Raw genomic sequence first — 55,438 nt, 5'->3', positions numbered from 1 at the left:
ACCAGGAGCTGGCTCGCCGCGCGTTCCAGCACCAGGAAGGCCGCCATCAACAGCACCAGCAGCCCCGCTCCGCGCCCCACGTTCGCCAGCCCTTCCGCCGTCACCCCCCCCAGCAAGGAATTGAAGTGGGGGGCCAGGTCCTTCTTCGCCCACAGGGAAAAGCCCAGCACCGCGATGCCGGCGACCACCACCACGAAGGACAGGAGGGCGGCGCTCAGCCGGGCGCGCTTGCGAAGGGCGTCTGCCGCCTGCTCCAGCACCTTCAGGCCCACCAGCCGGATGCCCTGGTACAGCAGCGCACTGGAGGCCACCAGAAGGGCCCAGAGCGCGAGCAGCATCAGTGTCACGCTCAGGCCGACAAGCCATGCGTTGTTCAACTCAACCGTATCCGCGAGACGGAAGATCTCCATGCAACTGTTGCATATCATGCAAAACGGTGCATTCGCGCGGAGCTGCGCTTCCGTCAGGGGCGGCTCATGCGAGTGGGGCGCGGTGAGGCCACGCCCCGGCCGTTCCGCTGAAGGGCCGTCTACTCGCTGATGGCGCCGCGGGGCGGAGGCTGCTGCTTCGTCTCCTCCGCCGCGGCGATGCGGACGGACTTGATGTTGACGAACTCGTGGATGCCCACGTCCGCCAGCTCGCGCCCGTGGCCGGAGTGCTTCACGCCGCCAAACGGAAGCCTGGCGTCCGACGCCACCAGCGCGTTGACGAACACCATGCCCGCTTCGATGCCGTCGATGAAGCGCCGCTGCTCGGCTTCGTCCTGCGTCCACACGCTGGCGCCCAGGCCGAACGGCGTCGCGTTGGCCAGCTCCAGGGCGTGGTCCACGTCACGCGCGCGCAGCAGCGTGGCCACGGGGCCGAAGAGCTCGTCGTGGAAGGCGGGGGCCTGGGGCGGGGGCTCGGCCAGGACGGTGGCCGGGTAGAAGTTCCCCGGACCCTCCAGGGGCTTGCCGCCCAGGAGCAGCCTCGCGCCGGCCTTCACGCTCGCCTCCACCTGGGCATGGAGCCCGTCGAGGATGCCGCGCGTCGCCAGGGGACCCAGGTCCGTCTTCGCATCCATGGGGTCGCCCACCGTGACGCGCTTCATCCGCTCCACGAAGCGACGCTCGAACTCGGGGTAGATGGCGTCGGCCACGATGAAGCGCTTGGCGGCGATGCAGGACTGGCCGTTGTTGATGAGGCGCGCGGACACCGCCGTCTCCACCGCCTTCTCCAGGTCCGCGCTGGGCATGACCACGAACGGGTCACTGCCGCCCAGCTCCAGCACCACCTTCTTGATGGCCTTGCCCGCGGCGGCGCCCACGGCCCGGCCCGCGCCCTCGCTGCCGGTGAGCGTCACCGCGCGCACGCGGCGGTCCTCGATGACGCGATTGACGTCGGCGGTCTCGATGAGCAGCGTCTGGAAGGCGCCGCGTGGGAAGCCCGCCTGAAGGAAGAGTTCCTCCAGGGCCAGGGCGCACTGGGGCACGTTGTGGGCGTGCTTGAGCAGGCCCACGTTCCCCGCCATCAGCGCGGGCGCGGCGAAGCGGACCACCTGCCAGAAGGGGAAGTTCCACGGCATGATGGCCAGCACGGGCCCCAGGGGCTGGTAGCGCACGAAGGCGCGGCCGGTGCCCATGTCGACGAGCCTGTCGCGCAGGAGGGATTCGCCCTTGTCCACGTAGTAGCGGCAGGCCGTGGCGCACTTCTTCGCCTCGGCCCTGGCGGCGTCGAAGGGCTTGCCCATCTCCTGCGTCATGATGCGGCCGTAGCGGTCAGCCTCGGCCTCCAGCAGGTCGGCCGCGCGCCGCAGCCAGGTGACGCGGTCGGCGAAGGTCGTCTCGCGGTAGGCGCGGAACGTGTCGGCGGCGGTCTGGAGCTTCGCCTCCAGCTCCTCGGCGGAGAGGGGCGTGAAGGTGCGCAGCGTCTTGCCGGTCGCCGGGTCGATGGTGGAAATGGCCATGGAAGTGCCTCCTTGGGGCCCTGTGATAGCAGCCAGGCGCGGGGAGACCGTGCCGCTCGTGGCCCGAGCGTCCAGCCGTTCACTCCAGGGCTTTCGTGGCCCCGGCCCCTCCTTTATATGGGGGTCAGGACTGGAGCCTGCCATGGCTGACATCATCCGCGAGCGCCGCTTCAACTTCCTCATCGCCGGGGTGCTGTCCTTGGTCATTCCCGGCCTGGGACAGCTCTACAAGGGCCAGTTTCTGCGCGCCGTCCTGTGGTTCCTGATGGTGGGGGCCGGCTACTGGTTCTTCTTCATCCCGGGCTTCGTTCTGCACTTCTTCTGCGTCCTCGGCGCGGCCTTCGGCAGCGCGGGCAGCGACCGCATCCGTCTTCCGGGATAGCCAACGTTCCGCGCGGGAGACGTCCCGCCGGACGCCGGAGTGCATACAGTCACCGCCATGTGGCGGAGGCTCTGGCAGTGGATGTCGGGATGGGACGTGGCGGTGACGCGGCCATTGGGGCTGGTGACGCGGCCATTGGGGCTGCTGTTGCTGGTGCTGGTCTGCTGTCTGAGCTTCATCGCCCTGTCGGACGAGGTGGCCGAGGGCGAGACGCAGCAGCTCGATGAACGCATGCTGTTGGCGCTGCGCAACCCCGAGGACCCGGCGCGGCCTCGCGGGCCCTGGTGGCTGCGGCGCACGGCGGAGGACGTGACGGCGCTGGGCGGCGTTCCCGTGCTGACGCTCGCCACCCTGGCGGTGTGCGGCTTCCTCCTGCTGGTGCGGCGCTACCGGACGCTGCTGCTCGTGCTGGGCGCGACGCTGGGGGGCGCGGGCCTCAACGTCTTGCTGAAGCAGTTCTTCGCCCGGCCGCGGCCGTCCGTGGTGCCGCACCTCACCGAGGTGGTCAGCCAGAGCTTCCCCAGTGGGCACGCCATGTTGTCGGCCACCGTGTACCTCACGCTGGGCGCGCTGCTGGCTCAGCTCGCCGAGCGCAAGCGACTCAAGCTCTACGTCCTCACCGTGGCGCTGCTGCTGTCGTTCCTCGTGGGGCTGACGCGCGTCTACCTGGGCGTGCACTACCCCACGGACGTGCTGGGCGGCTGGGTGGCCGGATTGGCGTGGGCGCTGCTCATGGCGTTCTGCGCGCGGACGCTCCGCCGACGGAGTCCCGCGCTGCGCGCGGAGGCCCGGCGCCCGGTGGCGTGAAGCCCGGCGGGCCGCGTCATGCCGTCCACCCCCTGGCGCCGTTCACTGCGCGAAGCTCCACGGTGCCGTGGTGCCTGGGCGTCCTGTGGGACCCTGGTCCCAGGCTGGGCGCCGTGAGAGACATGGGCCCATGAGCCTGCGGGACTGGCTGTCGCGATGGAGCTGGGGCGGCGCGCCGGTGCCCGCCTTCTACGACGAGTCCTACCGGCTGCCCCTCACCGGCATCGAGTCCTCCGCGGGCATCGAGCCGCGCGGGGTGGACTTCACCACCTGGTATCTCCTGGAGGCCCGCGCGCTGCGCACCCAGGACGTGCACCACCCGCAGCCGGTGAGCCTCGCCGAGCTGTCGCGCGTGCATGACGCGGCCTACCTGGAGTCGCTCGGCCAGCCGGAGACGCTGGCGCGCATCTTCGCCACCGACCCCGCCGACGTGCCGGTGGACGCGCTGCTGTCCAACCTGCGGCGGGTGTGCGGCGGCACGCTGGGCGCGGCGCGGCTCGCGGTGGCGCGCAAGGGCCCGGTGGTGAACATGGCGGGCGGCTTCCACCACGCCGGTCCGGCGCGCGGCGGCGGTTTCTGCGCGGTGAATGACATCGCGATAGCGCTCGCCGCCCTCCACGCGGATGGCTTCGACGGGCAGGCCGTGGTGCTCGACCTGGATGCCCACCCGCCGGATGGCACGGCGGAGTGTCTGGCGGGACAGAAGCGGGCCTGGATTGGCTCGCTGTCCGGCAGCGACTGGGGCGCGTTGTCGCCCGAAGTGGATGAGACGCGCGTCCCCGAGCACACGGACGACAGGACGTACCTGGCCCTGCTCGACGGACTCCTGGAGCGCATGCCCCGGCCGGACGTGGCCTTCGTCATCGCGGGCAGCGACGTGCTCGCGGGAGACCGCTTCGGCCGCGTGGGCCTGTCCCTGGACGGCGCCCGTCGCAGGGACCGGGCCCTGGCGCGTGCCCTGCGTGGCATCCCCAGCGTCTGGCTTCCAGGCGGGGGCTATCACCGCGACGCGTGGAAGGTGTTCGCGGGCACCGTGCTCGTCCTCGCGGGGCAGGGCCGTCGCCGCATCAGGGCGCGCTACGACCCGCTGAGCGCGCGGTATCGGCGCATCGCCCGCTCACTGACGCGCGAGGGCGCGACGCCGCTGGACGAGCCCATCACCCAGGAGGACCTGGAGGGCGCCCTGGGCCTGAGCGGCGGCCAGCGCCAGCCGCGCATCCTCGGCTACTACACGGCGCAGGCGCTCGAGTACGCCTTCTTCCGCTACGGAATCCTCTCCTACGTGGAGCGGCTCGGCTACAGCCGGCTGCGCGTGGAGGTGGGCTCCGTGGGAGAGGGGGACCGGATGGAGGTGCACGGCTGGGCCGCGGGCCAGGAGCACCAGCTGGTGGACTGCGTCGTGGAGCGCCGCGTGCTGGCGGGGGAGCCCTTCCTCTTCGTCAACTGGCTCGGCCTGCGCCACCCGCGCGCTCGCTTCAGAGAGGGGCGCTCGCGGCTCCCCGGCCAGGACGTGCCGGGCCTGGGCCTGGCGCGCGAGGCCACGGAGATGCTGCTCGTGATGGCCCGGCGTCTCACCCTGGCGGGCGTGGCCTTCCGTCCCATGTGGTTCCACCTGGCGGCGCTGGCGCGCTCGCGCTTTCGTTTCCTCGACCCGGCGCGGCAGGGGCGCTTCGAGGCGCTGCTGCGCGACCTGAGGCAGCTGCCCCTCCTGGAGGTCTCCCAGTCGGTGGTGGACGGCCACGTCCTGCTCAACGGTCAGCCCTACGCATGGGAGGCGAGCGACATGGTGTCGCGCCTGGAGCCCGAGGCCGGAGACGTGGAGGCCATTGCCCGGGAGCGCGAGCGCTGCCGCTTCACCTGGGAACCCACCCGGCTGGCGACCGGAGCATGATAGGGAAGGGGCGTGGACCTGGACGCGCTTCGCCGTGAGCAGCACAAGCGCCGGCTCTCCTGGATGCCGTGGCTCTACTTCGTCCTCAAGCCCCGCCACCGCGAATGGGCGGATGCCTGGCAGCGCGAGGTGCAGGCGCTGCTGCGCGAACTGGAGACGGTGGAAATCGCGGAGGGGTGCTTCATCGCCCCGGAGGCGCGCATCTTCGCCGAGCCCGGACGCACCATCTCCATCGGCCCCGGGTGCAGCATCGCCGCGGATGTCTTCCTCCACGGCCCCGTGACACTCGGGCCCCGGGTGAGCATCAACGCCCGGGCCAGCCTGGACGGCGGCGCCGCGGGCATCCGCATCGGCGAGGGCACCCGCATCGCCACCGGGGCCACCCTCTACGGCTTCGACCACGGCATTGCCCCGGACCGGCCCGTGCGCGAGCAACCCGTCACCTCGCGGGGGCTCGTCATCGGCGCGGACGTGTGGGTGGGGGCCAATGCCGGCATCACGGACGGTGTCACCGTGGGGGACCACGCCGTGGTGGCCATGGGGGCCGTCGTCACCCGGGATGTGCCAGCGTGGGCCATTGTCGCGGGCGTGCCGGCCCGCGTCGTAGGGGACCGGCGGCAGCGGCCCCGCTCAGGTGCTCCGGGTGGATGGGAGCCCGAAGACGGAGCGTGAACTTCTCCCGCATTCATTGACTTCCAGTTATTGAGACCCAATATGCTTCGGGTCGACGTCGCTCCGGGAGGGGAACCGCAGGGTCTGGATTCGCTCCCGGCAGCCGTAGGTGCTGTCAGGACTCCGGCCCCTCTCCGATGAGGCGCGAGGGAGGCCAGCACGTGGCAGACGAGCAACGGGACGCGGCGGTCATGGACGCTCCCGGGAAGGCTTCAGGGACGGCTCCCGCCGACATGGCGTGTGAGCTGCTCCCTCCCATGAAGTCGCAGGCGTCACACGCCGGAAGCCAGGTGGAGTCCGAGCGCTTCCGGCACCTGTCCGAGCTGCTGCACGAGGTGGTGTTCCAGCTCGACGCGCAGGGGCGGCTCACGGTGCTGGGCGGTGCCTGGGAGCGGCTCACCGGGACGCCCGTGTCCGCGTGGCGGGGCCGCGCGCTCCTGGAGGCCATCCACCCGGAGGACCGCGAGCGCGCCCAGGCCTTGCTGGCGTACACGCCCGGCACCCCCGTTTCGCGCCAGGAAGTGCGCGTGGACACGGGCGGCGGCCATGGCATCCGCTGGGTGGAGCTGTCCGCCCGGGCCCTGGCCACCTTGCCGGGCGAGGTGATGGGGACGCTCCTGGACGTGACGTCGCGGCGCACCGCCGAGGAGGCCGTCACCACCCGCGAGCGCTACCTGGAAGCCATGGTGCAGGTGCAGCGGCGGATGATGGGGCACGAGCTGCCGGACGACCTCTACGGCGCCGTCGTCGAGCCGCTGGGCCACGTGTCCGCCGCCAGCCGCGTCTACGTCTTCGAGATGCACTTCGCCGAGGACGGCACGCTGCTGGCGTCGCAGCGCGCGGAGTGGTGCGAGCGCGGGGTTCCTCCCAACCTGGAGGACCCCAACATGCACGGCCTGCCCTTCGACGCGGCCCTGCGGCCCCACCAGTCCGAAAAGCTGCAGCGCGGCGAGCCGGTGCAGGGCCAGCCGCGCGACTTCTCGGAGCTGCTGGCGCCCATGCTGGAGGCGCAGGGCGTCCGCTCCGTGCTGCTGCTGCCCATGCACGTCCACGGGCAGCTCTTCGGCGTCATCGGCTTCGACAACTGCCGCGAACCCGAGTCCTGGGGCCCCATCGAGGTGAACCTGCTGTCGGGCGCGGCGGGCGCGCTGTCCCTGGCGCTGGAGCAGCGCTCGGCCAACGCGCTGCGCATGCGCACGGAGACGACGCTGCGGCGCACCGAGGCCGGCGTCCACCTGCTCATCGAGGCCTTCCCGGACCCGGTGCTGGTGCACGTGGGCGACGGCGTGCTGCTCTCCGTCAACCCGGCGCTGGTGCAGTACCTGGGCTTCCGCGACGCCTCGGAGCTGGTGGGCCGCCACATGCTGGACCTGGTCCGCCCCGAGGACCGGGGGGCCGCGCAGCTCCACCTGAGCCAGGCGCTGGAGGGCAAGAGCGCGGCGCGCGTAGTGGAGATGCCGCTGGTGCGCAGCGACGGCGAGGTGGTGGTGGCGGACCTGGTGACGCTGGCCGTGGTGCTGGACGGCTCGCCCGCGCGCATCACCGTGGCGCGCGACTTCACCGAGCGCAAGCGCACCCAGGCGCAGCTCATGCTGACCGACCGCATGGCCTCCATGGGCCTCCTGGCCGCCGGCATCGCCCACGAGCTGAACAACCCCCTGGCCTACGTGCTGTCCAACCTGGACTTCCTCCACAGCGCCGTGGGCGGCGTGCGTCCACGGATGCTCTCCCCGGAGGACATGGTGGAGCTGCGGCAGGTGCTCGACGACGCCCGCGAGGGCGCCGAGCGCATGCGCCAGATTGTCCGCCAGCTGCGCGTCTTCTCCCGCGTGGAGGACGGCAAGGAAGAGTCGGTGGACGTCCACGCGGTGCTCGAATCCGTGACGCAGATGGCCGCCAGCGTGGTGCGCGCCCGCGCCCGGCTGGTGAAGGACTACGGAGAGGTGCCGCTCGTCCGTGGCAACGAGGGCAAGCTGTTCCAGGTGTTCCTCAACCTCCTCATCAACGCCGCGCACGCCATCGAAGAGGGCGATTCGGAGGCGAACGAAATCCGCCTCACCACCCGCACGGAGGTGGGCGGCCGGGTGATGGTGGTGGTGAGCGACACAGGCCAGGGCATCCCCCCGGAGCACCTGCGCCGCATCTTCGACCCCTTCTTCACCACCAAGTCCTCTGGCCTGGGCACCGGCCTGGGGCTGTCCATCTGTGACACGATTGTGACGGCGCTGGGCGGCCACATCTCCGTGGAGTCGTCGGTGGGCGCCGGCACCACCTTCCGCGTGGCGCTCAGCGCGGCGCCGCCCAAGGCCCCGGCGAACCGGCCGGGCGCGTGAGCGCTGAGACGGCCGGTGTCACCTCCGGCCCTCGCGCGGACTGTAGCTCTCTCGACGGCTCGTTCTTCCGGTACTGCACGCCCGCCCTGAAGCGTTATCCACTTCCACCCCGGGGGATGTCCCCTGGCGCCTTGGAGGCAGGCCATGCGCACCCACTTCGTCCGGCATCTGCTGGCGCTCTCGCTCGTGCTCGCGACGGGCGCCCAGGCGGCCAGCCAGCCCTGGCGGACCTCCCCGCATCCGGAGTCCTCCGCGTCCGGCCTGACGGGCGCGTGCGAGGACGCGCGGGACTTCCTGCTGGGCGCGGGCAGCGCCGACATCACCGGCCCCGCCGCCGAGGTGGGGATGATGGGCTACGGCATGCTGGAGCAGCAGACCACCGGCATCCACCAGCGGCTTCGCTCGCGCGCGTTCGTCATCGCCTCGCCCTGCAACGGCAAGCGGGTGGCCTTCGTCAGCGCGGACCTGGGCATGGTGTTCCAGGCGGTGAAGCAGCAGGTCGTGGAGCGGCTGCGCGCGCGTTATGGCGACCTGTACACCGACGACAACGTGCTGCTGAGCGCCACCCACACCCACTCCGGGCCCGGGGGCTATTCGCACTACACCTTCTACAACCTCACCACGCTGGGCTTCTCGCCGCAGAACTTCGAGGCCATCGTCTCCGGCATCGTCGCGTCCATCGTCCGGGCGCATGAGCGGCTCGCCGAGGGCACGCTGCGCCTGTCGTCGGGGGAGTTGCTCGGCGCCAGCCGCAACCGCTCCCCCAACGCCTACCTGCTCAACCCGGCCGAGGAGCGCGCCCGCTACGCGCACGACGTGGACACGCGGATGACGCTGCTGCGCCTCACCCGCGCGGATGGCACCGACACGGGGCTCATCAACTGGTTCGCGGTGCACGCCACGTCCATGGGCAACGGCAACACGCTCATCAGTGGTGACAACAAGGGCCTGGCCTCGTACCTCGCCGAGCAGGCGCAGGGGGCCGGGGACACGTTCGTCGCGGCCTTCGCCAACGCGAACGAGGGCGACGTGACGCCCAACATCCTGGGAGGCACGAACGGCGGCGGTGCCAATGACTTCGAGGACACGGACCTCTCCGGCCGCAAGCAGTACGACTTCGCCGCGAAGCTGTGGGCGGAGGCGAAGACGCCGCTCACGGGCGGCGTGGACTACCGGCACGTCTACGTGAAGATGGACGCGGTGGACGTGGCGCCCGCCTTCGCGGACGGCGCGCCGCGAGCCACCTGCCCGGCCGCCATCGGCGTGTCCATGCTGGCGGGGGCGGAGGACGGGCCGGGCGTCGGCGTGGAGGGCGTCACCTGCGCCGCCGGCCAGAATGCCTGGGGGCAGTTCAGTTGCTCGCTCGCCACCACGCCGTGCCAGGCGGAGAAGCCCATCGTCCTGGAGACGGGCAGCATGCGGCCCTTCCCGTGGACGCCGGAGGTGCTACCCCTGCAACTGGTCACCATCGGCAACCTGGCGCTGGTGGCGGTGCCCTTCGAGCTGACGACCATGGCCGGACGCCGCCTGCGCGACACCGTGGAGACGGCGCTGGCGCCCGCGGGCGTGACGGACGTCGTCATCGCGGGCCTGTCCAATGCCTATTCAGGCTACGTGACCACCCGCGAGGAGTACGCGCGCCAGGACTACGAAGGGGCCTCCACGCACTTCGGCCCGTGGACGCTCGCGGCCCTCCAGCAGCACTTCCACCTGCTGGCCACGTCGCTGCGGGACGGCGCCGGTGTGCCTCCCGGGCCCACGCCCAGGGACCTGCGCAAGGAGCAGCTCAGCCTGCAACCCGGCGTGGTGTTCGACGACAAGCTCTTGTGGGTGGACTTCGGCGAGGTCGTCACCGACGCGCGGCCCACGTACTCGCGCGGCGATACGGCGAGCGCCACCTTCTGGGGAGGGCATCCCAAGAACGACTTGCGCCTGGAGGGGACCTTCCTGCGCGTGCAGCGGCGCGAGCCGGACGGCACCTGGACGGACGTGGCCACCGACGCGGACCCGGCCACGCGCTACCAGTGGCGGCGCGAGAACTGCGTGCCCACGTTGGCGTGCTCCCACGTCACCGTGACGTGGGGCATTCCCGACGACACGGCGCCGGGCACGTACCGGCTCGTCCACGAAGGCAACTGGAAGTCGGGCTGGGACGGCAACGTGCGGCCCTACTCCGGTGCCTCACGGCCCTTCACGGTGAAGTGACGCGGGGCCCGCGTCACAGCACCACCTCCGCGCGCATCAACGTGGACGCGGGCGTTGTCAGCCGGTGGGGCTGCACGCGGCGGATGAGCTCGCACAGCCGGGCGGATGGGTTGATGAACTGCACGCCCACGCCCGTGGACAGCATGCCCCACGTTTGCGCCTGGGCGGCGTCCACGTGGCGCACCACCTCGCCCGCGCACTCCACCAGCTCGCCGGCCAGCAGCAGGGTGAACTCCAGCCGGTTGAACAGGCGCGGGAAGGGGTCCGCGCAGCACATGAAGAGCCCGCCCCGGCTCAGCTCCGTGCACAGCACCTCCACGTCGCCCGCGCCGGAGCGGCGCCGCACCCGCGCCACCCACGTCAGGGGTGGGGTGAGCGCGTTGGGCTCCGTCGCCGGGTCCTCCATGTCCAGCCACGCCAGGGACGGCACCGGCGTGTGGCTGCGCGGCGGCGGCGTCTGGGGGGACAGGGCGTCCGCCAATGGCTGGGCGGCGGCCAGCAGCAGGGCCTCCTTGAACTCCAGCGCGGTGGCGTAGCGGTCCTCGCAGCGGCGCGACAGCGCGCGCAGCAGCACCTCCGATAAGGCGGGCGGCACCCCGGGCACCAGCAGGTGCGGCGGCGGCGCGCCCACCGGGCCCGTGCCCAGCGCCAGCTCCACCATCTGCCCCCGCTCGAAGGGGAGCTGCCCCGTGGACAGGTAATAGGCCGTCACCGCCAGCGCGTAGATGTCCGCGCGTCCGTCCACCGGCTGCCCCGCGGACTGCTCGGGCGCCATGTACGCGGGCGTGCCCAGGACGATGCCCGCCGCCGTCTCATCCTCCCCCGGGTGGGGTCGGCGCGCCTTGGCCACGCCGAAGTCCAGCACGCGCAGCGACGGCGGCTCGCCCGCGTGCCGCACCACGAAGAGGTTGTCCGGCTTCAAGTCCCGGTGCACCACGCCGCACCGGTGCGCCGCGTCCAGCGCGTCACACGCCTGCGCCAGCAGCGACACCAACGCGGCGGGCACCATGGGCCGGGGCAGGTGCGACATGGGCACGCCTTCCAGGTACTCCATGACGAAGTAGTGGATGCCGCCGGGCGCCTCGTTGATGTCGAAGATGTGGACGATGTTCGGATGGCCCACCACGTTGACCGTGCGTGCCTCCGCGTAGAAGCGCGCGCGCAGGCTTTCGTCCCGGCCCAGGTGGGGGTGCAGCACCTTCACCGCCACCCGTGCGCCAATGCGCGTCTGTTCGCCCAGGTAGACGGTGCCCATCCCTCCCGCGCCCAGCCGGCGGACCAGCCGGTAACTTCCCAACGTCTGGCCCGTGAGGTCCACGGGAGGTGCCTCCGCGTCGCCCGTGGACAGGTACACCTGCGTCCAGGGCTCGCCGCCACACGCCACATCGTGGGGATGCTCGGTCAGACAGAGCTCGCAGTGCATGGTTCCCTGAAGCAGACACCAGGGCGGCGCCCGGGCGCGCATCACCCCGGGCACGCACCGTCTGTCAGGTGGCAATGTGGCGCCGCTCCGTCGACCAGCGGACCGGTGACTCCTGCCGTAGGACGGCTGGCCTCAGCTCGCGGCGAAGGGGGCGGCGTCGACGCGCACACCCACGTACGACGGGAAGCGTGGCACGCCGTCGTTGGACAGCTCCTGGTAGCGGAAGGTGATGATGGCTCCCACGGGGGGCGGCGCTGCGCGCTCCGCGTCCGACAGGCCCGTGCCCACGCTGAAGCGCGTGCCGTTGCGCAGCTCCACCTCCAGCGCGCCCAGGCGGCCCTTGTGGCGGCCCGCGCCCGCCACGTGTCCCACCACGCGCGCTTCGTCGTCCTTGAAGCTCTTCACCTTGAGCAGGGTGTGGGAGCGGCCCGCCTCGTAGCGCGAGCCGGGCTGGCGCAGCATGAGGCCTTCTCCACCCAGCGACTCCACGCGCGCCAGCTCCGCGCGCAGGTGCGGCGTGCCGTCACAGCGCGCGTGGGCGTGCCACTGCGCATACGCGGGCTTCGCCTCCTCCATCCACTGCCGGCAGCGCTCCAGCCGCGTCTCGAAGGTGCCTTCCACGCCGGGCGCGTCGAAGGCGACGAAGGCCAGCTCCTTCCAATCGTCGCTGCGGTCCTGCCGGCGGACGATGCTCACCGTGCGCTGGAAGCGCTTGCGCCCGCCGAACAGCTCACCGTCGAGCGGGAAGTCCGGCAGCCCCGCGGTGAACCACTCCGGCGCGAGGAACGCGTTGCCCAGCCGCGACCAGAACTGCTTCCCGTCCCAGTACGCGCGCACGCCGTCCAGCTTCTCGCTCATCCACCAGCCGGTGAGGTCCACGTCGTTCTCCCACGACTGGGCCAGCAGCAGGGGCGGGGCCTGGGTGTCGTCACTGGCCGACGTGCTCCTCGTCGGACGCGCGGGGGCCGCGGGAGCGCCGGACGCGTCACCGCCGATGCGCGCGTCCTCCGCGGCGTCTCCGCGTACGCGGCGCAGGTGCTTGCAGGTGCGCCGCTCGATGGCCACCGACTGGTTGCGCCAGGCCGGGCATGAGCACGAATACACACCGCCGGTGTTCTTGAGGATGTAGGGCTTGGAACCCGAGCCCTGAACCGAGACCTGCTCCCCGTCCGCGATGTCCGCCATGACCGACCCTCCGTGCCGCATCCGGAGCGGCGATGGGATGAAGCATACCCCCCGGGGCTGACGTTTCAGGACGTGATGCGGTGGGCATTCCGCCTCGGATGGGGTGGCGTGAGGCCGTTGGGCACCCCACGATGGGGAGTGGGCCCCGGAACCAGGAGGAGTCGCGTCAATGGTCGTCATCATCATGGGGGTATCTGGAGCGGGGAAGACGACGGTGGGCCGCACCCTGGCGGCCGAGCTGGGCTGGCGCTTCATCGACGCGGATGACCTGCACCCGCGCTCCAACGTGATGAAGATGGCCGCGGGCGCACCGCTGACGGACGAGGACCGCGCCCCCTGGCTGCGCAAGCTGCGCGATGAGGTGGCGCGGGCGCTGGTGCAGGGCGAGGACCTGGTGATGGCGTTCTCCGGCCTCAAGCAGGCCTACCGCACGCTGCTGGAGGAGCTGGACCCCACACACGTGAGGTGGGTGTTCCTGCACGCGCCGCATGAGGTGCTCGCCCGCCGGATGTCGCAGCGCCAGGGCCACTTCATGCCCGCGTCCCTGCTGGAGAGTCAGATGGCGGCCATGGAGCTGCCCTCGCGCGCGCTCAGCGTGGACGTGACGCCGCCGCCAGCGGACATCGTGAAGCACATCCGTGACGAACTGGGTGTCTGACGGCTGAACTCCCGCGTCGAAGCAGGAGGACGGCTCGTTCCTTGGTCGCCCGGCTGGTGTATAGCGCTCTGTTGGGTTGCCACCTTTCCGCTTCACCCACCCTCGAGGACCCGCGCAATGCCCACCGCTTCGACGCCACCCATCTCCGCCCAGGATGCCCTTGCGCGCCTTCGGGAGGGCAATCAGCGGTTCGTCCTGAACGCGCGCAACATGGAGAACCCGCTCGGCCGCTCCGCCCGGCAGGCGCTGGTGGCGGGGCAGAGTCCCTTCGCCATCATCCTCTCGTGTTCGGACTCGCGCGCGCCGTCGGAGTACATCTTCGACCAGGGGTTGGGGGACCTGTTCGTCATCCGCGTGGCGGGCAACGTCGTCGCGCCGTCGCTGGTGGGCAGTGTTGAGTTCGCGGCGGCGAAGTTCGGCACGCGCCTGGCGGTGGTGATGGGGCATTCGCACTGCGGCGCCATCCAGGCCACGCTGGACTACGTGCGTGAGGGCAAGAGCGAGGCGTCCGAGAACATCCGCGACATCGTGGAGCGCTGCCTCGAGCCGGTGACGACGGTGGTGAGCGCCGCCGGGCCGAAGGCGGACTGGGAGTTCCTGATGAAGGAAGCCGTCCGCGCCAACATCCGCAACTCCTGCGACACCCTCCGCCATGGCAGCCGCCTGCTGGAGCGTCTGTGCCGCGAGGAAGGCATGCGCATCGTCGGCGCCGAGTACTCGCTGGAGACGGGCGCGGTCGACTTCTTCAACGGCGTCTGAGAGAGGACACTTTCATGAAGAAGCTGGTCAACGCCCCTCGCGCGGTGGTGCGGGAGATGCTGGAGGGGTTGGTCTCGCTCGCCCCCGGGCAGGTGCTGCTGGAGGGGGAGTCAGTGGTGCTCCGCGCCGACACGCCTTCCGACGTCCGCGCGCGCAAGGTGGCTGTCATCTCCGGCGGCGGCAGCGGCCATGAGCCGGCGCACGCGGGCTACGTGGGCGCGGGCATGCTGGACGCGGCGGTGGCCGGTGACGTCTTCACCTCGCCCAGCACCGATGCCGTGCTGGCCGCCATCCGCGCCGTCGCGGGGCCCGCGGGCGCGCTGCTCGTCGTGAAGAACTACACGGGGGACCGGCTCAACTTCGGGCTTGCTGCCGAGCTGGCGCGCGCCGAGGGCATCCCCGTGGAGACGGTGGTGGTGGCGGACGACGTGTCCCTGCACGACACGGTGGAGCCCGCGCGGCGCCGGGGCATCGCTGGCACGGTGCTGGTCCACAAGGTCGCGGGCGCGGCGGCCGCGGCGGGCGCGGCGCTCCAGGACGTCCTCCGCGAGGCCACCGCGGCGGCGGAGGCGCTGGGCACCATGGGCGTGGCCCTGGGGCCCTGCACCGTGCCCGCGGCGGGCAAGCCGGGCTTCACCTTGGAGGAGGACGAAATCGAGCTGGGCCTGGGCATCCACGGCGAGCAGGGCGTGCGGCGCGTGCCGATGCAGACGGCGGACAGCCTGGTGGACACGCTGCTCACCACCATCGTCGAGGACCGGCGCATCAGCTCGGGAGACAGGGTGGTGCTGCTCGTCAACGGACTGGGCGGCACGCCGCCCATGGAGCTGGCCATCGTCGCCCGGCGCGCGCTGGCCGCGCTGCGCCAGGGCGGCATCCGCGTGGAGCGCGCGTGGAGCGGGACGTTCCTCTCCGCGCTGGAGATGCCCGGCTGCTCATTGACGCTGCTGAAGGTGGACGACGCGCGGCTGGCCCGCCTGGATGCGGCGGCGGATGCGCCCGCGTGGCCCGGCGCGGGACGGCTGCCGAAGGAGCCGGGGGTGTACCGGCCTTCGTCCACGGCGTCTCCGGCATCGCTTCCGGCGGAGGCGCCGCAACCGGGGATGGACCGCTTCCGGAAGGCCGCCTTGCGGGTGGCGGACGCGTTCGAGCAGTCGGAGCCCCGGCTGACCGCGCTCGACAGCGCCGCGGGCGACGGTGACCTGGGCCTCAGTCTGGTGCGGGGCGCCGAGGCGATTCGCGCCCTCCCGGAGGACGCGTGGACGAGCCCCGCGCGCGCGCTGACGGCCATTGGCAATGCCCTGCGGCGCAGCATTGGCGGCAGCTCGGGGCCCTTCTACGCGACGGCGCTGCTGCGCGCCGCGCGCAGGCTGGCGGAAGGGCCCGCGGATGCCGCCGCATGGGCCGAGGCCTTCGACCTGGCCGTCACCGCCGTATCGGAGCTGGGCGGCGCGCGGCCTGGGGACCGCACCATGCTCGATGCGCTCCGGCCCGCCGCCGACGCCTTCGCGAAGGCGGTGCGGGACGGACAGGGGGCTCGCGAGGCCTGGGCCTCGGCGGTGCACGCGGCCGAGGCGGGAGAGGATGCGACGTCCCGGATGCAGCCACGCCTGGGACGCGCCAGCTACCTGGGGGCGCGCGCCGTCGGTGTGCCGGACGCGGGCGCCGCGGCCGTGGTGGTGTGGATGAAGGCGCTCACGCCTGGCATCGGCTGAGCGCCGTCGGGATGCGGGCCTTCCGGCCTACTGCACCCAGCGTTTGCTGGTCTGGTACACGTCCATCAGGGGGGAGACCAGGGTGAGGCGCGGCCCCCAACGGGTGGCGTCCTCCAAGTCTTCAACCCGCAGGGATTTCAGTGAAAGAATTTCCGACATACAGGCCAGCGGCGCGTGCTGCCAGACCCGGGTGAGGTCGTCGGCCGTCACGTCGCCGATGAGCTCGCCGTGCACGTCGTCCACCACCGGCAGCCGGCTCAGGCCATACCGCTGCATCAGTGACAGCGCCCTCACCACCGTGTCCTTGGGGAAGAGCGTCACTGCCTTCGCCACCGTGTCCTCGCGCTCCACGTACAGTTCCGTCATCGCCGGCCTCGCCACCCTGTTGTTGCCCTGCGAGGCACCGTAGCAAGACAGTTGCCAACAACTGGGGCGTTGCCGGGTGTGGGCGGAGAGGCAGGCGAGGGCTGGCTCCTGTCGCCCGGGTGACACACTTCGTGGGACGAAGGCGGCTACAGCCGGATGCCCACCGAGGTCCGCAGCTGGGTGTCGAGCTTGGGCACGCCCAGGGGCGGAGAGTTGTCGAAGGTGAGGTTGAAGCCGATGCCCACCGAGAGGCGTTCGTTGGGCTTCACCTCGAAGATGGTGTCGTTGAGCAGGCGGATGTCGGCGGGGTTCGTCACGCGGGGCTGGGCGTAGAGCGTCTGCACCAGGAAGACGTTCTCCATGAACTCCAGCCGCCCCAGCACGTAGCTGGACAGGCGCGGGTCGGTGCGGAACTCCCCGGCATCCGGTTCGGAATCCCGGCGGATGCGCTCGTGCTCCAGCATCAGCGCGAGCCCCACCACCAGCGTGGCCTTCTTGTCGGTCAGCACCCTCACCCGGGGCCCCGCGCCCAGCAGGGCCCGGAACTGGATGCGGCGGAACTTGTCGAACTCGTGTTGGAGGAACACCTCGCCGGAGAGCCGCTCCGTGAATCCGTAGCGGTAGCGGACGTGCTCCATGACCTTGCTGACGATGACCTCATCGGCGGCGAAGGCGTACTCCCCCCGGAGGACGGCCAGCCAGGTGTGCGTCTCGCTGCGCCACTGGCCCAGCAGGGCGCCGCGCACGCTGAAGAGGTCGGTGCTGCCCGTGCGCCAGTCCGCGCCCAGGTCCACGGCCGCCGAGCGCCCCGGTCCCGTGTTCTCGTCGAACAGCGCCTGGACGTTGACGATCTGCGCCGCCGCGCTCGCCGCATGAAGCCACACGAGCAGCAGCACCCACCTGCTGGATTTCCGTCCCGCCATGGTCCGGGTCTGCCCCGTCGGCCGGCATGTTTCAAGGGCCCCCGTGCCTCTCAGGGCAGGCGCTCCACCGTGGCCCCCGCGCGCTCCAGCAGCTCCCGATACCAGTCGAAGGCGCGCGCGGTCCGCTCGCCCAGGGCCTTGGCGCCCCAGAGCACGGTGAGGGTGCGGCGGGTGTCCGCGTTCGTCTTGGTGCGCTGCGCGTCCTTGACGGCGTTGGCGCACGGGCCCTCCGCGTCGAAGAGGCACAGCAGGCCCGCCAGGTCGATGCTCTGCCCGGACGCGTTGAAGACGTACTGCGCGCCCTCCGGGGCCACGCCCACGCGGAAGGGGGCGGTGGCCCGGTCCAGGTCCACCACGCTGATGGGCAGGCCGCTGTGCAGGGACACCGCGTTGCAGGCATCCACGGCCAGGTTGATGGCGCCCAGCGAGCCGTCACCCGAGGCACGCACCAGGTACTCCGACGCGGGCTTGCCACGCCCGGTGGGCTTGTAGCCGCCGTGGCGGAGCATGTCGCGGATGGCGCCGCGCACGGTGTCGTCGCTGGACAGGGGCGCGGTGGCGCCGGGCTTCAGCAGGGCCACCAGCCACTCCGGGGAGGGCAGTCCGCCCAGCGGCCCGGGGAAGGTGGTGGTGAAGGCCAGGGTGTCCAGGGAGGGGTGGGCGTCGACGGTCAGCACGGCGCGGCAGTGTATGCCATGGCGCGAGTGGGGGCAGGTCCCACTTCCAGCCTGGGACCGGGGGCTCCCCCGCCTGTCCGCTCCCATGCAAGAGAAGTCGCTTTCCAGGGGTTCGGAACATTCTTTCCGGGGCGGGCTACGTGGCATAAGGGCGCCGCACCCGCTTCCGGGCCCCCCGCACGCACATGATTCGTCTCGACAACATCAGCAAGCAGAACGGCCAGCAGATTCTCTTCATCGAGGCCTCCGCGGCGCTCCACAAGGGGGAGAAGGTGGGCCTCGTCGGACCCAACGGGGCCGGCAAGACGACGCTGTTCCGGATGATTACCAGCCAGGAGCACCCCGACGAGGGCCAGGTCGCGGTCGACCGGGGCGTCACCATTGGCTACTTCAGCCAGGACGTGGGTGAGATGGAGGGCCGCAGCGCCGCCGCCGAGGTGATGGACGGCGCGGGCCCGGTGAGCACGGTGGCCGCCGAGCTGAAGGAGCTGGAGGCCGCCATGGCCGACCCGGACCAGGCGGACAACATGGACAAGCTCGTGGAGCGCTACGGCCTGGTCCAGGGGCGCTTCGAGGAGCTGGGCGGCTACGCGCTGGAAGGCCGCGCGCGGGAGATTCTCGCGGGCCTGGGCTTCACCCAGGAGATGATGGACGGCGACGTGGGCGCGCTGTCGGGCGGTTGGAAGATGCGCGTGGCGCTGGCCCGCATCCTCCTGATGCGTCCGGACGCGATGCTGCTCGACGAGCCGAGCAACCACCTCGACATCGAGAGCCTCATCTGGCTGGAGGAGTTCCTCAAGAACTACGACGGCGCGCTGCTGATGACGTCGCACGACCGCGAGTTCATGAACCGCATCGTGAACAAGGTGGTGGAGATCGACGGCGGCTCGCTGTCGACGTACACCGGCAACTACGAGTTCTACGAGCAGCAGCGGGCGATGAACGAGAAGCAGCAGCAGGCGCAGTTCGAGCGCCAGCAGGCCATGCTCGCCAAGGAGCTGAAGTTCATCGAGCGCTTCAAGGCGCGCGCCTCGCACGCCGCGCAGGTGCAGAGCCGGGTGAAGAAGCTGGAGAAGATTGAGCGCGTGGAGCCGCCCAAGCGGCGCCAGACGGTGCTCTTCGAGTTCCAGCCGGCGCCGCGCTCGGGCGACGACGTGGTGAGCCTGAAGGGCGTTCACAAGGCCTACGGCAGCCGCATCATCTACGAGGGGCTGGACTTCCTGGTGCGCCGCACGGAGCGCTGGGCCGTCATGGGCGTCAACGGCGCGGGCAAGTCCACGCTGCTGAAGCTGGTGACGGGCTCCACGCAGCCGGACACGGGCAACGTGGCGCTGGGTGGCAGCGTGAAGATGGGTTACTTCGCGCAGCACGCCATGGACCTGCTGGATGGCGAGCGGACGGTGTTCCAGTCGCTGGAGGACGCCTTCCCCCGCGCGGGTCAGGGCTCGCTGCGGGCGCTGGCCGGCTGCTTCGGCTTCTCCGGCGACGAGGTGGAGAAGAAGTGCCGCGTGCTGTCCGGTGGTGAGAAGGCCCGGCTCGTCATGGCGAAGATGCTCTTCGACCCGCCGAACTTCCTGGTGCTGGACGAGCCCACCAACCACCTGGACATGGCCACGAAGGAGATGCTGATTACGGCGCTCTCCCGCTACGAGGGGACGATGCTGTTCGTCTCCCACGACCGTCACTTCCTGGCCGCGCTGTCCAACCGCGTGCTGGAGCTGACGCCCGAGGGCATCCACCAGTACGGCGGTGGTTACACGGAGTACGTCGCGCGCACCGGCCAGGAAGCGCCCGGTCTGCGGAGCTGAAGCACCGCGAGGGGCCCGGCGTCCGCCGGGCACATCGCGCTTCACGGCGGCTCAGGGCTCCACGCGGCCCTGGGCCGTCAGGGCGCTTCGCAGCGCCCGCATCTCACCCAGCAGCTCCTTCGCCGCGCCCAGCGTCGCGGCCGAGGAGGCCACGGGCGCGGGCAGCGCCGGCTCGGGATGCTGCGGCTCGCCCAATCCGGCGTCCCGGTGCATGCGCACCCGCGCCATGATGACGTCGCGAATCTCCTCCGGATTGTCCACGCCCCGGAAGTGGGCCTCGTGCAGTCCTTCCGTGTGTGAGGCGTCCGCGTCCTGCGCGCCGCGCTTGCTGCCTCCGCCCGCCGTCTCCACCTTCACGTCGGCGATACCGAACAGCCGTTGGAGCGGGTTCTGCCGGATGGAGACCTGCTGGATGTTGGCGAAGGTCATCGTCTTCTCCTGGATGGAGACGAGCCCTTCCCGGATGCGCAGGCTGCGGTCGGAGAGGATGTACCAGCGGTACTCGTAGTCGAGCCACGCCACCAGGAAGGTGATGGGGGCCTGCACGGCGAACGCGAGCCAGGCGAACATCTCGAAGACGAAGAAGACCGTGTCCGCGTGCGCGTAGGGCAGGTGCGGGACGAACCGGTTCTTCACCGCCACCCAGGTGAAAATCAGGCCCACCACGACGCCGGCCTGCCGCAGGCCCCAACGGAGCAACTGGAGCTGGCGATGGGCCGGGGCGGCGCGGAACACGCGAACCGCCGCGCCTTCGGGGATGTGCGGCGCGGGGGGCACCTTCAGCAGGCGCAGGAGCCAGGCAGGCGCGGCGTCAGACATCCTGCTTCTCCCGCGTGGCGCCGCTGTCCAGGCTGAGCCGCAGGGCGCGCACCTCCTCGGCAATCTCGCGGAGCGTGGCCGCCAGCGCGTCATGGTCACCGGCGGGCATGGCGCGTGCGCTCCCCTGCGTGGGCACTGCGCGCTCCCGGCTTCCCCGCATCTTCGAATAGAGGAAGTCCCGCATGGCTCCGAAGTCGGGCACACCTTCGATGGTGATTTCCGCCTGAGAGTTGCCGCTCGCCGTCTGGATTTGGATGCGCGCCAGCCCCAGCCAGCGTTCCACCAGGTTGCTGGACAGGTGGATGTCCTGGATGCGCGCGTAGGTGAGGGACACCTCCCGCCGGAAGAGGATGCCCCAGCGGACGGTGATGCCTTCGTCGTCCAGCGTGTAGCGCAGCGTCTGGTACTTGAAGTAGCGGATGAGCCCGAGGATGGGGAAGCCGGGCCCGGCCAGCAGCGCGCTGACGAGGTAGTAGGTGAGCAGGCTGCGGTGCGGTTGCAGCACCGTGGGCAGGCGCGACAGGAAGCCCCCGTCACCACCGGGGACCACCGTCAGAGGGGAAGGCGACCCCGGGTCTGTCATGTGCGGCTCACCAGCAGGCGTCTTTCGCGAGAGAGGTCTCAGGCATTACGGACCGGAGCATCTCTCATTTCACGCCTATTCGAACAACCGCCCCGCCAGCCGCGCCAGCTTCTGCGCCTTGCCCGTGAAGGGCGGGAAGAACAGGTGGACCAGGGACGTGCGCCCCTGGCGCAGCACCGCGCGCTCGTGGCTGAAGGTCCGGAAGCCCGTCTCGCCGTGATACGCGCCCACGCCGCTGGCGCCCACGCCGCCGAAGGGCAGGTTCGGATTCACGTTGTGCAGCACCACCGTGTTGATGCACGTGCCGCCCGCGCGAGTCTCCCGCAGCAGCCGCTCCACCGTGGCCTCGTCGTTGCTGAACACGTAGAGCGCCAGGGGCTTGCCGTCCTCGCGCACGTGCGACACCACTTCGTCCAGGGACTCGAAGCGCAGCACCGGCAGCACCGGTCCGAAAATCTCCTCGGCCATGATGGGCGCGTCCGGCGTCACGTCCGCGAGCACCGTGGGCGCGATGTAACGCGACTCCGCTCCCACGCCGCCGCCCACCACCACGCGCGCGCCGGCCTCCACGGTGCGGTCCATCAACTGGCGCACCCGCGTGAAGGCGCTGTCATCCACCATGCGGCACAGGTCCAGGCTCGCGCGGCGCGCCTCCTCGGTGCGGCCGTAGAAGCGCTCCAGGGCCTCCTTCATCGCCTCCAGCAGCGCCTCTTCCTTCGACGCGTGGACCCAGACGTGGTCGGGGGCGATGCACGTCTGTCCGCCGTTGAGGAACTTGCCCCACACCACGCGCTCGGCGGCGGCGGCGACATCCGCCGTCTCATCGACGATGACGGGCGACTTGCCACCCAGCTCCAACGTCACGCTGGCCAGGTGCTTCGCCGCGGCCTCCATCACCCGCCGGCCCACGCGGGCCCCGCCGGTGAAGAAGAAGTGGTCGAAGGGCAGCCGCAGCAGCGCCTCGCCCACCTCCGGGCCGCCCTCCACCACCGCGACCTCTTCTGGGGGAAAGACATCCTTCACCAGCTCCGCGATGAAGCGCGCCGTGTTGGGCGTCTTCTCACTGGGCTTGCACAGGACGGCGTTGCCCGCGGCCACCGCAGCGACCAGCGGCGACACCAGCAGGTGGAAGGGGTAGTTCCACGGGGCCATCACCAGCACCACGCCCCGGGGCTCGTACTGCACCAGGCTGGACGTGCCGGTGAGCAGCAGGGGCGTGGAGACCTTCCGGGGCTTCATCCACGTCTTGAGGTGCTTCTGGATGGAGGCCAACTCCATCAGGACGGGGAGGACCTCGGTGGCCTCCACCTCCGCGCGCGGCTTGCGGAAGTCGGCGTGGAGCGCCTCGGCCAGGGCCTCGCGCCGGGCGACGAGCAGCGTCTTGAGCTGCTCCAGCCGGGCCAGCCGTTCCTTCATGCCGCGGCGCGCCACCTCCCAGCGATGCGCATGGAGGCGGTCGAACGCCTCCTGCACACCGTCCGGCATCCGTGCTTCTTCCAACTTCACCACGCGCATCGCCCGGCTCCTTCCGGAGGTGCCCCGGCCTGGGTTGCCTACTCCATCAGCCGGGTCGCGCGGGAGGCCAATTCCTGCGCCTTCCCGCGATACGGCGGGAAGAACACCGAAGCCAGCGACTTCATCCACTGAACCATCACTGCCCGCTCATGGCTGAACGTCTTGAAGCCGAAATGGCCGTGGTAGTTCCCCAGGCCACTGGTGCCAACCCCGCCGAACGGGAGGTTGGGGTTCGCGAGGTGGACGAGCACGTTGTTCACCACCGCGCCACCCGACGTGGTGTTCTGGAAGATGTCTTCCACCGCCCGCTTGTCCTGGCTGAACACGTAGAGGGCCAAAGGCTTCCCGCCCGCGCGGATGTGCGCGTAGACCTCTTCACGGGACTGGAAGGTGAGCACCGGCAGCACCGGTCCGAAAATCTCGCCCTCCATCACCGGGCTCTCCGCCGTCACGCCGGACAGCACGGTGGGCGCGATGTAGCGCGAGGGCTCGTCCGTCTCCCCGCCCACCTCCAGCTTCGCTCCCGCAGCCACCGAGCGTTCGAGCAGGTCCTTCACCCGCCGCCACGCCACCGGGTCCACCAGCCGCGTCAGGTCAGGGCTCGCCTGCCGCTCCTGCTCGGTATCGCCGTAGAAGCGCGTGATGGACGCCTTGAGCGCGTCCAGGAACGCCCGCTCCTTCGACGCGTGCACGAACACGTAGTCCGGCGCCACGCACGTCTGGCCGCCGTTGACGAACTTGCCCCAGCACAGGCGCTCGGCGGCGGCGGCGACATCCGCCGTTTCATCGACGATGACGGGCGACTTGCCACCCAGCTCCAGCGTCACGCTGGCCAGGTGCTTCGCCGCGGCCTCCATCACCTTGCGGCCGATGCGCGTGTTGCCGGTGAAGAAGATGTGGTCGAAGGGCAGCTCCAGCAGCGCCTCCGCCGTCTCCGCGCCGCCTTCGAACAGCGCCACCTCGTTCTTGGGAAACACGTCCTTCACCAGCCGCGCCAGGAAGCGCGAGGTGTGCGGCGTCTTCTCGCTGGGCTTGCAGATGACGGTGTTGCCCGCGGCGATGGCGGCCACCAGCGGCGACACCAGCAGGTTGAAGGGGTAGTTCCACGGCGACAGCAGCAGCACCGTGCCGCGCGCCTCGTAGCGCACGTGGCTGGACGAGCCCGCCAGCAGCATCGGCGTGCCCACCCGCATGGGCTTCATCCACGACTTGAGGTGCCGCACCGTGTGGTTCAGCTCCTCCAGCGTGGGGTGCAGCTCCGTCAGCTCCACCTCCACCGCGGGCTTGCGGAAGTCCGCGTGGATGGCGTCCGCCAGCTCCGCGCGGCGGGCGATGATGGCTTCGCGCAGCCGCTTCAGCCGGGCGATGCGTTCGGCGGCCGTGGTGCGGGACATCGTCCAGCGGTGCGCGCGCTGGGCTTCGAACACCGCGCGGATGCGCTCGGTGTCGGCGGTGGGCTGCGTGCTGGCTTGAGACGTTGCTTCGAGCATGGGGTTCTCCAGGGGGTGGGAAAGGAGCCTCAGCGGGACTCCAATCCGCGAAGAAGGGTGGTGAGGGCCGTCGTCAGCTCGGCGGTGAAGTCGACGCGCAGCGGCGCCAGGTGGGGCAGTGCCTCCAGCACCTCGCGCGCCACCGGCGCCACGTCCGCCATCTGCCGGAGGCCCGTCACCAGCGCGTGCAGGTGGATGAAGAAGCGCGGGCCTTCTCCGGCATGGAGGAAGGGCAGCCGCTGCTCCACCCGTGTGCCCGCGCGGAGCAGCGCCGCCAGCAGCCGCTCCTTGAACGGGCGGAGCTGCTCGGCCGTCACGTTCTGCTCCAGCACCGTCTGCAGCAGCGCGAGCAGCCGCGTCAGGGCCTCCTCGCCCTCCAGCGACTCGGCCACCGTGCGCGCCAGCCGGGGCCCCGTCCAGGCCGACGTGTCCTCCGCCAGCAGCCCGTCCAGCCGGGCGAACCACGCGAAGAGCAGGTCCTCCAGCAGCGCCAGGAACAGCGCCTCCTTCGTGGGGAAGTAGAGGAACACCGTGCCCTTGGCCAGCATCGCCCGGCCGGCCACGTCCGCCATCTTCACCTCGGCGTAGGACGTCGCCTGATACAGGGCCAGCGCCTCATCCAGGATGAGCTGCCGCCGCGCTTCCTTGTCCTCGTCCTTCCGAGCTCGCTGGGGCAGGGCCCGATTCGCCTTCGCCGCTGAGGTGCTGGCCATGGCTCATGGATGAATGACCCTCGGTCATTCGTCAAGTGACTGGAGGTCATTTGTCCGCCAGGTGGCGGGGTGAGGGCGTGTGTGTTGGAGTGTGTCCCATGCGTCCCATCGAGGCGGAGCTCCTGTCGGGCAGCGCGCTGTACCGGGAGGTGGTGTTGGAGAAGCTGCTCCACGCCCGGGAGTCGGTGTGGATGGCCACGGCCAACGTGAAGGCGATGTTCGTGGAGCACGGCGGCCGTTTCGTCCCGCTGGTGGACGTGCTGGACACGCTCGCCGCGCGCGGAGTGGCGCTGCGGCTGTTGCACGCGGAGCTGCCGAGCCGGCCCTTTCGCGCCGCCTTCGACCGGCAGGCGCGGCTGGTGGCGGGGGGCTTGTCGCTCAAGGTCTGCCCGCGCGTGCACTTCAAGGCGGTGGTGGTAGATGGCGCGTGGGCATACCTGGGCAGCGCCAACCTCACCGGCGCGGGGCTGGGCGCCAAGGGCGACTCCGCGCGCAACTTCGAGCTGGGCTTCGTCACCGAGGACTTCGACGTCATCGACCGGGTGACGGCGCTCTACGAAGCGGTGTGGAGCGGCGCCGAGTGCAAGGCATGCAAGCTCCGCGCGGTGTGTCCCGACCCCATTCTGCCCGCGGGCAAGCGAGCGCCCACGCCGCGCCGTCCTCGCGCGGATGCCCCACGACTGGGCAAGGCGCGCCGTCTCCAGCGGGGCGCGAAGGCCGCCAAGCGCTAGGTGGGCCACACGGCGCGGAGGGCGCGCCCGGCCACCCTCTCCGCCACTTCGCCCCCGAGTTGGAGTCGCAACGCGAGCTGCGGCGCCGCCGCTGGCGCGCAGGCTCACACGGACTCCAGCTTCTGGCACGCCGCCAGGGCAAATCGAAAGAGCGCTTCGCCAGCACCCCGCGAGGGCCATGGCCAGCGCCCAGGTCCCTGGCGCTGAATCACGGCGCTCGATGCCGGGGGACGGCTTTCACCGGGGGGCGGCCAGGGCCTCCTCTTCCAGAGGAGGCACCGCGCCGTGTTCGCCCAGGAGGCCCGTGGCGAGCCGCTCCAGGGTCTCCCGCCACTCCGCGCGCTCCACGGCGGTGGGATTCTCGATGCAGTCGTCCAGCAGGTCGTCCACGCCCAACAGGGGACGGGCGAGCTCCGCCAGCCGCTCGGCGCTCAGCGAAGGGTCCAGCTCCAGGCTGAGCAGGAGTGAGCCCAGCAGCGCCTGGTCGTGCTCGCGCAGCTCGGGGCGGAGGTTCACCTGCGTGAGCAGCTCGGCGAACACCGCGATGTCCTGCCACAGCCTCCGGCCGGACACGGCGTCATGGCCATCCTGCCCGCGCAGCCAGTCCAGCACCGCCGCCTGGAGTCGCCGCAGCTCGGTGCGGTCCTCGATGCGCAGGTCCTCGTAGATTTCCCGGCCCGTCAGCTCGGAGAAGCACACCGCGGCCCGGCGCAGCACGGGCGCCAGCCACGGCGCCGTGGGCTCCGCGCGCGTGAGCAGCCCCCGGCGGAACAGCACGTAGGCCTGACGCACCTTCAGCGACCGCTCCAGCTCCTGGGTGAGGAGTCCTTCCAGCCGGGGCGTCAGCCCCTCGTGCGCGCACAACGCGCGCTCCACCGCGGCGGCGCACTTGAAGAGGCGGCGCCGGGCGCTGCCGCACGTGGCGATGATGTTCCAGGGCGCCTCGGAGGCCGTCATCGCCCCCAGCCGCTCCAGCCGTTCGCCCAGGTCCAGGCGCGCCATGAACGCCAGGTCCGCGATGCGCTGACGCCGGGTGTCGCCCACGAAGCCCGGCGGGTCCTCACCCTCTTCGTAATGGGCGCGAACGGCGCCCAGCGCCTGGGCCCCCGCGAGGACGGCGTTCCGCAGCGCCGGCACGGACTCCTGCAAGAGGCGCGGGGCCTCCTCCTGCTCGCACTGGCGCAGGTCCACCTGCCGCGCCAGGTGAATCGCGTCCGTCAGCGCTGTCTGTAATTGACCGGGCGTCAAGGGAAGCAGCTCCAAGGCCAGCGGTGGAAGCGCCGGCAGGGTGGGCGTCGCGTTCTATGTTTTTGTAGTGTTTGTGGATAAATATTGTCAAATCGCCATGAAGGGCGGGAATCAGTCTGAAAGTCCGCTGAGAATCGGAACTCCCGGAGTCTCGCGTGCCAGGTATCGCACCCACGAGGTGTCAAAGACTTGCGCGTCACCCGCTGAATCGCGCGCTCCTGCCTGACAACGCTTGGGAACGTTGAGCGCCTGTGGTGACTGGCAGGGATTGCCGGGAGCCAGCGGCTTCCCGGCTCCAGGGTGTGACTACTCCGGGACTTCGGACGTGCCCGCGACGGGGCCCTTGCTGGGGGCTCCGGCCACTTCCTCCATCAGGGCCTCGGCGGGTGGTGGCGTGCCGTCGCCCTGCGGCTGCTTCTGCCGGTCCCGCCACGCGCTGGGGGACTCGCCCACCAGCTTGCGGAAGAGGCTGCTGAAGTGCTGGAGCGAGGCGCAGCCCACCTCCACCGCCACCGCGGTGAGCTTCATGTTCGACTCGCGCAGCAGCGACTGCGCCATGCGCACCTGCACCGCGTTGAGCTCCGCCTGGAAGGACGTGCTGGCCTCCTTCAGCCGGCGTTGCAGCGTCCGTTCGGACATGCCCATCTCCCGGGCCACGTCCGACAGATTCACCTCCGGCAGCCGGCCCCGCATCACCTGGTGCAGCTCGCGCAACAGGGGAGACTGGCCGGTGGCCTCCGCGACCAGTCCGTTGAGCTCCGCCAGCAGCGCCGCGGCCTCGGCCTCCGGCTGCCCCAACCACTGAAGGGCGGTGTCGGGAGCGGTGAAGGCCCGGCTGGGATAGGCCCCGGACAGCAGCGTGTAGAAGCCGCCCACCACCGCGCCCACCACGCCTTCAGGCCGCACCAGCGCCTGTTTCAGCACGGAGGTGCTGAAGTCCTTCTCGCGGGGCTGCATGTATTTGACCAGGGCGGCAAAGGCCATGGGGTCCGCGGCCTCCAGCCGGCGCGCGTCCACCAGCGAGGCATGCGGCTTGGCGGGGGACAACTCCACGTCCAGCACCTGGACGAGCCGGCGCACCTCGGCCTCTCCGGGACGTCCCCAGAGGATGAAGCCGCACAGGTCCTCCGAGGCGTACCAGTGGAGGAAGCCCTCCCCGACTAGGTAACGGCCGTGGGGGTCCCGGAGGTAATCTTCGACTCCGTCTGCCGATCGCACGGCTTGGCAGAATAGCGCTTCACCACCCGTGCCACCCACAACGGATTGATGGGGGAAAGCCCGGTCGTCAGCTCTGGACGGAGCCTGGACGTCCGAGCGAGCTCTTCGGTGAGGGCCGGAAGCTCGTACCAGGGCACCTGCGGCTTCAGGTGATGGGCCTGGTGGTAGCCCGCGTTGAAGAACCACCGGTTGTAGAAGGCGGAATAGGACGTGGTCCCCAGGGCGTCCTTCTGCTCGGAGTCCGTTTCGAAGTGGGCCGCCAGGTTGAGCCAGTGGATGCAGAACTGCGTCACCAGCAGCACCCCCCACCAGGCCAGGCCCAGCGCGGGCTTCCACACGATGACCGCCAGCAGCGCGCCGTCCACCACCAGGAAATCCACTGCCAGCTCCAGCCGCTGGTTCTTCTTCTTCGCCCACTGCCAGACCTGGCCCAGCGTCTCGTAGGGCCACAGCCACGGCGTCAGCGCCGAGCGCAGGCAGTAGCGGAAGACGCGCTCACCGGGACGGCGGCGGCCCCAGTCGCCCGGGCCGTCATCATACCGGTGGTGGTTGAAGTGGTGGATGAAGTAGCCCCGGTAGGGGAACCCACACGCCATGCCCAGCGCACGGGACACCACCCAGTGCGCCAGTGGAGGCCGGGCGATGGACACGTGCATGTGGTTGTGCAGGACGGCGTAGTTCCAGAAGCAGATGGCCCAGCCCAGCAGGCACATGGCCAGCCGCCCCACCCAGGGCAGCGCGTCCCAGCTCCAGATGAAGGCTGGGAACCACCCCCACCACAACGCATGAACCGCGAGCTGCGGCAGGTCGGCTGAAGGGGGCGGGGGGCGGGCGGGGGTCATGAAGCATTCAGTACGCCCCCCCAGCAGCGGCTGCTTCACTCCACGCGCCAAGCGCTTGCGCCAGGGCGCAATCCGTCCGGCCCCTCACCACCCTTCAGGTCCCAGCCAGGGTCTTCACCGCCCCGGCCGGGTCTCCGCTGTATCGCTACGTCTCGAGCGCGTTCGCCACCTGCCCCAACAGGCGAAGACGCGGTGCGTCCAGCTTGCGCACCGTGCGCAGCAGCCGGCGGACTTCCGGGCGCTCACGGTATTCCGGCGGGTCCTCCGCCAGCGTGGGCGCGCCTTCCACGCCCGCCATTCCCAAGAGCACGTCCGACGAGCAGTTGAGCACCAGGCACAGCTTGCGCAACGTGCGGACGCTGGGAAGCATGTGGCCGCGTTCCAGGCGGCCATACACCTCGGTGGCGATGCCAACGCGCTCGGCCACGTCGGCCTGGGTCAGCTCCAGCCGTTGTCGCGCCGCGCGGACCGCGTTTCCAATGAGGGTTGCCAGTCGTTGTTCCATGGCGTGCGGAAAACCTGTCGAAAAGAGGGCTTCGTCCCCCCGCATCCAGGCGGAGAGGCTCCGGGGAGAAGTGACGGCCGTTGGCTGCCTCGTGGAACACAGATTACGAGTGGGGTCTGACATTCCGGGGCTTCCGGGAGGGCCTGCTGGAGCGTCCGGAATCGAGCGCTTCAACCCCTTGAGACGGATGTGTCTCGCGCGGCCCGCTCGTGCGCGCGGAAGCCGAAAATTCGGCCTGCGCGGCGTTGTCAATGACTGCCCGGGACGCGCTGAAAAAAGCCCTGGTGTTTCCGTGGTTTACGAAGTGAGGACGTCTGACGTAGGGTGGGCCCCCCGGTAGGTACCGGGAATCCGGTGCAAACCCCCGGTGACTCGGATCCGCAGGCCGCGCCGCGTGCCTCGCGGGGAGGCTGTTGAGGTCGTGAGCGACGAGCGTCCGGACGCGCTGCTCAAGAGCGCACTCGAAAAGATCGTCTACTTCGAGGCGCGTGCCCAACAGCTCCACAGCGAGCTGGCTTCGACGCGCGATGAGATGGAGCACCTCAAGCGCGAGGTCGCGGAGACGCACCAGCGCGAGCTGGGCCTGCGCCGTGAGGTCGCGGAGCTGGAGGTCCGCGTGGGTCGGCTCCAGGCCGAACGCGAGGAGCTGGCCCGGCTCAACCAGGCCCTGCGCGGCGAGCGGAACCAGATGATGGACAAGCTGCTGGACGTGGGGCGCATCCGCGCCACCGCCCAGGAGCGCGACGACGAGGACGACGACCTGGGGCTCGACCTGGCGTCGTTCATCTCCCAGCTTCGCAGCGAGGTGCTGCTGCGCGGTGAGGGGGGGCCGGTGGCCCGCGGGCTGGTGGTCCCCACGCGGCGCTCGCCGGTGCCGCTGCGTGAGACGGCGGCCAGTGTCCCCGTGACGCCGGCGCCGGTGAGCGAGCCGCCCGTGGCCACTGTCGTCGAGGACGACGGCCTGTCACCGGTGGCGCGTGAGGCGCAGCGCTTCCTGCAGGCGGGCCGGTTGGGCGTGAGCGCGGCGCAGCACGCGGAGCTGTCCTCGCACGCGGGGTTCGGCGGGCCGACGGATGAGACGTTGTTCGGGTTCTCCATCCGCGAGCTGTCCGCGCAGGATGGCGCGGCCCGGGTGCGTGCCGCGGAGCGCCTGAAGGCGCTGTCACAGCCGGCCGCCGCGCCCGCGCTGGCGTCGGCGCTGCATGCGGAGACAGAGCCGACGGCGCAGGTGGCGCTGCTCCAGGCGTTCGCGTCGCTGTGCCAGGAAGAGGGCGCGTCGGTGGTGTCGCCGCTGCTCGCGTCGCCGGTGCCGGAGGTGCGCATCGCGGCGCTCAAGGCGCTCCTGACGCTGGCGCCGAAGGACGCGGCGCCGCATCTGGCGCAGGCGATGAAGGACCCGGACCGCTCGGTGCGCCGCCGCGCGTCGCTGCTGGCGCTGGGCCTGGAAGGGGAGACGGCGCGGCGGCTGGGCGAGGAAGCCATCCACGACGCGGATCCAGAGGCGCGCGCGCTGGCCGCGCTGGCGCTCGGAGCTGGCGCTGGGGAGAACGCGCGCACGCTGCTGCTGGGCGCCTTGGGTGACCGTGAGCAGCGCGTTCGCAAGGCCGCCGCGCAGAGTCTGTCGCGCATCCTGGGGCAGGACGTGTCGGCGGTGGTGGACCTGGACGAGACGCACCGCCGCCGGGAGATTCGCCGGCTGGCGACGTTGCCCGTGAAGCCCGTGCGGGCGCGGCTGGAGCAGCCTCGTCCGGTGGTGGCTTCGGTGCAGGCGGTCGCGCCGGCAGTGGCTGTGGCCGCGGTGGCTCAGGCGCCGGTGGCGGCGGTCGAGCAGCCCGCTCATGCGGTCGTCGCCGTGGGGGCCGCGAATCGGCAGGCCGTCACCGTGGGCCTCGTGCAGGGCGCGGGTCCGGTGGGGCCTGTGCAGGGGCGAGCGGGCCCCGTGGGAGCGCCGGTGGCTCCGACGCCCGCGCCGACGCCGCAGGCCGCCGCTCCCGTGCAGCGTCCGCCCGCGCCGACGCCACAGGCCGCCGCTCCCGTGCAGCGTCCGCCCGCGCCGACGCCACAGGCCGCCGCTCCCGTGCAGCGTCCGCCCGCGTCGGTTCCGCAGACCGCCGTCTCCGCACCGCGTCCGCCCGCGCCACAGGCCGCCGCCCCCGTGCAGCGTCCGCCCGCGCCAGCCCCGCAGGCCACCCCAAGCCAGTCCAGCCCCGCGCAGGCTCCGCGCGTGCCGGCCGCTCGCCTGTCCCCCGTCCAAGCGGCCCTGGTGGCCATGGGCGCGGTGCCCGGTCAGGCCGCCCCCGCGCCGCGTGTTCCCGCAGCCGCCGCGGAGCCGTCCCGTCCGGCGGCCCCCGTGCGCCCCAGTGCGTCACCGGTGGAAGTCCTCTGCACGCAGATGCTGGCCGAGGTCCGCGTCGCCGTCCGAGGCCGCTCGCTCGTCGAGCTGGCGGTCGCGCTCTCGGCGCCCTCGGAGCTCGCCCAGGAGGCGCTCACTCTGTTGTCCGCACGGGGAGCGGTGATTCGAAGGGGGCACAAATACTTCGCCGCTTGAGGCAAGGTAGCCGTCCCGCACGTCTTTCGAAGGGTCGTCCATGGAAGCGCCGACGTACAGCTCCAAGCAGGTCGCCGAGATGCTCGGCGTGTCCCCGAAGCAGATTCCGGAGGAATCGCGGAAGGACGCCTACACGCCGGACGACATCTGGGAGCTGCGCACCACGCTCGACCGTTTCCCGGCGCGGGTGGGCCACCGCCGCCAGCTCTTCCTGAACTTCAAGGGCGGCACCGGCAAGACGTCGCTGTCCACGTCCTACGCCTGGCGCCTGGCGGAGCTGGGCTACGCGGTGCTCCTCATCGACCTCGACAGCCAGGGCCACGCCACCAAGTGCCTGGGCTACGAGGGCGAGGACTTCGAGAAGACGCTCCTGGACGTCCTCGTCCGCAAGACGCCCCTGGCCAAGGTCATCCAGAAGTCCTCGCTGCCCAACCTGGACTTCGTCCCGTCCAACCTGACCATGTCCACGGTGGACCTCGCGCTGATGCCCATGGCCGGCCGCGAGTTCAAGCTGCGCAACGCCCTCAAGGACGTAGAGGCCCAGTACGACGTCGTCGTCTTCGACGCGCCGCCGTCCTTCGGCCTGCTCAACCTCAACGCGCTGATGGCGGCGAACGACTTGTTCGTCCCCGTGCTCGCGGACTTCCTGTCCTTCCACGGCCTCAAGCTGCTGTTCGAAACGGTGCAGAGCCTGGAGGAGGACCTGAACCACGTGCTCGACCACGTCTTCATCGTGGTCAACTCCTTCAACGCCACCTTCAAGCTGGCGAAGGAGGCGCTGGAGGCGCTCCAGACGCACTATCCGGAGTTCCTGCTGCCCACCATCATCCGGCAGTGCACCAAGTTCGCGCAGGCCTCCAGCGAGGGGCGGCCGGTGTTCGTCGCGGACCCCTCGTCCAAGGGGGCCAACGACATCCAGGCCATGATTGACAACATCCTGCCCCGGCTGGTGGCCGCGGCAGCCGTCGCCCAGACGAAGGGCACCCAGCAGGCCGGCTGAGAACCATGAAGAAAGCCTTTGAACAGAACGTGTCCCGCGCCAAGCCGCGCCTCCGCCTGGGCGCGCTGACGGGCCTCGTCGACCCCGTCGAGCCCACGCCTCCCGAGCCCGAGGCCGAGGCGGCCCCCGAGCCCGTCGCCGAGGCCCCCGACCTCTCCGCCGAGGTGCGCGCCCGCATCGAGCGCGCCCGCAGCCCGCGCCCCAGCGCCGCCCAGGCCATGGACGCCGCCCTGCGCGAGCCGGACGACGCGCCCGTCTACGAGGAGCCGCCGCAGGAGCCCGAGGCGGTCGCCGACGTGCCCGTGACGTACGGGGCTCCGCCGGAGGCAGAGGCGGAGGCGTTGCTCGACACCGAGCCGCACGCCGAGCCCGTCACCTTCGCGGCGCCGCCTCCGGCGCTGCACTTCGACGCCGTCAGTCCTCCTCCGGAGGCGCACCCCATGACGCAGGCCTCGGCTCCCGTGTCCATGCCGCACGTCACCGCCACCGTCGCGGAGCCGGTGGCCCGTGTCGAAGCGCCGCCCTCCGAGGTGGAGGTGCAGCGGCCGGCCCCGCCGCGCGAGGACGGGCAGGACTCCTCGGCCCGCCGTGAGCGACTGAAGGCCCGGCTCAAGGCGGTGCGGGAGAATCCGCGTCCGGAGCCGCTGCCCGCCACCGTGGCGGAGGCGGGTCAGCGCGCCGTGGAGCGCATCACCCACCTCCAGGCGGAGCTGGTGAAGGTGAAGGCGCTCAACCTCTCCCTCACGCAGGACCTGGAGGTGTCGCGCCGTCAGGCGGAGAAGGCCACGGAAGAGGCCCGCCTGCGCATGGACGAGGCGCGCCGCCTGTCCTCGGAGATGGAGGGCCGGGTGAAGCTGCTGGCCGACCTGGAGCGCGAGCTGTCCGCGCTGGAGGGCGAGCGCGACGAGGCGCTGCTGTCGCTCCAGGAGACGCGGCAGGCGCTTCAGGCCGCTGCCAAGGAGCGCGAGGCCCTGGAAGAAGAGGTCGCCCGCGGCAAGCAGTCCCTGGTGGACAGCCTGGCCGAGGAGGAGCGGCTCGCCGGTGAGCTGGAGTCCGCCAAGGACGAGTCCATGTCGCTGCAGCGCGCGGTGGAAGCGCTCCAGGGAGAGCGCGACGTGCTGGCCCAGCAGGTGGCCTCGCTCACCGCCGAGCGCGCCGAGCTGCTCGAGGCGCGCAAGGCCCTGGAGTCGGTGCACCGGGCCCTGAGTCAGGCCACGGTGCGCTGAAGCCGCCCGGCTACTTCCCGTCCTTCGCCACGCCGCGTGCGTCGTTTCCACCGCGCACGGCGGCGAAGGCGGGGCTGAGCGGCGGCGAGCGGAGCCCTTCGGTGGCCAGTCCACTGAAGGCGCCAGCCGGCTGTTTCAGCGCCTGGACGTGCGCGAGGATGTTGCGCCGGCGCTCGTCCTTCCCCGGGTGGTTGGCGAAGGTGCTGCCCCCGTCCTTCGTCTTGGCCAGCAGGGCGAGGTAGTCGTCCGGCGTGTAGCCCGCGGAGAGCATCAGCTCGACGGCGATCCGGTCCGCCTCCAGCTCCTGCTCCTTGGCGTTCCCCTTGTCGATGAGGTCGATGGTCTTCTCGCTCAGGTGGCCCAGCAGGCCCGGGTCCTGGTCCAAATCCAGCGTCCCGTCGCCATTGCGGCCCGCGGAGAGCACCTTCACCGCGGTGGGGGAGAGCACGGCCTCGCCGTAGGTGACCAGCTCGCACGTCTTCACCTTCGCGTCGCCGTACTGGTGGATGGCGTGCTTGAGCGTGACGTGGGCGATTTCGTGCGCCAGCACGCCGGCCAGCTGCCCTTCGTTCTCCAGTCCCTGGAGCAGCTTCCGGGTGACGAAGACGTAGCCACCGGGCGCGGACATCGCGTTGAACTGGGACGTGTCCTGGAGCACGCCGAAGGTCCACTCGAGCGTGGGCCGCGCGGATTGCGCCGCCAGGTTCTTCCCCACGACGTTGACGTAGCGGTGGAGCGCGTCGTTGGGGCCGTCCAGCAGCAGCCCGCCACCCCGCCGCACGTAGTTGATGGCCAGCGCGCCGCCCAGGGCGTACTCCTCCTGCACGCTGGGGGCGGCGCGCAGCTTCTTGCACGTCTTGGCTTCCGCGGACGCGGCGCTCAGCTTCCCCAGGAGGTTCTCACCCCGGGTGAGCGAGGACGCATTGAAGCCCTTGCAGGACGCCGTCATCGCGCCCAGACCCACCAACGCGAGCACCTTCCAGCCCGTTCGCATCATCGGTTGCCGCTCCGCTTGTTCGTCCCGGCCTTCGCGACCGTGTCGCTGGCGCCCACCACCGGGAAGAGTCCCGCCGCCGTCACGTGCGCGGCGATGTCCGCCGTGGACACGGACTTCGCCAGCGTCTCCAGCGCCTTGATGTCCCGCACGGCCTTGCCGTGGTCGCCGCCCTTGTCCTTGCCGTACTGCTCCGCGCCCGGGCTGAGCGCCTTCACCGCGGCGCCACTGGCGACGAACTTCTTCGGGTCCACCTGCTGGGTGCCATTCCCTTGCGTCACCAGCTCCATGTTGGGCGGCGTGGTGGACAGGTTCGTCTGGAACACGAACCCCTTCTTCCCGGTGGCCGTGGTCACCCGGTGCCACTGCTTGTGCTTCGCATCCGCGCCGCCCCACGTTACCCGCTCTCCGGGCTGGAGCACCGCCACGGCGTTGTCCGAGCCGGACGGACTCGCCTGCACGCGCGTGTTCTTCGCCTTCACATACAGCGGCTCGCCGACCTTCACGGCCGACGCCCCCGCCGGAATCGCCAGCGCCAGCAGGGCGGTGGTCCACGCCACCCGCGTCTTCATCCCCATGTCTCCCCGACTCCTTTCCGCACCGCTCACTTGTCCAGGTTCGCCACGCCGTCGAAGTCCTGCGGCGGCGCCTTCACATATCGTTGACAGCGCTCCAGCAACGCCTGCGTGGGCCCGTCCTCCGGGTCCTCCGCGCGGCGCGCATTCAGCACCGCTGCTGCTTCTTCGAACCGCGCCGCGCGGTAGAGCGCCAGCGCCGCGTGATAGCGCTCCACCGTCTCCCGCTTGCGCGCGTCCAGCCCGCCCTTGAGCGCGAGCAATTCGTACACGGTGACGGCCTCCGTCTTGCCCGCCACGCGCACCCGGTCCAGCTCCCGCACCTCGATGTGCTCGCGCGCCAGCTCGTACGTGCGCGGGCCAATCATGATGACGGAGCCATAGGCCTTGTTCGCGCCCTCCAGCCGCGCGGCCAGGTTCATCCCGTCGCCAATCGCGGTGTAGCTGAAGAGCTGCTCGCTGCCGAAGTTGCCCACGAAGTTGACCGCGGTGTTGACGCCGATGCGTGTGTACATGTCCGGCAGCCCCTGGGCGCGGAACTCGTCGCGCAGCCGGTCCACCGCCGCCTTCGCCGCGAGCGCGCCCTTGCAGCCGCGCAGCGCGTGGTCCGCCTGTCGCATCGGCGCGCCGAAGAGACACACCACGGCGTCACCGATGTACTTGTCCAGGCACCCACCTTCCTTCAGCAGCGCCGCGCTCACTCGCGTCAGATACGTATTGAGCAGGCGCACCAGGTTGCGCGGGTCGTCCTTGAAGCGCTCGCTGAAGGTGGAGAAGCCTCGGATGTCGCTGAAGAAGGCGGTGATTTCGACATTCTCCCCATCCAGCCGGGGCAGCTCGCGCTGGGCAATCATCTGCTCCACCAGCTTGGGCTCCATGAAGCGGCTGAAGGCCTGCCGGATGAAGGCGGCCTCCTCGTTGGCCACCAGGTGGTTGAAGGCCACGGCGCTGACGCTGGCCAGCACGCCCGCCAGCGCGGGCAGGGCGGTGAGCACGTAGGTGTGCGTCAGTCCAAGGACGGGGCCCGTCACCCAGCTCATGCCGGCGTAGAGCCCCAGCGGCCACACAATCTCCAGCGGCGTCCAGCGCGTCGTCATCAGCAGCACCACCGACACGAAGGCCACCGCGAAGACGAGCGCCAGACTCACCCCCAGCGGTGCGCGGGTGATGAAGCGGCCGTTGCCCAGGAGCGTGTCCAGCACCGCCGCCTGTTTCACCACGCCGGGCTCATGCGACGAGAAGGACGTGGCCTTGACGTCGTTGAGGCCCACCGCGTTGCCGCCAATGATGACCACCTTGCCGCGGAAGACGTCCGGCGGCAGCCCCGTGGGTTGGCCCTGGCCCCGGTGCACCCACGCGTCGAGCACGGAGATGAGCGGAACGCTGGTGAAGCGGTCATGCAGCTGCCCGCCGAAGTCGATGCCGGCGCTGCCATCCGCATCCACGGCGTAGGTGCGCGAGCCCAGGCGCAGCGTGCGCCCGGAGAACTCGATGGCGCTGGCGCCCAGCAGGCCCGCGGCCACGCGCACCGGCAGCGTCGCGAAGGCATTGGGACCATCCGAATAGACGAAGCGCGTGCGGCGCATGAAGCCGTCGGCGTCCGACTCCGGCTCCACCAGCCCGAAGCCATCCACCGCGCCCACCAGCACGGGAATGGGCGGCACCGGGTGGCTGGGGAGCCGCTCCCCCGAGGACGTCGCGTAATCCAGCGCGGGCAGCGTCCGGCCGTTCGCGCGCACCGGAAACGCGATGGCCCGGGCAAGCTGCTCGGGAGAAGCGGAGGGAAGGACCGCCTCCAGGACGCCGTCCTCGAACGTCTCCGCGCCGGCTTCCTCCGGGAAGGTGTCCTCCGCCTGAGCGGGGCCGTCCACCACCACCGCCGCGCCGAAGTCAGCGGGGGGCAGCAGCGGCGCGTTCGCGTGGGTGGAGACCCCCAGGTAGAAGGGGATGGACGTCTCCTGGAGCACCTGCGCGAAGGCCAGGTCCATGGACTCGTCCGTGCCGCGCTCGTCCATGACGGCGTCGAACACGATGGCCCGAGCACCCTCGGCTTCCAGCTGTTCCACCACGCGCGCCCAGAGGTTGCGGCTGTAGGGCCAGCTTCCGAAGTTGAGCGCGTACTGTTCGTTGGCGCGGATGCGCTCCAGGCTTGGCTGGTCGATGGTGACCAGCACCACCTGGGATGACACCTCGCGCCGCTCGGTGAATCGCGTGACGACGGTGTCGTACGCCGTGCGCTCCGCTTCCTCCAGCAGGCCGCCCAGCTTCGCGTCGAAGTGAAGGCAGACGGCGGCCAGCGTGGTGGCCAGCACCGCCACGCCCAGCATCAGCCGCCAGTGGTTCTGCCACCGAGAACGGACCGTCTTCCAGCGCTCGCCTGCCACGTCCCCCTCTTGCGAAGCGTGCCGGAGTGGACACTACCCCAGCAGCAGGGGCGTGGGCAGTCACCTCGCATGTCTCGGTGTGTCGACCGTGCATTCACGGAGAAAGCGGTGACGCCCGAGGAGGGCCCCAGCAGGCACCCAGGCGGGCCACTGGCGCCTCTGACGTCACCCTTCCGGAAACCCGTGGACCGTTTGCCACATGTCGGTGCCGTCCGGACCTTTGCACTCAGTTCGACACGGATTTTCGCTTTCAAGGAGTCAGACGTGGCCCTGGATATCCTCCAAGAAAAAGGCGTCCCGCTCGACAAGCAGGTCTTCACCTGGAAGGACCTGGTCCGGCGCCCCTACAGCAAGCTGGATGACGACGCCTTCACCCGCGTGTGCGTCATCTACATGAACGGCATCATGGCGGACGCACTGCGGACCAAGCATGCCTTCGCGCGCATGAACCGCGAGCTGCGGGAGCCGCTGGCGTTGATTCGCCGCGTGGAGCAGTACGAACAGACGCTCATCAACTGGCTCAATCCTCCGGACCAGACGCCGCTGGAGACCACCCTGGGCTTTGAACAGGTCGCCATCGAGGTGACGGCCAGCGTGGCCCTGCGCGAGCCCGACCCCTACCTGGCCCAGACGTACCGGTTCGGTCTGCTCGAGGACTTCGACCACCTGTATCGCTACTCCGCGCTCTACGACCGGCTGGAGGGGAAGGACCCCAACAACATCACCCAGTCGTACACGGACATCATCCCTGGACGGCCTACCTCCGTGGAGCATCGCCATCCGCTGGATGACCTGCGCCGTCCCTACGACAAGCGCACGGCGCACCCGCTGACGAAGCTCCACGCGATGAGCATCACCGCGGCGGAGAACCAGACGCACGACTACTACATGACGGTCGGCCCGTTCTTCAGTGACCCGGTGGCCCGCCAGCTCTACGCGGAGATTGCCTCCATCGAGGAGCAGCACACCTCCATGTACGAGTCGTTGCTGGACCCGGACGAGTCCATGCTGGAGAAGTGGCTGATGCACGAGGCCTGCGAGGTCTACAACTTCTACTCGTGCGTGGCCTTCGAGAAGAACCCGCGCATCAAGGAGATCTGGCAGCGCTTCCTGGACTACGAGCTGGGGCAGCTCCACTACGTGAAGGAAATCTTCCAGAACGTGGAGAAGCGTGACGCGGCGGAGGTGCTCCCCAGCAAGCTGCCGGAGCCCATCGGCTTCAAGGAACACCGCGACTTCGTTCGCAAGACACTGAATCAAGAGGAGGACATGGCCTCCAACGGACAGGACTACGTGCGGCTGGCGGACCTGCCGCGCGACCACCGCTCGTACATCTGGCGCGACCAGCTCAACTCCGACGGCTCCCCGTCCGAGACGGTGGCCGCTGGCTACAAATGGATTCCGGGCACGGAGCTCGCCGCGCGCACGCCGCGCATGGGCTCCACGTTCGAGGGAAAGAAGGTTCACTGACATGAAGACGACCACCAGCGACATGGGGCGCAACCGGACGGGCGTGGCCACCTCGCCCATCGACAGCGCGGACATCACCCAGGAAGCGGAGAAGCATCAGCCCAGCCACCTGGGAGACGGCTCGCTCCTCCTCCAGGTCCGGCAAATCTACGCGCGGGAATCCGAAGGCCTGGGCAGCGTTCCGCCGCCAGTCAGCCTCAAGGGCGTGGCGAAGACGGCGGTGGACGCGCTCAAGGGCTCCAAGCCCACCGTCTTCATCGACAAGCTGGGGGAGCGGCTGGCCTTCGAGCGCAGCGGGACCCGGCTCTACGAAGGCGCGCTCGCCAAGTTCGACGTCTACGGCAGCTGGGAAGGTGGGCCCACGCGCGAGGGCCTGGAGAAAATCTACAACGACGAGCTGTCCCACTTCCTCATGCTCACCGAGGCCCTGAAGTCACTGGGCGCCGACCCCACGGCGATGACGCCCAGCGCGGACGTCGCGGCGGTGGTGTCCCAGGGCCTGCCGCTGCTCATCGCGGACCCGCGAGCCAACCTGCGCCAGTCATTGGAAGCGCTGCTGGTGGCGGAGCTGGCGGACAACGCCGGCTGGGAGATGCTCATCGAGCTGGCCCGCGACCTGGGCCATGACACGCTGGCGGGCCGCTTCCAGCTCGCGCTGGATTCGGAGGTGCAGCACCTCCTCTGGGTGCGTGGCTGGCTGGCCGCGGGCGTGAGCGTGGAGGCGCGCGGGGCACCTGCCCGCGAAGAGCGCGCGGGCACGCAGCCGCGGGTGTGACGCTCAGAACGACGAGCCCGGCTCCTGGAGGAAGACGGTCTCCTCCGGAGTCGTCGGCCGTCCCAGCGTCACGTTGCGATGCGGGAAGCGGCCGAAGCGCTGGATGACGTCCCGGTGTTGCCGGGCATAGTCGAGCGCTTCCCGGCTGTCCGCGTGATACAGCGCGAGCACCTCGAAGAGGGCCACTGACAGCCGCTGGTCGTTGACGGACTCGCTGTGCTCGAAGGGCAGGTACATGAACCACCGCCACAGCGGCGGCAGGGCCATGTCCAGGCCTCGCGCCAATCCGTGCCGGGCCACCTCGCGCGCCCGCGCGTCCGAGGCGAAGGCCTGGGGCGTGCCGCGGAAGAGATTGCGCGGGAACTGGTCCAACAGCAGGAGCAGGGCCACGCAGCTGCGAGGCTCGTCCCGCCAGTCGTCCAGCTCGCCCTCGGCGGCGCGCTCGACGGCGGGCAGGAAGCGGCGCCGGCATTCATCATCGAAGGCTTCGTCCCGCAGGAACCACCGCTCACGTGGCTGCCCGAACCAGAAGCTCAGGATTTCCTCTGCGCTCGCCATGAGACGCCTCTTCGTCAACGAGGGGAAGCCGCCTTGTACACCGGCGCCAGCCGGGGTGGCGGCTGGGTGGCGTCGGTACCACCTTCCACCCGACACTGGCGGGTGCTCCGCCAAAGGAGGACGCGGATGGACTGGACGCTGGAGCCGACGACACGAAACGTGCCTGACCCGGTGCGGCGCACGGCGCTCAACCCCACGCTGCGCAAGGAGTCCGTGGTGGCGCTGGGTGTCTTCGGCGCCCTGGCGTTTGGCGCGGCGGCCCTGGGCGCTCGTGTCAGCTCGGCGGACACGCGCTGGTACCGGCGTCTGCGCAAGCCCTCGTTCCAGCCGCCACCGAAGGTCTTCGGCCCGGTATGGACGGTGCTGTATGGCCTCATCGCCCTGTCGGGTTGGCGTGTATGGACGGCGCCCGCGGGCGCGGCCCGCTCCCAGGCCCTGGCCTGGTGGGGCATCCAGATGGGATGCAACGCCGCCTGGTCCTGGCTCTTCTTCGGCAGACACCAGCCGCGCCGCGCCCTGGCGGACAACCTGGCGCTGCTGGCCAGCGTGACGGCGTATGTCGCCGTCACCAAGGATGTGGACCGCCCCGCGGCCTGGATGGTGGTGCCGTACCTGGGCTGGGTGGGCTTCGCCAACGTGCTCAACGCCGAAATCGTCCGCCTCAACCCCTGAGCCACCCTAGTTGCGCAGCTTCGACGGTTTGGGCGGGTTCATCGCCAACACGGTGGCGAAGTAGCGGGCCTGGCTCTCCGTGGTGCAGCGCACCTCCTGGATGCGTCCGCCCACCTTCACGCGGACGAGCCAGCCTTCATTGTCACGAGTCCAAGCAGGCGTGTCGGTCGTCATGGTCATCCTCCCTCGAAGTGCATCCTCCGCCTTTCGATAGAGCAGCCGCCATGCCAGCGCCGGAAGCGTGCGAATCCAGGCGCTTCCCCCGGCCTCCTGGCCAATGGAAGACACCCACACCTGTCATTTTTGCGGAAGGCGGGGTGGCGGAGTTTCAGTGGATGAGCTGTCCGGGTTCCTCGACGTTCGGCTGCGCGGGAGCGCCGGTCATCAACGGCAGGGCGACGTGGAAGGTGGAGCCATGGCCTGGCTCGCTCTCCACCCAGATGCGCCCGCCGTGGCGCTCGACGATGTCCCGGCTGATGTAGAGCCCCAGCCCCAGTCCCCCGAAGGAATGGGCGGAGGCGTTGCGCGCCCGGAAGTACCGGTCGAAGAGCAGCTTCTGCTGGTCCGGCGGGATGCCGATGCCTTCGTCGGAGACAGACAGGAGCGCCAGCCCGCCGCGCTGGCGCAAGCTCACGCGCACGGTGCCTCCATTCGGGCTGTACTTGAACGCGTTCTCCACGAGATTGGCGAGCACCTGCTCCATCCGGAAGGGGTCCACGTTCACCTGCACGGGCTGCTCGGGCGCGTCGAACCGCACGGTGTGGTTGCCGCGCTGGGGCTCGAGCTCATGGAGGACGTGCTCCACCAGTCCTTCCAGCCGGGTGGCCTCCCGGTGAAGGGCCAGTCGTCCCGCCTCGATACGTGAGGAGTCCAGCAGGTCGTTGATGAGGCTGGTGATGCGCAAGAGGTACAGGCGCGCCTGACGCAAGGTGGAGGACTCCACGAGCTCGCCACGCGCCAGCCGGCGCTCCAGCGTGGCCAGCCGGAGGCTCAGCGGGGTGAGGGGTGTCTTCAGCTCGTGAGAGGCGATGGACAGGAAGTCGTCGCGCACGCGGATGGCCTCCTGGGCTTCACGGTACAGGCGCTCGCGCTCGCTCTCCGCGCGGCGGCGCTCGGAGATGTCCTCGACGATGCCAATGCCGCCCTCCACCTGTCCGGCCGCGTTGAAGCAGGGGGCGAAGCGCACGTGGACCGGCGTCTTCCTGCCAGAGGTGATGGCGCGGTACTCGCCTTCGTAGTCGCAGGTATGTCCCGCCAGCGTCTCCCGGACGCAGTGGAGGATGCCCTCATCCCGGAGCGACAGGAGGTTGAGGCCCACCAACAAGCGCTTGGGCGAGCCGATGATGCTCACGAACAGCTCGTTGCACGCGATGACGATGGCGCTCCGGTCGAAGTAGATGATTCCCATGGGCGCGTGCTCCACGACGGTTCGGAAGAGCGCGTCGCCAGGAACGCTCTCCGACTCGAGTCCGTGCAGCGTGCGCTCCACGGGCTCGGCCAGGGTGTCGACGACCTCGTGCAGGCGGCGGAAGTTGAGGACGATGCGCTCATCCCGGCCTTTGCCGGAGGCGCCCACCGTCAGCTCCACCATGATTTCAGCGCCGTCCTTGCGGCGCGCGAGCACCCGGGTCGCTCGCCCTCCGAGCGCGGCCCGCCGGGAGAGCAGGTGGCGCAGCAGGCTCTCGCCTCCGTGGCGGTGCAGCCGCTGGGGAAAGAGCCGGGACGCCGGCTGGCCGATGAGCTCCTCCCGCTTCCATCCCAGCAGGCGCTCCGCGGCGGCGTTGAGAAAGCAGACGTTCTCACCGGCGTCGCAGGCCACGAAAGGGTCCACGGCGGCGTCCAGCCACGCGCTGAGTTCGTCGATGCCTGAGGCCATGCTCTCCTCGGAAACCCGCTGGTCGTCGTTGCCAGCGTCCCGGGACATGGGAGCTCGAAACGCCTCGACGCGAAATGCGGAGGGCGTGTCCCTTTCCATACAAGTAGGCATTGGAGGCACAGCCCGCGCCTTCAACGTCGATGGTCGGCGTGCGGACGCCAGGTTCGACGTGCAGGCGAGCGGGCGGGCCCCTGCCTAGCGGCGCGTGGCCTTGCGTTTCCGGCCACCCGCCTTGCGTGCGGCTGTCTTCGTGCGCGCCGTGACCTGCTTTCGCGCCGGCTTCGCGCCCGCGCGCGGCGGTTCGGGTGGCTTCAGCGAGAGTCCTTCCAACCGCTCGCGCAAGGCCCGTGTCTCCTCCTTGAGGCGGTCCACCTCTTCGCGCAGCGATGCCACCTCGCGGGCCTGCGGTTCGCCTTCGCGCAGGAAGCGCACCGTCTCGCGCGCCGCGCGCCGGGCGACGGCATCCAACAGTGGCGTCTGCTCCAGCGCGGGCACCAGGCGTGAATCCCCCAGCGTGCGCGCCGCCTCGAAGACGCCCATGCGCACGCGGAAGAGCGGGTCGCGGAGCAGCTCCGCGAGCAGGTCCACGGCCTCGCGCTTGCGACCCGCGACCTCCGCCAGCTTCGCCACCGCGAGCGTGGCGGCGCGGCGCAGCGGAGCCGCGTGGCCATAGGCGGTGCGCGCCAGCACCACCGAGAAGGCGGCGGGGTCTTGAGACTCGGCGAGCCCATCCACCGCGCCCACGGCGATGACGTCCTGGTACGAGGGCCGGGTGCTCGCGGCCTCCAGGACGCCCAACGCGTCCGGCGCGCGCACGCGGCCATAGCTGCGGGCGGCCTCCGCCTCCACGAAGTAGCTGGTGTCACCGCCATTCACCAGGGCGCGCAGGCGGGCTGTCACCTCCGTGTCGCGGCGGAACTCGCCCAGCGAAGCCACCACGGCGCGGCGCACGCGGGGATGCTCGGTGGACAGCGCGTCCAGGAGGCGCGCGCGGGAATCGGGGGTGCGGATGCGGCCCAGGGACTTCGCGCACGCGGCGCGAGTGCCCCAGAACAGCCGCGCGTCCGCCAGCGCCGTGCCCAGCGCGTCCACGGCGCGGGGGCTGCCGTCGCGTCCCAGGGCCACGGCGGCTTCGGTGCGCGCGCGCATCTCCGGCGCGGCACGCAGTTCCTCCATCCAAAGGCCCGCGGACTTGTCCACCGTCAGCGTGCCGAGCACCCCGCGCCGAGGGTCCACCCGCACCTGCGAGGGCGCGCTGGGGCAGGGCAGGTGGAACGCGTGCTCCGCGTCCGTCACCTCCAGCCGGTGGACGGTGTCGTGGCCGTCCACGGTGAGCGCCACGTCCAGCGGCAGCCGGAAGAGGGGCACGCCGTCCGCCGTGGACTGCGTCTGGCGCACCTGGAGGCGCAGCCGCGCTTCTTCGGCGTCGTAGCGGACGTCGACCTTCAGCTCGGGGTGGCCGGGCGCGAAGACGTACTGGTCGAAGAAGGCGTCCAGGTTGTGGCCCGTGGCGTCCTCGAACGCGCGGGCCAGGTCCACCGTCTCCACGGAGCCGTGGCGGTGTCGCGCGACGTAGTGGCGCAGGCCCTTGAAGAACAGGTCATCGCCCAGCCGGCGGCGCAGCTCGTGGAGGACCAGGCCGCCCTTCTCGTAGAGGTGCCGGTCGAAGACATCCATGGGCGCGTGGAAGCGGCGCGCGACAATGGGGCGGGCGTAGCGCTCACGCGCCTCGCTCAGGTAGGCCTCCAGGTCCACGAGCCGGTGCTGGTCGGCCTCGTCCTGCCCGTCGGCGCGCTCCTTCCAGAGCATCTCGAGCCAGGTGGCGAAGCCCTCGTTGAGCCAGCCATGGGGCCAGTCACGACAGGTGAGCAGGTCCCCGAACCACTGGTGGGCCAGCTCGTGCGAGATGAGCGGCTCGGCGTTGTAGTCCGGCTGGGCGCGCGCGTCGTGGAGGACGGTGTCGGTGAGGCTGGTGGCGGAGGTGTTCTCCATGCCGCCCAGGATGAACTCGGTGACGAAGACCTGGGCGTAGCCGCTCCAGGGGTAGGGCTCGCCGGTGACCTCCTGGAAGACGCGCACCATCTCCGGCGTGCGGCGCACGCAGCGCAGGGCGTCCTCCTTGCGGCCCTTGGGGAAGAGGTAGCGCAGGGGCACCGAGCCAGCCGTGTCGGTGGCCTCTTCAAATTCACCCACCACGAGCGTGACGAGGTACGGCGCGTGCGGCTGCGCCATCCGGTAGTGCTGGGTGCGGCGGCCGTCGTGGACGCGGTCGCTTTCCAGTGTGCCGTTGGACAGGGACGTCATCGCCTCGGGGAAGGTGGCGATGACCTCGGACGTGGCCTTCTGGGCGGGCGTGTCCAGGCAGGGGAACCAGGCGCGCGCGTCGATGTCCTGGCCTTGTGTCCAGGCCTGACGGGGACGGTGCGGATAGGCGGCGTCGGGCGCCCAGAAGTAGAGGCCGCGGCGAGGGCGGGCCGTGTAGCGGATGGCCACCTCACAGGCCTGCCCGGCGGCGAGCGGCGCGGACAGCTCCACGCGGACGTGGGCGCCGGAGTTGGAGAAGCGCGCGGCGCGGCCGTCTACCTGGACGTCGGACACGTCGAGGTCCACCGCGTCGAAGGTGAGGGTGTGGACTGGACGGACGGCGGAGACGCGCGTGGTGCACAGGCCGGTGATGCGGTGGGTGTCGAAATCGAGGTCGACCTCGATGCGGACGTGCTCGGCGCGGACCGGCCGCTCGGCGGCGTAGTGCTCGGTGGCGCCAGGAAGGGAGAAGGGGCGGGGGCCGGAGGGGACGGACTCGGAGGCGTGACGGTGGCAGCAGCGCATGGGCACAGGGGACTCTTCCGCAAGCCTGCGTCACCGTCGAGAAGGAGTGCACCTGGGGGCCGATGAGCGTCGTGTATCGACGAAGTCATGAAGATGACGCCAGGGGCGCGCCCCTCCCCACTGGGGCGTTCATGACATGCACCTGAGCACACGCGGAACGGCGTCGACCGGGTAGTCTCTGGCCACCGTGCAGTGGGTCCTCTTCTTCTCCGATAGACAGGTGCGTGAGCAGCTCTTCGCCCGGGTGGATTCGACCCGTGGGTTGTTGCTGGTGACAGGGGTCCGGCACGGCGCGGCCATGCGCCCTCCGGAGTCGCGCGAGCCCTTCGCCACGCTGGAGCGGCTCCACGGCGACGTGCTGTCGCAGGTTCTGGTGGCCGACGAGGGCACCACGGATGGCATGTGGAGAGACCCGCTGGGGGACCTGGGCGACCGGCTCCACCCCGGCAGCCGGGATGACGCCTACGCGGCGTCCACGGGCTACCTGCTGCTGCGGGACGGCCGGCCCGCGGCGGTGGTGCGCAAGCAGGGCACGCCGTTCGAGGACCTCTGGTTCCTGCAAGAAGCCCTGAGCAAGCTCACCCCTCGCGTGCCCCCGCCGGACCCGGCCCAGCGGCCAGGACGTCGCCGCGCGGAGCCCGCGCCCCGCTCACCCCCACGGCCCGCGAGCGGTGGCACGCACGCCCGCGCCGCGGGGACGCGAGAGCGGGCCGGCTGGGACGACGAGGCCACGCCGCCCCGGGGGACGCGCGTGCCGCCGCCCGCGCCGCCGAGGAAGGACCCGTGGACGGTGCTGGGCATCGCGCCCGGGACGCCCCTGGATGAGGCGCGCAAGGCCTTCCGGGCGCTGGTGGTGCAGTACCACCCGGACAAGGTGGCGCACCTGGCGCCGGAGTTCCACGCGCTCGCCGAGCTGCGCACGCGGGAGATTCTGGACGCGTGGGAAGAGGTGGAGCGGGCGCTGTCCGGAGGGGCGTGAGCCCGCGTGGCTACAGCAGCAGCGACGTCGGCGGAGGCGTGATGAGCGTCTTGCCGCTGTCCAGGGAGAAGCGCGCGACGATGGGCATGTGGTCGGACAGCCCGTGGAAGCGGCTGCGGAGGTCCCCGAAAGGCGACGTCTCCTGCGTGTCGAGCCAGCGCACGCCCGCGCCGGAGAACACGTGGTCCAGGTGCATCCGCATGTGCATGAAGCCGGCGGTGGGAAAGCCGCGCGACACGTTCGGGTCAATCTGTCCCACGGCGGCCTGCGCGCAGGTGAGCCGGCCATCGGTGGTGAGGTAGCGGTAAACGGGTGACGCGGGCGGCGAGTTGAAATCCCCGCACACGATGTAGGGCTCGTCGCCGGTGAGCCCTTGCATGAACTCCGTCAGCTTGCGCGCCTCGTGGAGTTGGTTGACGCCGCCGCCCATCTTGTCTCGCGTGGCCCAGAACTCACGGGCGAAGGGCGTGGGCAGGCTGAGGTGGGTGTTGAAGATGTGGAAGGGGTGCATGTCCTCGCGGCGCAGCAGGCGCATGTGCGCGCAGATGCGGCTCTGCTTCCGGTCCTTGAGCCGTTGGACGTGGTGGTGGGTGATGGCCTGGGGGGCGCCCACGTTGTGCGTGGCCACCTCCAGCTTGCGCGTGTTCACCAGCACCGCCAGCCCGGTGGTGTAGAGGGACACCTCGCGGAGCTTGTAGTGGTGGGCGCGGAAGTAGAAGGCCTCGTAGGGCATCTCCCGGCCCAGCCTGTCGAACGTCTCCACCATCCGGCCCATGAAGGCGGTGAGCTGCGTCTCGCCCGGCTGCTTGGGCCGGTCGGCGATGTTGCTGCGCAGCGAGGACGTCTCCACCTCTTGCAGGCAGACGACATCCGGCAGCGGGTCCAGCGACGCCAACGCCGCGGCGACGCGCCGCTTGGGGCCCACGGTGCTCGCCAGGCCGCGGAGCATGTGGCCGAAGTAGCGGACGTTGTAGGTGACGATTCGCAGCGGGGATGGGCTCATGGGCAGCGCGCTGGCCCCTCCAGTGGGCCTCGGGAGGAAACTACTAACCGCCAGGCGCTCCGGCTTGGGATGGCGTCAGGCACCTGACACTCCTAGGGCCTGCCTGCCCGGCCGCTTTGGCGGCGAGGACGCGAGAGAGGGCCTGCTCGGAGCGAGGATGTGGTCTCATCCCGGGCCCAATCCGTCTTTCTCCAGTGAGAGGCAATGCGCATGCGCGGAACGACATGGGGACTGCTGACCGCCGCGATGGGGCTGCTGGCCTGCGGCGACGATGACACCTATACGTATGACGTGACGCTGGACGCGGAGACGCTTGCCCAGGTGCCGACGGAGTGCAGCGAGTTCGTCGAACCTGCCCAGGGCCCCGCGGTCGGCCTGGACGCGCAGCAGCGCTGGACGATTCGCCGCGGGGAGATGGACTCGATGTACCTCGAGGTCCCCGACATCGACTTCCAGACGCCGAACAACGCCTACGTCATCAACGGCGACGGCGAGCCGGACGTGCTCATGGGCTCGGTGGGCGCGGACGGCGGCTACCAGTTCATCCACATCCAGACGCGCCTGGATGAGGAGCACAAGCTGTCCGCGCTGGGCAACGAGCACGCCTTCCGTATCGCCATCCACAACAAGGACCTGGATGACACCATCCAGGGCACGGTCTGGGTCCGCAACGAGCACGTCGAGCGGGACCCCGTCAACGGCTCCACGCTAGCCTCCGGCTGCGCCTCCGCCGTCCGCTTCACCGGCCGCCGGGTGACGCAGTAGCGCGCTTCATCCGCACCACGGTGTCCAGCAGGTGCTCCAGCGCCGCCTGGGGCTCGGCGCACAGGCCGGAGTGCACCGGCCCCGTCTGGATGATGGTGCTGCGCGGCGCCACCACCCAGTGCCAGCGCTCCTTCTGGGACAGCTGGCCAATGGGCCCCGAGTCCTTCCCGCCCTCGCACACGCGGCGGAAGCTCTCCAGGTGGCCGCGAATCACGTCCACGTCAACGTCGGGCCACAGCGCCTTCAACCGCGCTTCGTCCGGCTCCACGCGCACGCCCAGGAAGCGCTGGGTGGCGCAGAAGAGGACGACGCCCGCGTTGATGAACTCCTCGCGCTCCACGCGCGGGACGACGCGGATGATGGCGTAATCAAACGAGCTGGGCGCGGGCACGGTCCGCCTCCTCGATGAACGCGGGCACGGCTTCCAGCCGGCGCAGCAGCCAGGTGGCGTAGGCGGCGCGGTGCGCCTCGGCGGTGGGGAAGGGGGACTCGGTGCTCGTGAGCCATGCCTCCGGAATGGCCCCGACGATGCGCTCCACCACCTCCCGGGTGATTCGCTCGCCCAGGTGCTTGCCGGCCTCCGACAGCGCCGTGGCCCACGGCAGCAACACGTGGTCCTTGATGGGCGCGAAGCGGCCCTGGCTGCGCGCCTCCCAGTCGTCCCACGAATGGTGGAAGTACAGCGAGGCCCCGTGGTCGATGAGCCACAGCTTCCGGTGCCAGGTCAGCATGTTGGGGTTGCGTGGAGTCCGGTCCACGTTGGTGATGTACGCGTCGAAGGCGACGATGCCGGACGCCTCCGCCGCGGTGGGCGCGGGGTCCGCCACCGGGTCGAACGTCACCGACGCCGGAAGGTAGTCCAGCGCCAGGTTGAGGCCCGCGCTGGCCTTGAGCAGCTCGCGAATCTCGGAGTCCGGCTCGTTGCGTCCCAGGGCCGGGTCCAGCTCCACCAGTACGAGCTCCGGCACCCGCAGGCCCAGCTCCCGGGCCAGCTCTCCGGCGATGAGCTCGGCGACGAGCGCCTTGGCGCCCTGTCCGGCGCCCCGGAACTTCACGACGTAGAGCCCCGCGTCGTCCGCCTCGATGATGGCCGGCAGCGAGCCGCCCTCCCGCAGTGGCGTCACGTAGCGCGTGGCGGTGACCGTCCTTGGCATTCCTGACCTCCCGTCCTCTCTCCTGGCGTCGTCCCTGGGGCGTCGGGCCGCGTCGCGGCATGTAGCATGCCGGCCGGGGGGAGGCGCTGATGCCGCCTCGGGCTGATCGCTGGAAACTTTGTCCGACACAATGCGACAATCATTTATCGGCGTTTTTTTCTGCCCCCCACGGAGCTCCCCCACCATGGAAATCTCTCGCAAGCCGAAGTCGCCCGTGTCGCAGTCCACCCGCGCTGGTGACACGGCCAAGCCGGCCGCTGCGGCCAGGCCCGTGGAGAAGGCGCCGGTCCAGACGGCGAAGGATGGCTTCGACTCGGCGCCCACGGGTGGCGCGCGGGGCTCCAACTTCGTGGACCGCCCGAAGGGCAACTTCGTGGACCGCCCCACGGGCCTGCCCCAGGGCACCCCGTCGGCGCTGCCGGCCTCGGCCTTCACCTTCGGCTCCGGCCACGTCGCCGTCCGTCCCTTCGCGGCCCGCGCGCCCGTGACGCTGACGGCGTCCGCCACGCCCAACGCGAAGGTGAACGACCTCCAGACGACGACGTCCACCGTGTCCTTCGACCAGGACGTGAAGCTGGACTCGCTGAAGCTGAACCTGGACCTGGCGCACACCTTCAAGGGTGACCTGGTCGTCAAGCTGACCAGCCCCTCCGGCAAGACGGAGACCCTCCACAACCGCAAGGGCGGCAGCGCGGACGACATCAAGGGCAGCTTCGACCTGGCCGCCTTCAAGGGCGAGTCCACCAAGGGCACCTGGACGCTCTCCGTCGAGGACAAGGCTCGCCGCGACACGGGCACCCTGAAGAGCTGGAGCCTGGACGCCGCCGGTCAGACGACGGGCACGGGCCCCATCGAGGAGCCGAAGCCCCAGCTCTCTGGCCCGCCGGTCATCGCCGTGTTCGACGGCGGCGTGGACTTCAAGCACTCCGACCTGGATGACGCGATGTGGGTCAACCCGAACGAGGTCGCGGGTGACGGCATCGACAACGACGGCAACGGCGTCAAGGACGACATCTACGGCTACAACGTCGGCTACAACAGCGGCGACGTGATGCGCGGCAGCGGCACGGACCACGGCACGCACGTGGCCGGCATCATCGCCGCCGAGGACAACGGCGAGGGCAACACCGGCGTCGCCGCGGGCAAGGCGAAGATCATGAGCTTGGGCGGCCTGTACAACGGCGCGGACCTCCTCACGAACTTCGAGCGCGGCGTCGACTACATGGTGAAGATGAAGACCGAGCACGGCGTGAACATCCGCGCCGTCAACGCGAGCTTCGGCAACGAGTACCGTGACGCGGCCTCCGTGAAGCGCTGGACGGACGCGGTGCAGAAGCTGGCTGACGCGGACATCCTCCTGGTCGCGGCCACGGCGAACGGCTACGGCAGCAACCTGAACGACGTGGCGGACATGCCCGCCAACATCGACCTGCCCAACGTCATCACCGTGGCGTCCATGGACAAGAAGAACGACAAGCTCGCGGACTTCTCCTCCTACGGGGACAAGGTCGTGGAGCTGGCCGCGGTGGGCGAGGACGTGCTGAGCACCGTCCCGGGCGGCCGCTGGGAGGAGATGAGCGGCACCTCCATGGCCACCCCGACGGTGGCGGGCGCCGCGGCGCTGATGTTCGCCGAAAACCCCAACCTGACGGCCGCGCAGGTGCGTGACCTGCTGGTCCAGACGGTCGAGGTGGACTCCGACCTCAAGGGCAAGGTGAGCACCAGTGGCAAGCTGGACATCGAGGCCGCCGTCGCCGCCGCCAAGGCCACGCTTGAGGACGACACCACGGTCGCCGGGCGCTGAGCCGGTCCTGAGATGACGCAGTGAGGCGCTCCCGGTGCCCAGGTGCCGGGAGCTTTTTCGTGTCCGATTTGATTGCGCACAATTTAATTGCGCCCTACTTATCTCCCATGTCGATGGATGACCCGCTCAGCCTGGACCGGCAAATCTGCTTCCCGCTCTACGTGGCGGCCCGGGCGATGACGCAGGCGTATGCGCCGCTGCTGTCACGGCTGGGCCTGACGTACCCGCAGTACCTGGTGTTGCTGGTGCTGTGGGAGACGGACGGGGAGACGGTGAAGAGGATGGGGGAGCGGCTGTACCTGGACTCGGGGACGCTCACGCCGCTGCTCAAGCGGATGGAGTCCCAGGGCCTGGTGCGGCGGGAGCGGAGCGCGGAGGACGCGCGCTCGGTGCGCATCTACCTGACGTCCGAAGGGCGGGCCCTGCGCCGCAAGGCCACGTCCATTCCCGAAGCGATGGCCTGCAAGTTGGGGCTGACGCTGGAGGAAGCGACCCGCCTGCGTCGCGACGTCCAGCGCCTTTTCGAAGTGCTTTCGCAGTCCCACGTTGATTCCGCGAAGTAACGCTCAAGGAGAACACCATGGCTCCCGTCGCTCTCTCTCCGCTGTACAGCACCTCCGCCACCGCCCACGGTGGCCGCAACGGCCGCGTGAAGTCGGAGGACGGCGTCCTGGACCTGCCCCTGGCCATGCCCAAGGAGCTGGGTGGCGCGGGCGGCGCCGTCACCAACCCGGAGCAGCTCTTCGCGGCGGGCTACTCCGCCTGCTTCGAGAGCGCGCTGCGGCTGGTGGCGCGCATGCAGGGGAAGAACCTGGGCAACGACGCGGGCGTGCACGCCACCGTCACCATCGGCAAGACGCCGGACGGCGGCTTCGGGCTCGCGGTGGAGCTCCAGGGAATCCTGCCGGGAATCCCCAATGACGAGGCCCAGAAGCTGATGGCGGCGGCCCACGAGGTGTGCCCGTACTCGAAGGCCACGCGCGGCAACATCGACGTGAAGGTCTCCGTCGCTGGCTAGCCACACGCGGAGCGTTCAGGAGGGCCGCGCTGGCGTTGGTATCGCGCGCGATGTCGGATTCCTCGCTGCCGGCTTCCGCGCCGCGTGCGTCGCTGGCCCTCATCGTGACCGGGTGGGCATGTCATTGGCCGGCGCGAAACGAAGCCGGAGCACGCGCGCGCTGTTCGACGAGTGCGCGCGTGCCTGGACACAAGGCCCCTACGGCGTGACGCCCGGCACCCACACGCCCCAGTCCGTCAGCTGCGTGCCGCCACCGCCGGGCGTGACGTGGTCAAGCAGCGGCTGGAAGCGGGCCTCGTGGGCCAGCCCGGAGAGTGCATCCTCCCAGGGGTCGGCGGCGTAGGCCTGGACGCGGACGTTGTTCGCCTGGGGCTGCGCCGTCTCGAACTGCAGCACCGGCACCCGGTGCGTGCCCACCGTCAGCGTTTCGCGCTTCGCTGGTGCAGCGCCCTCGGGGGCAGGGGGCCATTGCCGTGCGTCCAGTGACTCCCAGATGCGCGCGAGCACCGCCTCCTCCAGTGGCACGGCTTTCGCCTGGGCGAAGTCCGGGCACGCCGCTCCCGAGGTGGGCTGCGTCACCTGCTGACGCAGGATGAAGCCTCGCTCCGCGGCCTGGCAGGTGCGCAGCACGGACGTGGTGCCTTCCGTCTCCACCCGCATGTCGAACCAGGTGCCCGGCCCCCAAGGGCGGGCGAGCGTCGGAGGCAATCCGGTGCCCCCCTCCTGTCCCTGGCGCGCCTCCACCAGGGTGAGCTGTGAGCCGCCGCCCATGGCGAAGCCCGCCAGCGTGATGCTCGCGTCGAGCAGGCCATTGGTGAGGTACAGCGGGCCCGGCGTCGCCGCGTAGAGGCGGTTCTCCAGCGGGCCGTCGAACGCCCGCTTGTCGTTGAGGTAGCGCTTCGCTTCCCAGTGGCGGCCCGCGGCGGTGAGCTGCTCGGTGCTCTGCTTGCCCTCGCGGGGGATCTCCAGCGCACGCGACTCATCCGCTCGCACGGGCACCACCAGCGGCCGCGCCAGCATCGGCCGCCGCGACGGCGCGCCGCCATCCTCGGTGAAGTAGAGCGTCACCCAGACCCAGGGCAGCTCCACCGCCACGACCTCCAGCGTCACCACGCCGGCCACCGCGGCCTCTGGCATGGTGCCGGGCTGCTGCCGGCCCATGGCCTTGCGGTTGGCGGAGAAGGAATACGCCACGCGGTCGCCCACGCGAGCCCGCAGCCAGGGCGAGTTGCCGCGTCGCGTTGGCGTCTCCGTCCCGGTCTCCGACGTCGTCTCCGTCACGGGCTCCTGGGTGGAAACTTCCGGCGGCGCGGTGGTCTCCCCGGAGGGCGTGGTGTGGGGTTCCACGCTCTTGCAGCTCGTGCCAAGGGCCAGGGCTGCGCACAGCATCGCGGAGCGGGACAAGGAGGAGGCGACAGGCTTTCGCATTCGGGCAACCTCGGCGGTGAGGGGCATTGCGTCACCCCTGTCCGACCTTGATACACCGGGGTGCTGGCCCGCCCTCAACTTTCTGGAGTTCCGCGTCCCATGACCACGAACCTGCACATTCGTCGTGTCGTCCTCTACAAGCATGGCGTCGGCTACTTCGAGCGCCGGGGAAAGGTGAGTGGCAACGACACGCTCCACCTGGACTTCAAGGCGCGTGACATGAACGACGTGCTGAAGTCGCTGACGGTGCTCGACTTGTCGGGCGGCTCGGTGTCGGCGGTGAGCTACGACTCCACGAAGCCGCTGGAGCAGCTCCTGGCGGAGGCCACCATCCGCATTCCGGAGGACGGCAGCCTCACGGCGCTGCTGGGGCAGATCAAGGGCGCGCGCGTGCGGGTGCGCGTGGGCGGCGCGCAGGTGGAGGGCTCCATCATCGGCCTGGACTCGCTGGCGGTGGCGGCCGGCGAGACGAGCCTGATGCGCCCGTTCCTGTCGCTGCTGGTGGGCGCCTCGCTGCGGACCTTCGACATCCTGGACGTGTCGGAGCTGGAGTTCCTGGACGAGGCGGTGCGCAAGGATTTGGAGTTCTACCTGGCCACGGTGCTGTCCTCGTACAAGAAGGACTCCAAGCGGATGGCCATCCTCACCTCGGGCCAGGGCGAGCGCGAGCTGTTCGTCAGCTACGTGGTGGAGTCGCCGGTGTGGAAGACGAGCTACCGCATCCTCCTGGACGAGGGCGAGCCGCCGCTGCTCCAGGGCTGGGCGCTGGTGGACAACACCGGTGACGAGGACTGGGTGGACGTGAAGCTGTCGCTCATCGCCGGGCTGCCGGTGTCCTTCGTGCATGACCTGTACAACCCCCGGTACATGAAGCGGCCGGTGGTGGAGGTGACGACGGAGGCCGCCGCCGCGCCGGTGATTCCGGAGGAGAGCTTCGGCAGCGCCGGGGACATGATGCGGGAGCAGG

Annotated in this window: 50 protein-coding genes (2 of these 50 only partly in view); 23 read left to right on the top strand and 27 right to left on the bottom strand. The window is 70.4% G+C overall.

Annotated features, from left to right (window positions below):
* Nucleotides 1-410, bottom strand: partial view of a mechanosensitive ion channel family protein gene (locus BLU09_RS05090; protein WP_244171418.1) — the 5' portion only. The gene continues 1,270 nt to the left of window position 1, outside the view; only the first 410 of its 1,680 coding nucleotides appear in the window; the start codon lies at nt 408-410; its stop codon lies off the left edge, out of view.
* 119 nt (nt 411-529) lie between these two features.
* Nucleotides 530-1,945: an NAD-dependent succinate-semialdehyde dehydrogenase gene (locus BLU09_RS05085; RefSeq protein ID WP_090486206.1), complete on the bottom strand. Its 1,416-nt coding sequence runs from the start codon at nt 1,943-1,945 to the stop codon at nt 530-532.
* A gap of 142 nt (nt 1,946-2,087) precedes the next feature.
* Between BLU09_RS05085 and BLU09_RS05080 the strand changes: the two genes are divergently transcribed.
* The 6 genes from BLU09_RS05080 (at nt 2,088) to BLU09_RS05055 (ending at nt 10,235) form a co-directional block, all read left to right on the top strand.
* Nucleotides 2,088-2,327, top strand: a complete 240-nt coding sequence (locus tag BLU09_RS05080) for a hypothetical protein (protein WP_020478281.1) — start codon at nt 2,088-2,090, stop codon at nt 2,325-2,327.
* An 81-nt stretch (nt 2,328-2,408) separates the two neighbouring features.
* Nucleotides 2,409-3,134: a phosphatase PAP2 family protein gene (locus BLU09_RS05075; protein ID WP_090486203.1), complete on the top strand. Its 726-nt coding sequence runs from the start codon at nt 2,409-2,411 to the stop codon at nt 3,132-3,134.
* A gap of 130 nt (nt 3,135-3,264) precedes the next feature.
* Complete coding sequence (locus tag BLU09_RS05070; RefSeq protein WP_090486200.1) at nt 3,265-5,025, top strand: histone deacetylase family protein; 1,761 nt, start codon at nt 3,265-3,267, stop codon at nt 5,023-5,025.
* A 12-nt stretch (nt 5,026-5,037) separates the two neighbouring features.
* On the top strand, nt 5,038-5,697 hold the full coding sequence (locus tag BLU09_RS05065) for an acyltransferase (RefSeq protein WP_090486197.1): 660 nt from the start codon (nt 5,038-5,040) through the stop codon (nt 5,695-5,697).
* A gap of 161 nt (nt 5,698-5,858) precedes the next feature.
* Nucleotides 5,859-8,030, top strand: a complete 2,172-nt coding sequence (locus BLU09_RS05060; RefSeq protein ID WP_090487038.1) for an ATP-binding protein — start codon at nt 5,859-5,861, stop codon at nt 8,028-8,030.
* Between the two features lie 144 nt (nt 8,031-8,174).
* The gene (locus tag BLU09_RS05055; RefSeq protein ID WP_090486194.1) at nt 8,175-10,235 is read left to right on the top strand and encodes a neutral/alkaline ceramidase; all 2,061 of its coding nucleotides are present in this window, start codon (nt 8,175-8,177) and stop codon (nt 10,233-10,235) included.
* A 13-nt stretch (nt 10,236-10,248) separates the two neighbouring features.
* Here BLU09_RS05055 and BLU09_RS05050 read toward each other — a convergent pair whose 3' ends face one another.
* Together BLU09_RS05050 and BLU09_RS05045 are read right to left on the bottom strand one after the other, a co-directional pair.
* Nucleotides 10,249-11,658 carry a serine/threonine-protein kinase gene (locus tag BLU09_RS05050; RefSeq protein WP_090486191.1) on the bottom strand — a complete coding sequence of 470 codons (1,410 nt, stop codon included), beginning with the start codon at nt 11,656-11,658 and terminating at the stop codon, nt 10,249-10,251.
* A 132-nt stretch (nt 11,659-11,790) separates the two neighbouring features.
* Nucleotides 11,791-12,843: a DNA ligase gene (locus BLU09_RS05045; protein WP_186817967.1), complete on the bottom strand. Its 1,053-nt coding sequence runs from the start codon at nt 12,841-12,843 to the stop codon at nt 11,791-11,793.
* 169 nt (nt 12,844-13,012) lie between these two features.
* On the opposite strand from BLU09_RS05045, the gene BLU09_RS05040 reads away from it, so the two are divergent.
* The 3 genes from BLU09_RS05040 to BLU09_RS05030 all read left to right on the top strand — a co-directional run bounded on the left by BLU09_RS05040 (nt 13,013) and on the right by BLU09_RS05030 (nt 15,975).
* On the top strand, nt 13,013-13,501 hold the full coding sequence (locus BLU09_RS05040; protein WP_090486185.1) for a gluconokinase: 489 nt from the start codon (nt 13,013-13,015) through the stop codon (nt 13,499-13,501).
* A gap of 117 nt (nt 13,502-13,618) precedes the next feature.
* On the top strand, nt 13,619-14,260 hold the full coding sequence (locus BLU09_RS05035) for a carbonic anhydrase (protein WP_090486183.1): 642 nt from the start codon (nt 13,619-13,621) through the stop codon (nt 14,258-14,260).
* Between the two features lie 14 nt (nt 14,261-14,274).
* Nucleotides 14,275-15,975 carry a dihydroxyacetone kinase family protein gene (locus tag BLU09_RS05030; RefSeq protein ID WP_090486180.1) on the top strand — a complete coding sequence of 567 codons (1,701 nt, stop codon included), beginning with the start codon at nt 14,275-14,277 and terminating at the stop codon, nt 15,973-15,975.
* Nucleotides 15,976-16,002: 27 nt separating this feature from the next.
* Here the strand turns inward: BLU09_RS05030 and BLU09_RS05025 are convergent, their stop codons facing one another.
* The 3 genes from BLU09_RS05025 to BLU09_RS05015 form a co-directional block, all read right to left on the bottom strand.
* Entirely contained in the window at nt 16,003-16,341 is a 339-nt protein-coding gene (locus BLU09_RS05025; protein WP_186817966.1) for a CBS domain-containing protein, read from the bottom strand.
* A 146-nt stretch (nt 16,342-16,487) separates the two neighbouring features.
* On the bottom strand, nt 16,488-17,264 hold the full coding sequence (locus tag BLU09_RS05020; protein WP_090486174.1) for a DUF481 domain-containing protein: 777 nt from the start codon (nt 17,262-17,264) through the stop codon (nt 16,488-16,490).
* Between the two features lie 50 nt (nt 17,265-17,314).
* Complete coding sequence (locus BLU09_RS05015; RefSeq protein WP_090486171.1) at nt 17,315-17,941, bottom strand: phenylalanine--tRNA ligase beta subunit-related protein; 627 nt, start codon at nt 17,939-17,941, stop codon at nt 17,315-17,317.
* A 185-nt stretch (nt 17,942-18,126) separates the two neighbouring features.
* On the opposite strand from BLU09_RS05015, the gene BLU09_RS05010 reads away from it, so the two are divergent.
* Complete coding sequence (locus tag BLU09_RS05010; RefSeq protein ID WP_090486165.1) at nt 18,127-19,749, top strand: ABC-F family ATP-binding cassette domain-containing protein; 1,623 nt, start codon at nt 18,127-18,129, stop codon at nt 19,747-19,749.
* Nucleotides 19,750-19,800: 51 nt separating this feature from the next.
* On the opposite strand, the gene BLU09_RS05005 is transcribed toward BLU09_RS05010, so the two are convergent.
* The 5 genes from BLU09_RS05005 to BLU09_RS04985 all read right to left on the bottom strand — a co-directional run bounded on the left by BLU09_RS05005 (nt 19,801) and on the right by BLU09_RS04985 (nt 24,869).
* Nucleotides 19,801-20,568 (bottom strand): PH domain-containing protein, encoded by a 768-nt coding sequence (locus tag BLU09_RS05005; RefSeq protein WP_090486162.1) that lies wholly within the window; start codon nt 20,566-20,568, stop codon nt 19,801-19,803.
* Nucleotides 20,561-21,151, bottom strand: coding sequence for a PH domain-containing protein (locus BLU09_RS05000; RefSeq protein ID WP_090486159.1), 591 nt, complete (start codon nt 21,149-21,151; stop codon nt 20,561-20,563). Before BLU09_RS05000 ends, BLU09_RS05005 begins: the two co-directional genes overlap by 8 nt.
* A gap of 75 nt (nt 21,152-21,226) precedes the next feature.
* Nucleotides 21,227-22,666 carry an aldehyde dehydrogenase family protein gene (locus BLU09_RS04995; protein ID WP_090486156.1) on the bottom strand — a complete coding sequence of 480 codons (1,440 nt, stop codon included), beginning with the start codon at nt 22,664-22,666 and terminating at the stop codon, nt 21,227-21,229.
* Between the two features lie 38 nt (nt 22,667-22,704).
* Nucleotides 22,705-24,156 carry an aldehyde dehydrogenase family protein gene (locus BLU09_RS04990; protein WP_090486152.1) on the bottom strand — a complete coding sequence of 484 codons (1,452 nt, stop codon included), beginning with the start codon at nt 24,154-24,156 and terminating at the stop codon, nt 22,705-22,707.
* 29 nt (nt 24,157-24,185) lie between these two features.
* Nucleotides 24,186-24,869: a TetR/AcrR family transcriptional regulator gene (locus BLU09_RS04985; protein WP_090486150.1), complete on the bottom strand. Its 684-nt coding sequence runs from the start codon at nt 24,867-24,869 to the stop codon at nt 24,186-24,188.
* Nucleotides 24,870-24,967: 98 nt separating this feature from the next.
* On the opposite strand from BLU09_RS04985, the gene BLU09_RS04980 reads away from it, so the two are divergent.
* Nucleotides 24,968-25,600 (top strand): phospholipase D-like domain-containing protein, encoded by a 633-nt coding sequence (locus BLU09_RS04980; protein WP_090486147.1) that lies wholly within the window; start codon nt 24,968-24,970, stop codon nt 25,598-25,600.
* A 237-nt stretch (nt 25,601-25,837) separates the two neighbouring features.
* Here BLU09_RS04980 and BLU09_RS04975 read toward each other — a convergent pair whose 3' ends face one another.
* The 4 genes from BLU09_RS04975 to BLU09_RS04960 all read right to left on the bottom strand — a co-directional run bounded on the left by BLU09_RS04975 (nt 25,838) and on the right by BLU09_RS04960 (nt 29,413).
* A complete protein-coding gene (locus BLU09_RS04975; RefSeq protein ID WP_090486143.1) occupies nt 25,838-26,848 on the bottom strand; it encodes a hypothetical protein in 1,011 nt (336 codons plus the stop codon).
* A 306-nt stretch (nt 26,849-27,154) separates the two neighbouring features.
* Nucleotides 27,155-27,928: a helix-turn-helix transcriptional regulator gene (locus BLU09_RS04970; protein WP_090486138.1), complete on the bottom strand. Its 774-nt coding sequence runs from the start codon at nt 27,926-27,928 to the stop codon at nt 27,155-27,157.
* 80 nt (nt 27,929-28,008) lie between these two features.
* Nucleotides 28,009-28,908 (bottom strand): fatty acid desaturase family protein, encoded by a 900-nt coding sequence (locus BLU09_RS04965; RefSeq protein ID WP_186817965.1) that lies wholly within the window; start codon nt 28,906-28,908, stop codon nt 28,009-28,011.
* A gap of 145 nt (nt 28,909-29,053) precedes the next feature.
* Nucleotides 29,054-29,413 carry a helix-turn-helix transcriptional regulator gene (locus tag BLU09_RS04960; RefSeq protein ID WP_026114223.1) on the bottom strand — a complete coding sequence of 120 codons (360 nt, stop codon included), beginning with the start codon at nt 29,411-29,413 and terminating at the stop codon, nt 29,054-29,056.
* Between the two features lie 421 nt (nt 29,414-29,834).
* Between BLU09_RS04960 and BLU09_RS04955 the strand changes: the two genes are divergently transcribed.
* Genes BLU09_RS04955 through BLU09_RS04945 form a run of 3 tightly spaced genes read left to right on the top strand, consistent with a single transcriptional unit; the run spans nt 29,835 to nt 34,187 of the window.
* Nucleotides 29,835-31,961: a HEAT repeat domain-containing protein gene (locus tag BLU09_RS04955; RefSeq protein ID WP_244171417.1), complete on the top strand. Its 2,127-nt coding sequence runs from the start codon at nt 29,835-29,837 to the stop codon at nt 31,959-31,961.
* 40 nt (nt 31,962-32,001) lie between these two features.
* Nucleotides 32,002-32,961, top strand: a complete 960-nt coding sequence (locus BLU09_RS04950) for a ParA family protein (protein ID WP_090486128.1) — start codon at nt 32,002-32,004, stop codon at nt 32,959-32,961.
* A 5-nt stretch (nt 32,962-32,966) separates the two neighbouring features.
* Complete coding sequence (locus tag BLU09_RS04945) at nt 32,967-34,187, top strand: extensin-like protein (protein WP_090486124.1); 1,221 nt, start codon at nt 32,967-32,969, stop codon at nt 34,185-34,187.
* A 10-nt stretch (nt 34,188-34,197) separates the two neighbouring features.
* On the opposite strand, the gene BLU09_RS04940 is transcribed toward BLU09_RS04945, so the two are convergent.
* Genes BLU09_RS04940 through BLU09_RS04930 form a run of 3 tightly spaced genes read right to left on the bottom strand, consistent with a single transcriptional unit; the run spans nt 34,198 to nt 38,140 of the window.
* The gene (locus BLU09_RS04940; protein ID WP_090486121.1) at nt 34,198-35,184 is read right to left on the bottom strand and encodes a M48 family metalloprotease; all 987 of its coding nucleotides are present in this window, start codon (nt 35,182-35,184) and stop codon (nt 34,198-34,200) included.
* Nucleotides 35,181-35,759 (bottom strand): SH3 domain-containing protein, encoded by a 579-nt coding sequence (locus BLU09_RS04935; RefSeq protein WP_186817971.1) that lies wholly within the window; start codon nt 35,757-35,759, stop codon nt 35,181-35,183. The genes BLU09_RS04940 and BLU09_RS04935 overlap by 4 nt, the downstream gene beginning before the upstream one ends.
* Nucleotides 35,760-35,785: 26 nt before the next feature.
* On the bottom strand, nt 35,786-38,140 hold the full coding sequence (locus BLU09_RS04930) for a CHASE2 domain-containing protein (protein ID WP_090486116.1): 2,355 nt from the start codon (nt 38,138-38,140) through the stop codon (nt 35,786-35,788).
* 264 nt (nt 38,141-38,404) lie between these two features.
* Here BLU09_RS04930 and BLU09_RS04925 point away from each other — a divergent pair, with 264 nt between their 5' ends.
* Both BLU09_RS04925 and BLU09_RS04920 read left to right on the top strand, forming a co-directional pair.
* Nucleotides 38,405-39,610, top strand: coding sequence for a hypothetical protein (locus tag BLU09_RS04925; RefSeq protein ID WP_090486113.1), 1,206 nt, complete (start codon nt 38,405-38,407; stop codon nt 39,608-39,610).
* A gap of 1 nt (nt 39,611) precedes the next feature.
* Entirely contained in the window at nt 39,612-40,385 is a 774-nt protein-coding gene (locus tag BLU09_RS04920) for a ferritin-like domain-containing protein (protein ID WP_090486110.1), read from the top strand.
* Between the two features lie 3 nt (nt 40,386-40,388).
* On the opposite strand, the gene BLU09_RS04915 is transcribed toward BLU09_RS04920, so the two are convergent.
* On the bottom strand, nt 40,389-40,943 hold the full coding sequence (locus tag BLU09_RS04915; protein WP_090486108.1) for a DUF924 family protein: 555 nt from the start codon (nt 40,941-40,943) through the stop codon (nt 40,389-40,391).
* A 102-nt stretch (nt 40,944-41,045) separates the two neighbouring features.
* Between BLU09_RS04915 and BLU09_RS04910 the strand changes: the two genes are divergently transcribed.
* Entirely contained in the window at nt 41,046-41,615 is a 570-nt protein-coding gene (locus tag BLU09_RS04910; RefSeq protein ID WP_090487035.1) for a TspO/MBR family protein, read from the top strand.
* 6 nt (nt 41,616-41,621) lie between these two features.
* Here the strand turns inward: BLU09_RS04910 and BLU09_RS38655 are convergent, their stop codons facing one another.
* The 3 genes from BLU09_RS38655 to BLU09_RS04900 form a co-directional block, all read right to left on the bottom strand.
* Nucleotides 41,622-41,789, bottom strand: a complete 168-nt coding sequence (locus BLU09_RS38655; protein ID WP_162295036.1) for a hypothetical protein — start codon at nt 41,787-41,789, stop codon at nt 41,622-41,624.
* Between the two features lie 154 nt (nt 41,790-41,943).
* Nucleotides 41,944-43,539 (bottom strand): sensor histidine kinase, encoded by a 1,596-nt coding sequence (locus BLU09_RS04905; protein WP_090486106.1) that lies wholly within the window; start codon nt 43,537-43,539, stop codon nt 41,944-41,946.
* Between the two features lie 147 nt (nt 43,540-43,686).
* Complete coding sequence (locus BLU09_RS04900; RefSeq protein WP_244171416.1) at nt 43,687-46,320, bottom strand: M1 family aminopeptidase; 2,634 nt, start codon at nt 46,318-46,320, stop codon at nt 43,687-43,689.
* A 187-nt stretch (nt 46,321-46,507) separates the two neighbouring features.
* Here BLU09_RS04900 and BLU09_RS04895 point away from each other — a divergent pair, with 187 nt between their 5' ends.
* Nucleotides 46,508-47,299: a J domain-containing protein gene (locus tag BLU09_RS04895; protein WP_090486100.1), complete on the top strand. Its 792-nt coding sequence runs from the start codon at nt 46,508-46,510 to the stop codon at nt 47,297-47,299.
* Nucleotides 47,300-47,309: 10 nt separating this feature from the next.
* Here BLU09_RS04895 and BLU09_RS04890 read toward each other — a convergent pair whose 3' ends face one another.
* Nucleotides 47,310-48,302: an endonuclease/exonuclease/phosphatase family protein gene (locus BLU09_RS04890; protein WP_090486097.1), complete on the bottom strand. Its 993-nt coding sequence runs from the start codon at nt 48,300-48,302 to the stop codon at nt 47,310-47,312.
* A 210-nt stretch (nt 48,303-48,512) separates the two neighbouring features.
* On the opposite strand from BLU09_RS04890, the gene BLU09_RS04885 reads away from it, so the two are divergent.
* On the top strand, nt 48,513-49,067 hold the full coding sequence (locus BLU09_RS04885; protein ID WP_090487032.1) for a hypothetical protein: 555 nt from the start codon (nt 48,513-48,515) through the stop codon (nt 49,065-49,067).
* On the opposite strand, the gene BLU09_RS04880 is transcribed toward BLU09_RS04885, so the two are convergent.
* Complete coding sequence (locus BLU09_RS04880; RefSeq protein WP_090486095.1) at nt 49,042-49,458, bottom strand: DUF3037 domain-containing protein; 417 nt, start codon at nt 49,456-49,458, stop codon at nt 49,042-49,044. The two genes, BLU09_RS04885 and BLU09_RS04880, sit on opposite strands and share 26 nt — an antisense overlap.
* A complete protein-coding gene (locus BLU09_RS04875) occupies nt 49,436-50,221 on the bottom strand; it encodes a HipA family kinase (protein ID WP_090486092.1) in 786 nt (261 codons plus the stop codon). The genes BLU09_RS04880 and BLU09_RS04875 overlap by 23 nt, the downstream gene beginning before the upstream one ends.
* Nucleotides 50,222-50,405: 184 nt before the next feature.
* On the opposite strand from BLU09_RS04875, the gene BLU09_RS04870 reads away from it, so the two are divergent.
* From BLU09_RS04870 to BLU09_RS04860, 3 genes are all read left to right on the top strand, one after another.
* Nucleotides 50,406-52,025 (top strand): S8 family serine peptidase, encoded by a 1,620-nt coding sequence (locus tag BLU09_RS04870; protein ID WP_090486089.1) that lies wholly within the window; start codon nt 50,406-50,408, stop codon nt 52,023-52,025.
* Between the two features lie 107 nt (nt 52,026-52,132).
* A complete protein-coding gene (locus tag BLU09_RS04865; protein WP_186817972.1) occupies nt 52,133-52,588 on the top strand; it encodes a MarR family winged helix-turn-helix transcriptional regulator in 456 nt (151 codons plus the stop codon).
* A gap of 17 nt (nt 52,589-52,605) precedes the next feature.
* Entirely contained in the window at nt 52,606-53,043 is a 438-nt protein-coding gene (locus BLU09_RS04860) for an organic hydroperoxide resistance protein (RefSeq protein WP_090486083.1), read from the top strand.
* A gap of 198 nt (nt 53,044-53,241) precedes the next feature.
* On the opposite strand, the gene BLU09_RS04855 is transcribed toward BLU09_RS04860, so the two are convergent.
* Nucleotides 53,242-54,471, bottom strand: coding sequence for a DUF6068 family protein (locus BLU09_RS04855; protein ID WP_261771427.1), 1,230 nt, complete (start codon nt 54,469-54,471; stop codon nt 53,242-53,244).
* Between the two features lie 99 nt (nt 54,472-54,570).
* Between BLU09_RS04855 and BLU09_RS04850 the strand changes: the two genes are divergently transcribed.
* Nucleotides 54,571-55,438 carry the 5' portion of a hypothetical protein gene (locus tag BLU09_RS04850; RefSeq protein ID WP_167371024.1) on the top strand. Its footprint extends 1,139 nt past the window's final position, so 868 of the gene's 2,007 nt are visible here — the first part of the coding sequence; the start codon lies at nt 54,571-54,573; the stop codon falls past the right edge of the window.

Origin of the sequence: Myxococcus virescens (assembly GCF_900101905.1) — a bacterium.
Classification (GTDB): Bacteria; Myxococcota; Myxococcia; order Myxococcales; family Myxococcaceae; genus Myxococcus; species Myxococcus virescens.
Note: the sequence above shows the minus strand (reverse complement) of the source record. Positions and strands in the feature narration are given on the sequence as shown.

What these genes read in the sequence shown, in the direction of transcription:
- BLU09_RS05085 (WP_090486206.1), bottom strand. Translation starts at nt 1,945, where the DNA reads ATGGCCATTTCCACCATCGACCCGGCGACCGGCAAGACGCTGCGCACC.
- BLU09_RS05080 (WP_020478281.1), top strand. Translation starts at nt 2,088, where the DNA reads ATGGCTGACATCATCCGCGAGCGCCGCTTCAACTTCCTCATCGCCGGG.
- BLU09_RS05075 (WP_090486203.1), top strand. Translation starts at nt 2,409, where the DNA reads ATGTCGGGATGGGACGTGGCGGTGACGCGGCCATTGGGGCTGGTGACG.
- BLU09_RS05070 (WP_090486200.1), top strand. Translation starts at nt 3,265, where the DNA reads ATGAGCCTGCGGGACTGGCTGTCGCGATGGAGCTGGGGCGGCGCGCCG.
- BLU09_RS05055 (WP_090486194.1), top strand. Translation starts at nt 8,175, where the DNA reads ATGCGCACCCACTTCGTCCGGCATCTGCTGGCGCTCTCGCTCGTGCTC.
- BLU09_RS05050 (WP_090486191.1), bottom strand. Translation starts at nt 11,658, where the DNA reads ATGCACTGCGAGCTCTGTCTGACCGAGCATCCCCACGATGTGGCGTGT.
- BLU09_RS05045 (WP_186817967.1), bottom strand. Translation starts at nt 12,843, where the DNA reads ATGGCGGACATCGCGGACGGGGAGCAGGTCTCGGTTCAGGGCTCGGGT.
- BLU09_RS05040 (WP_090486185.1), top strand. Translation starts at nt 13,013, where the DNA reads ATGGTCGTCATCATCATGGGGGTATCTGGAGCGGGGAAGACGACGGTG.
- BLU09_RS05035 (WP_090486183.1), top strand. Translation starts at nt 13,619, where the DNA reads ATGCCCACCGCTTCGACGCCACCCATCTCCGCCCAGGATGCCCTTGCG.
- BLU09_RS05030 (WP_090486180.1), top strand. Translation starts at nt 14,275, where the DNA reads ATGAAGAAGCTGGTCAACGCCCCTCGCGCGGTGGTGCGGGAGATGCTG.
- BLU09_RS05025 (WP_186817966.1), bottom strand. Translation starts at nt 16,341, where the DNA reads ATGACGGAACTGTACGTGGAGCGCGAGGACACGGTGGCGAAGGCAGTG.
- BLU09_RS05020 (WP_090486174.1), bottom strand. Translation starts at nt 17,264, where the DNA reads ATGGCGGGACGGAAATCCAGCAGGTGGGTGCTGCTGCTCGTGTGGCTT.
- BLU09_RS05010 (WP_090486165.1), top strand. Translation starts at nt 18,127, where the DNA reads ATGATTCGTCTCGACAACATCAGCAAGCAGAACGGCCAGCAGATTCTC.
- BLU09_RS05005 (WP_090486162.1), bottom strand. Translation starts at nt 20,568, where the DNA reads ATGTCTGACGCCGCGCCTGCCTGGCTCCTGCGCCTGCTGAAGGTGCCC.
- BLU09_RS05000 (WP_090486159.1), bottom strand. Translation starts at nt 21,151, where the DNA reads ATGACAGACCCGGGGTCGCCTTCCCCTCTGACGGTGGTCCCCGGTGGT.
- BLU09_RS04995 (WP_090486156.1), bottom strand. Translation starts at nt 22,666, where the DNA reads ATGCGCGTGGTGAAGTTGGAAGAAGCACGGATGCCGGACGGTGTGCAG.
- BLU09_RS04990 (WP_090486152.1), bottom strand. Translation starts at nt 24,156, where the DNA reads ATGCTCGAAGCAACGTCTCAAGCCAGCACGCAGCCCACCGCCGACACC.
- BLU09_RS04985 (WP_090486150.1), bottom strand. Translation starts at nt 24,869, where the DNA reads ATGGCCAGCACCTCAGCGGCGAAGGCGAATCGGGCCCTGCCCCAGCGA.
- BLU09_RS04980 (WP_090486147.1), top strand. Translation starts at nt 24,968, where the DNA reads ATGCGTCCCATCGAGGCGGAGCTCCTGTCGGGCAGCGCGCTGTACCGG.
- BLU09_RS04965 (WP_186817965.1), bottom strand. Translation starts at nt 28,908, where the DNA reads ATGACCCCCGCCCGCCCCCCGCCCCCTTCAGCCGACCTGCCGCAGCTC.
- BLU09_RS04960 (WP_026114223.1), bottom strand. Translation starts at nt 29,413, where the DNA reads ATGGAACAACGACTGGCAACCCTCATTGGAAACGCGGTCCGCGCGGCG.
- BLU09_RS04950 (WP_090486128.1), top strand. Translation starts at nt 32,002, where the DNA reads ATGGAAGCGCCGACGTACAGCTCCAAGCAGGTCGCCGAGATGCTCGGC.
- BLU09_RS04945 (WP_090486124.1), top strand. Translation starts at nt 32,967, where the DNA reads ATGAAGAAAGCCTTTGAACAGAACGTGTCCCGCGCCAAGCCGCGCCTC.
- BLU09_RS04940 (WP_090486121.1), bottom strand. Translation starts at nt 35,184, where the DNA reads ATGATGCGAACGGGCTGGAAGGTGCTCGCGTTGGTGGGTCTGGGCGCG.
- BLU09_RS04935 (WP_186817971.1), bottom strand. Translation starts at nt 35,759, where the DNA reads ATGGGGATGAAGACGCGGGTGGCGTGGACCACCGCCCTGCTGGCGCTG.
- BLU09_RS04920 (WP_090486110.1), top strand. Translation starts at nt 39,612, where the DNA reads ATGAAGACGACCACCAGCGACATGGGGCGCAACCGGACGGGCGTGGCC.
- BLU09_RS04915 (WP_090486108.1), bottom strand. Translation starts at nt 40,943, where the DNA reads ATGGCGAGCGCAGAGGAAATCCTGAGCTTCTGGTTCGGGCAGCCACGT.
- BLU09_RS38655 (WP_162295036.1), bottom strand. Translation starts at nt 41,789, where the DNA reads ATGACGACCGACACGCCTGCTTGGACTCGTGACAATGAAGGCTGGCTC.
- BLU09_RS04905 (WP_090486106.1), bottom strand. Translation starts at nt 43,539, where the DNA reads ATGTCCCGGGACGCTGGCAACGACGACCAGCGGGTTTCCGAGGAGAGC.
- BLU09_RS04900 (WP_244171416.1), bottom strand. Translation starts at nt 46,320, where the DNA reads ATGCGCTGCTGCCACCGTCACGCCTCCGAGTCCGTCCCCTCCGGCCCC.
- BLU09_RS04890 (WP_090486097.1), bottom strand. Translation starts at nt 48,302, where the DNA reads ATGAGCCCATCCCCGCTGCGAATCGTCACCTACAACGTCCGCTACTTC.
- BLU09_RS04885 (WP_090487032.1), top strand. Translation starts at nt 48,513, where the DNA reads ATGCGCGGAACGACATGGGGACTGCTGACCGCCGCGATGGGGCTGCTG.
- BLU09_RS04875 (WP_090486092.1), bottom strand. Translation starts at nt 50,221, where the DNA reads ATGCCAAGGACGGTCACCGCCACGCGCTACGTGACGCCACTGCGGGAG.
- BLU09_RS04870 (WP_090486089.1), top strand. Translation starts at nt 50,406, where the DNA reads ATGGAAATCTCTCGCAAGCCGAAGTCGCCCGTGTCGCAGTCCACCCGC.
- BLU09_RS04865 (WP_186817972.1), top strand. Translation starts at nt 52,133, where the DNA reads ATGTCGATGGATGACCCGCTCAGCCTGGACCGGCAAATCTGCTTCCCG.
- BLU09_RS04860 (WP_090486083.1), top strand. Translation starts at nt 52,606, where the DNA reads ATGGCTCCCGTCGCTCTCTCTCCGCTGTACAGCACCTCCGCCACCGCC.
- BLU09_RS04855 (WP_261771427.1), bottom strand. Translation starts at nt 54,471, where the DNA reads ATGCGAAAGCCTGTCGCCTCCTCCTTGTCCCGCTCCGCGATGCTGTGC.